Below are 56678 nucleotides of genomic sequence, written 5' to 3'. Positions count from 1 at the left end.
CGGCCGCGCAGGTGCAGGTGCACCCTAATGACCACGTCAACCAGGGACAGAGCTCCAACGACGTCATCCCGACGGCCCTGCGCGTGGCCGCGGTGCTGGCCGCGCACGAGCAGCTGCTGCCGGCGCTGGCGCACCTGCGCAAAGTGATCGAGCGCAAGGGGCGCAGCCTGCGCAAGGTCGTCAAGACCGGCCGAACCCACCTCATGGATGCCATGCCGCTGACCTTCGAACAGGAATTCGGCACGTGGTCGGCGCAGCTGGCCTCGGCCGAGGATCGGCTGAGCGACAGCCTGAAACGGCTGCGGCGCCTGCCCCTCGGTGGCACAGCGATCGGCACCGGGATCAACGCCGATCCGCGTTTCGGCGAACTGGTCGCCAAGGCGCTCAAACAGGACACCGGTTTCAAATTCGAAAGTGCCGCCAACAAGTTCGAAGGCCTGGCCGCGCAGGACGATGCGGTCGAGGTGTCAGGCCAGCTCAATGCGCTGGCGGTGGCCCTGATCAAGATCGCCAATGATCTGCGGTGGATGAATGCCGGTCCGCTGGCCGGGCTGGGCGAGATCGAGCTGCCGGCGCTGCAGCCCGGCAGCTCCATCATGCCGGGCAAGGTCAATCCGGTGATTCCCGAAGCCACCGTGATGGCGTGTGCACAGGTGATCGGACACCACACCGCGATCACCGTGGCCGGCCAGACCGGCAACTTCCAGCTCAACGTGACGCTGCCGCTGATCGCGGTGAACCTGCTGGAGGGGATCGGCCTGCTGGCCAATGTGTCGCGCCTGCTCGCCGACAGCGCGATCGAGGGGCTCACGGTGCGTGAGGACCGGGTCGCCGAAGCGCTCGCACGCAACCCCATCCTGGTCACCGCGCTGAACCCGATCATCGGGTACGAAAGGGCGGCGGCGATCGCCAAGCGGGCCTACAAGGAAAAGCGGCCCGTGCTGGACATCGCACTGGAGGACAGCGGGCTGGATGAGAGCGAGCTGCGCCGCCTGCTCGATCCCAAGGCACTCACTGCCGGAGGCATCCAGGCCGGCGGTGGCAGCGGCGGCGGTTGATCCGGGACGGGCGCTGGGCGAGGCCTGCCGCGTTGGCGGGCCTTGCGGCCTCGATGCCTGGCGCTCCCGCAGGACGCCGAGCCCGGGTCAGCGCCGATCGGCGACGATGTTGCCGAAGGTCTCGGTGTAATCCTTGAACTCGGGGATGGTCTCGACCAGGTTCGCCGGGATCGGGTCCATGCCCCGCGGCGGCTCGATCTTCACCGGCTTGCGGTCAGGGTCGGCCGGCGCGTCCACGAGGGTGTTCTGACGCAGCACCTGCAGGTGTCCGAACATCTGCTGCAGCATCTGCTGCTGGTCCGGGCGCAGCGGGATGGCAATCTCGTCCACCTTCATCTGGCCGTCGGGAAGGATGATGATGTTGGGTGCCGGTGCGCGGCGAACGGTGACCATGTCATCGCGCACGCTGATCTTGGGCTTGCTGCGTTCGACGCGATGCTGACGGTAGTCGGCATCGCAGGCGGTCAGGCCGATGCAGAGCAGGGCGGCCAGCAGCAGGAACAGCTTCTTCATGGCGGTGCGGAACAGTGGGGGAGAGGCTCTCATTGTAAGCCTGTCGTGCAACCCCGGCCGCCGCCGATCGGCAGGCGGCGGCCGGGTGCGCTCATTTGCCGCAGTCGTCAACCTCGCTCTGGTCCATGGTCGCGTAAGGGGCGAACGCGGGCAGCGAGGCCGCCAGGTCGCGCTGAGCCGCCAGCAGGGCGGGCATGCGCTGGCAGATCTTGTCCGCCTCGGCCTTGAGTTTGTCGGCTTCGGCATTGATCCGCGATTCGATTTCGTCGGTCTTCCCGCTGAAGATGCCCTTGACCGCTTCCCCTGCGGCCTGCGCACCCAGGTTGGCGCCGGCCACGCCAACCTCCATGCCGGCCAGCGCGATGCCATGCACCTGCTCACGGTAGGCCAGCAGTTGGGTGCGTTGCGCTGGCGTGGTCTGGACGTCCTTGCCGTCGATCAGCAGGCGCCCTTCGCGCGTGATTTCGGCCAGGGGCTGGCCGTCGGTGCTGACCTTGAGGTTGCTGCTGGCCATTTCCCGGCGGGCCTTGTCAGTGGCTTCCCGGACGGTGCGCCCCAGCGCGGTGGCTTCATTGCCGGCGGCATCGGTGGACCCGCTGTGGCGGGCCTCGTCCCGGCTGCCGCAGGCAGCGAGCGGCAGGGCCAGCAGCAGCGCGGGCAGCAGGCGTCGAAGCTTCGTGGCGACGGGCGAGCGGGTGCGATTCTTCATGAGGCGGTTCCTTTGCGTGACGGTGAAGAACAAGGGGTGGGGTACGCTCAGCGCGTGGGCACGTTGACCTGGCCGCGAACATTGCGCTGCTTGACCTCGCCGCTGCCGCCGCGCTGGACAAGCAGATTGCCGCCCACCCCGTCGACGTCGACGCTGCCCGAGCCGTGCCGCTCGATCGTGACGTTGCCCGTTACCGCCTGCAGGTCCAGATCGCCCGAGCCCACCGTACCGACCTCCACGTTGCCGCCGACGGTCCGCGCTTCCACATCGCCCGAGCCGACTGTCCCGATCTTCAGCAGCCCGCCGATGTCGCGCAGCTTCAGGTCGCCCGAGCCGACGGTACCGACCTGTACGTGGCGGCGGATGTTGCGTGCCTCCACGTCGCCGGAGCCTACCGAAAGCAGGTCCAGGCTTTCGGCCCCATCCACGTTCAGGTCACCGGAGCCGACCGCCGCATGCACGCTGCCGCCGGTGGTGCGCACCAGCGCGTCACCGGAGCCCACGTCCACGCTCAATGACCGTGCGCCGGTGATCTGCGCATCGCCGGAGCCGACCTTCAGCTGCACACGCACGCTGTCCGGAATGCTGCCGCCGATATCCAGCCAGGCGTAGTCCGAGCCCGTGCTCCAGTTCGATTTACCCTCGCGGCGCAGGGTCACGATCAGCTTGTCGGCCTCGCGACGCTGGGTCAGCGTCAGCTGCGGCAGCCACTCGGCCTTGGACGCACAGGCACGGCCGGACAGGGCGCCGGTGCCCGCTGCAGCGGTCACGCGCAGATCGTGCTGGTTGACTTCCAGCACCAGCGTCTTCGCATCGCCCAGCTGCAGCGCCAGGTCGCGTCGCTCGGTGAACTTGCAGGGCGCATCGTTGGCCAGCGCCGAGAGCGGCAGCAGGAGCAGGGCGGTGCTTGCGAGCAGGGTACGCATGAGGAGTTCTCCTGGAGGTCAGAGTTCGCCGGCGCGACGGCGCAGGCGGATGGCAAGGATGATGAACAGCACGCCGAACACTGCGCCGATCCACAGCTGCGGCATGGCCAGCGACGCCAGTTGCTGCGACGGTGAGAGCAGGGAAACGAAACTGTCCGCGCCGCGCTTGAAGCCCTCGCCATCGGCGCTGGCGCGGTACAGCAGGTCAGTTCCCGGCAGGGTGCCCAGCAGCAGGCGACCGACCACGTGCTGCCAGAACCAGCCGCTGCCCAGGTCGAACAGGGTCATCACCTTGGTGGTGCTGACCACCACGCCGGCGAATACCGGCAGCATGACCGCCCACAGGAACGGCTTGCTCTTGGCCCAGGCCGAGCACAGCAGCAGCCAGCCGACCGTCGGCAGCGACCACAGCATGAACACCGGGATCCAGCTCAGGTGGCCGGCGGCGAGCAGCATCGGGCTGGCCGGGCCCCAGATCAGGGCCATGGGGTCGCCGCCATGGGCCAGCACCACCACGCTGATCAGGGCGCCGAAGCAGAACATGGTCAGGATCGAGGCCAGCACGGCGATCAGCGGGGCCACCAGCACCGCGCTGAGCACCTTGGACAACACCGTCTGGGTGTCCGACAGCGGCAGTGATTTCCAGAACAGGATGCTGCGGTCACGGCGGTCGTCATACAGCGCGCCGAGGCAGTAGAAGAACACCACGAACGCCAGCACGATGAACGGCCACGATGAGCTGAGCACCAGGGTCAGGTCCATGCCGTTGGCCAGGTCGGCGCGGTCGGAGGCATCCAGGTTGCGGGTCAGCAGGCCCAGGTCCAGGCCATTGATGTTCACGTCCTGGTTGTCGATGCGCACATTGCCCTGGCTGGCCACGCGCTTGAGGGCGAACAGGCCGAACAGGATGCCGACGCCGCTCATCAGCAGCGACACGCCTGCGGCGATCAGCGGGGCGTACAGGAACCCGCCGCGGTTTTCCCAGTATTCGCGCTTGAGCAGCCAGCGCAGGGTGCCCGCCGGGCGGGCCGGAGTGGAGGCGGCGGTCATGCGTAGGTCCCCTTCATGATGGCAACGAACAGATCGGCGAGGCCGGGATTGCGGGTTTCGCCCAGCGTGGCCAGCTGGGTGCGCGGCACGTTGTCGAACAGCAGCACGCTCTTTCCGAACGGCAGGGCGCGTTCATCGATCGGCTGCAGGGCACGGGCGTGGTCGAGCTGGTCGGCGTTGACCAGTACTTCGGTATAGCGTTCGCTGACCTCGTCCATCTCCGCGCTCAGCACGATGCGGCCGTCACGGATGAACATCACGTCAGTGAGGATGTGCTCGATCTCTTCCACCTGGTGCGTGGTGACGATGATGGTTTTCTGCTCGTCGAAATAGTCTTCCAGCAGGCGCTGGTAGAACGCCTTGCGGTAGAGGATGTCCAGGCCCAGGGTGGGCTCGTCCAGCACCAGCACGCGGGCATCGATGGCCATCACCAGGGCCAGGTGCAGCTGCACGATCATGCCCTTGGAGAGTTCGCGCACCCGCTGTTTTGGTTGCAGCTTGGTGCCGGCGAGGAAGCGCTCGCAGCGGGCGCGGTCGAAACGGGGATGCACGCCGGCCACGAAATCGATCGCCTCGCGCACTTTCAGCCAGCGCGGCAGCACCGCCACGTCGGCGATGAAGCAGATGTCGTTCATCAACGCATCGCGGTGCTGGTGCGGGTCCTTGCCCAGCACGCTCAGTTCGCCTTCCACCGCCGTCAGGCCGAGGACGGCCTTCAGTGCGGTGGTCTTGCCGGCGCCGTTGGGCCCGATCAGTCCGACGATCCGCCCGGCCGGGATGGTGAAGCTGGTGTTGTCCAGCGCGGTCGACTGTTTGTAGGTCTTGCGCAGGTTGCGCGCGACGATCACATCCTGGATAGCGGTAACGCTCATGGCAGTTTCCCCGGGGTAAGCAGGTCGTTGATGTCCAGGCCCAGGCGCTGGATGCGCTCCAGCACGGCAGGCCATTCTTCGTTGAGGAAACGCTCGCGTTCGCTGCTTCGCAGCTGCGTGGCGGCTTCTTCGGTCATGAACATGCCCAGCCCGCGGCGCTTCTCGACGAGGCCTTCGTCGGCAAGTTCCTGGTAGGCACGGGACACGGTGATGGGGTTGAGCTGGTAGTCGGCGGCTACCTGGCGCACCGAGGGCAGGGCGTCGCCGGGCTTGATGAGTCCATCAAGCATCATGGCGATCACGCGTTCCTTCAGCTGGCGGTAGATGGGAGCGCCATCGCTCCACTGGATATCGCTCATGGTCAGCTCCGGGATTTCAGCGACTTCGCGAAAGAGAAGTACGGCATGGACAATGAGCTGTTCAGCCGACGCGGGGGGGAGGGGGCCGGTGTTGCGTCTCCGGCGTCCGGCATGGCCGCGTCCTGCAGACCTGGGGACATCGAAAGGGCAGCGGGCTCATCCGCTTCCTGCGATGCCACACCCAGCCAGGTGATCAGGACGAGCAGGCCGGAAATCGCCATGGCGGAACGCTTGGTACGTGACCGGATCGCGAAATTCATGGATGCCCTGTCCTGCATGACTGGTGTTGTAGCTAACTATAACACCTGATCTGGAGAGTGCAAGCCGGCGTAGACCAACTGATGGCAGGGGTCGCCCCTGAGACGTCCCGGATGCCGGGAATGGGGATGTCGCACCCTGCGCTGCGGGCCTCCGGGGGGCCGGTGCTATAGTGCGCGGCGTCGCGCCCGGCCGGGCCGTTGCCAGGATTTTCCGATGAAGGTCACCGCTGTCCCCCCGCGTCTGCGCGCCGCCGCGTCGGTCCTGATCCTCGGGCTCTGTGCCCTTGCGCCGGCTGCCTTCGCATCCGATCTGCTGGATGTGTCGTACCGGCCCCTGGCAGGCAAGGGTGAGGTCAACCTCAAGCAGCGTTACCAGGGGCGTGTACTGCTGGTGGTCAATACCGCCAGCAAGTGCGGCTTCACGCCGCAGTACGAGGGCCTGGAGGCACTGCAGCAGAAGTACGCGGGCCGCGGCTTCGCCGTGCTCGGGTTTCCCTCCAACGACTTCAAGGGCCAGGAGCCCGGCGACGAGGGCCAGATCCAGGAGTTCTGCACGTTGACCTACGGGGTCAAATTCCCCATGTTCCAGAAGGTCGAAGTGACCGGTCCGCAGGCCACTCCGCTCTACCAGCGCCTGACGGCGGCGACCGGCGTGGCGCCGGGCTGGAACTTCCACAAGTATCTGATCGGTCGCGATGGCAAGGTCATCGGCCAGTTTCCGAGCCGGGTGAAGCCGGATGATGCGCAGCTGGTGGCTGCCATCGAGCGGGCCCTGGCCGTGCCGGTCCCGCGCTGAACCTGAACGACGGTCGCAGCCTGCGCGACAGGCATGCGACAATGAACGTTTTCGCGCCGACGTCGGCGTTTTTTCACTTCCAGGAATGCAACAGATGAAGATGGGAATGCGTGGCGCTGCGGCGTCGGTCCTGATTCTTGCGATGGGTGCCACCGGTGCCGTGATGTCGCAGCAACAACCGGCCGCCGCCCCGGCAGCAGCCAAGGAGAAGAGCAGTTTGAACGACAAGCAGAAGATCGGGTACGCCGTCGGCGCGGACATTGCAGGTTCGCTTGAGCAGATCAAGGCGCACATCGATCTGGCCGCCATGAAGGAGGCCGTGCAGGCCGTCTTCGACGGCAAGCAGCCCATGATCACCCAGACCGAGGCCCAGCAGGTGGACCAGGACCTGCGCAAGGTCATGGCCGTGGCCACAGGCCAGCAGGTGCCGGGCGTGGCGCCGGGCTCGGCGCCGCCGAAGGTGGACAGCCACAAGGTCGGCCTGATGCTGGGCACGTACATGGTCGGCCCGTCGCTGGAACAGCTCAAGGGCGACATCGACCTGGATGCCCTGTTCGAATCGGTGAAGATCGCCTTCGACGGTGGCCAGCCGAAGCTCTCCAAGGCCGAAGGCACGGCGGTGATGCAGGCCTTCATGGCCGGCAAGCAGGCCGAGATGCAGGCCAAGGCGGCGCAGCTGGGCCAGACCAACCGCCAGGAAGGCAACGCGTTCCTGGCAAAGAACAAGGCCGTCCCGGGCGTGGTCACCACGGCATCGGGCCTGCAGTACCAGATCCTGCGTCCGGGCAGCGGCGAGCGTCCGACCCCGTCGAGCAAGGTGCGCGTGAACTACGAGGGCAAGCTGCTGGATGGCACCGTCTTCGACAGCAGCTACCAGCGCGGCGAGCCGATCGAGTTCGGCCTGAACCAGGTGATCAAGGGCTGGAGCGAAGGCGTTTCGCTGATGCCGGTGGGTGCCAAGTACCGCTTCTGGATCCCGGGCGAACTGGCCTATGGCGAGGGCGGCACCCCGGGTGGCCCGATCGGCCCGAACGCCACGCTGACCTTCGATGTCGAACTGCTGGGCGTGCTGCCCTGACAGCGTGTGAGTGGAACGCGCGGCGGCCTGCGCTGGCCGCGCGTCCTGTCCCCGGCCGCCGCGAGGGCGGCGGGGTGATGCAGCCATGGCCCCGGCCGGAGTAGAGAACCCAATGTCCGAGATGACGCCCAGCGAGCGCGAACAGGCGCTGGAATCACGGCTGGTGGAGCTGGAGATGCGCGTGTCCTTCCAGGAGCAGGCGCTGGCCGAGCTCAGCGATGCACTAGCGGACGCGCGCATGGAAGGCAGCCGCAACGCAAACGTACTGCGCGTGCTGCTTGAGGACCTCGGCAAGGTCCGCAATGCGCTCAATTCTTCCGATCCGGCGAGCGAACCGCCGCCGCCGCACTATTGATCCAACGTCCATGAGCGATACCCTCCGCGACCAGTTGATGGGCCTGGGCTTCAAGCCCGCGCCGAAGCCCGAGCGCAAGCCCGAACCCCGCCGTGACGGACGCCCCGCGCAGAACCGCGGCGCCACCGCGCCCGGCAAGCCGGGCGAGGCCCGGCCTCCGCGCGGCCGGGGCCCGCAATCCGGCGAGCCGGCGCATGCCGCGGCGGCCAAGCCCAACCGCGCCCCCGGACCGCGCAAGCCGCGCTCGCAGGAAGAGATGGACCTGGCCAAGGCCTATGCCATCCGTGCGCAGCGTGAGAAGGAAGAGCGCATCGAGGCCGAGCGCCTGAAGCAGGAAGAGGCGCGCGTGCGCCGCGAGGCCAAGGCCCGCCTGGATGCGCTGTTGAAGGACAAGGTGCTGAACGTGGCCGACGCGGAGATCGCGCGGCACTTCCCGTACGGCGGAAAGATCAAGCGCATCTACGTGACCCCGGACCAGCTCAAGGCACTCAACGCCGGTGCGCTGGGCGTGGTGCAGATGGGCGGGCGCTACGTGCTCGTCGAGGCGGCCGTGCTGGCGCAGGCCGAAGCGATCTTCGCGCCCTGCGTGGCCCTCAAGGTGGATCCGGACGCGCCGGCCGAAGACGATCCGTATGCGGATCCGCAGTACCAGGTACCGGACGATCTGGTCTGGTAAGGCCGGCCATGGCGTGGCCCCGCCGGTCCGTCGAGGGCCACCGGGGCAGTGATCAGCGGGACGCAGCGGGCGACAGCCGGCCCTGACGCTCCAGCGCACCGAGGAAACGGATCATCCTCTGCGCGATTTCCACGGGCTGTTCTTCCACCGCGAAATGGCCCGCATCGAGCAGGTGGATCTCGGCATCCGGCAGGTCGCGCCGATAGGCCAGCGCTCCGGCGGCGATGAAGGCGGGATCGTGCCTGCCCCAGAGGACCAGCGTCGGCGGCTGCCTCGCGCGCAGGAACGCCTGCCAGGCCGGGTAGGCCTCGATGTTGGTCCAGTAATCCTGGAACAGCTGCACCTGGGCGCGCTGCTGCGCCGGACGCGCCAGTCCGGCCAGATCGTGTTGCCAGGCGTCGGGACTGATCCGTTCCGGCCGACCCTGGACGTCGCGGAGGTACTGCAGGTCGATCACGCCCTGCGCCGAGACCAGGCCGTTCAACTGGAGCAGCATGGCGGGCGAGGTGTCACGATGGGCTCGCTCGAAAAACGCCTGCCGTGCGGGCGTCAGGCCATCGAGATAGGCATTGGCATTCTGGACCACGAGCGCCTGCAGCCGCTCGGGTTGTGCGATGGCGAGCCGGTAGCCGACCGGTGCGCCGAAATCCTGGAGATACAGGCTGTAATGCGCCAGACCGATCGCATCGGTGAACGCGGCGATGTGCTGCGCAAGGCGATCGAACGTGTAGGGGGCAGCATCAGGATCGGGCAGGTCGGTCAGGCCCGAACCGAGGTAATCCGGGGCGATCACATGGTAGCGACCCGAGAGCAGGGGAATGAGCTCGCGATAGGTATGCGATGAGGAGGGGAACCCGTGCAGCAGCAGGAGGGTGGGGCGCGCGGGATCACCGGCTTCGCGGTAGAACGTGCGGTGTCCATCGACGACGACATGCCGGTAGAAGGTCTTGGCCGGCCACGTCGCTGCCGGCGTGTCTGCCAGGGCCGGCGGGGCGGCCAGGACCGGGAGGGCGAACAGGGCCAGGAGCAGCAGAAGCAGGTCGCGATGCATGGGGGATCCCAGCGGGAGACGTGCCCAGCATGGGAGGCGCCCGGCCCTCGCGGCGAGGCGGTCACCGGCGCTGTAGGAGGACCATTCAGGAGGGCAGTTGAAATGTGACGCGATGCGACGTTGATGGCGTCCGTTGTGGGTGGACGACATCGGCACGCGCTGCCCGGCACGACAGCGATGGATCCAGTTGCGTCAGCGTTAGCGGATGGGCTGGCTGGCCTATTCCGGATCGTAATCCAGGTTCGAAGCGAGCCAGCGCTCGGCCTGCGCGCGGTCCACGCCCTTGCGCCGCGCATAGTCTGTGACCTGCTCGCGGCCCAACCGGCCGACGACGAAGTACTGGCTCTGGGGGTGGCTGAAGTAATAGCCGGAGACTGCCGCCGTAGGCAGCATGGCGAAGCTCTCGGTCAGCTGCATCGCGGCATTGGCCTGCGCATCGAGCAGGCCGAACAGAGTGCTTTTCTCGCTGTGTTCGGGGCACGCCGGATAGCCGGGCGCCGGACGGATGCCGCGGTAGCGTTCGGCGATCAGCGCCTCGTTGTCCAGCGCCTCGGCGGCGTCGTAGCCCCAGTACTCACGGCGCACGCGCTGGTGCAGGCGTTCGGCCAGCGCCTCGGCCAGGCGATCGGCCAGGGCCTTGAGCAGGATGGCGTTGTAATCATCGTGGTCGGCTTCGAACCGCGCCACGTGGGCGTCGATTCCAATGCCGGCCGTCACCGCGAAGGCACCGATCCAGTCCTGGCGGCCACTGTCGGCCGGCGCGATGAAATCGGCCAGGCAGAAGTCTGGCCGCTCGGCCGGCTTGTCCACCTGCTGGCGCAGGAAATGCAGCATGGTGGGGCCGGTGGGGTGCTGCACCCGCACGTCATCGCCGACGCTGCTGGCGGGCCACAGGCCGAACACGGCCTTGGCCTGCAGCCATTTTTCATCGACGATCCGTGCCAGCATCCGGCGTGCATCGCGGTACAGCTCGGAGGCCTGGGTGCCAACGATCTCATCGGTGAGGATCGCCGGGTACTTGCCGGCCAGCTCCCACGCCTGGAAGAACGGTGTCCAGTCGATGTAAGCCACCAGTTCGTCCAGCGGATAATCGCCGAACACATGCAGCCCGGGCTGTTTCGGTGCCGGCGGGACATAGCGCTCCCAGCCGCCGTCGAAGCGCTGGCCGCGTGCATGTTCGAGCGACACCAGCCGCTTGGCATCACCGCGGTTGCGGTGGCGGGTGCGGATCTCGGCGTAGTCTGCCGCGTTGGCGGCCACGAACGAGGCGCGCAGCTCGTCCGAGATCAACGACTGCGCCACGCCCACCGCGCGTGAGGCATCCTTCACCCAGACGGTGGGTGCATCGTAGTGCGGGTCGATCTTCAGCGCGGTATGCGCGCGCGAGGTGGTGGCGCCGCCGATCATGAGCGGCAGGTCGAAGCCCTGGCGCTGCATCTCCCGCGCCACGTGGCTCATTTCCTCAAGCGAGGGGGTGATCAGCCCGGAGAGCCCGATGATGTCGGCCTTTTCGGCGCGCGCGGCGTCGAGGATCTTCTGTGCAGGCACCATCACGCCCAGGTCGATGACCTCGAAATTGTTGCAGGCCAGGACCACGCCGACGATGTTCTTGCCGATATCGTGCACATCACCCTTGACCGTGGCCATGATGATGCGTCCGTTGCTGCGCGCGGTATCACCGCTGAGCGCCTTCTCGGCCTCGATGTAGGGCAGCAGATAGGCTACGGCCTTCTTCATCACCCGTGCCGACTTCACCACCTGCGGCAGGAACATCTTGCCGGCGCCGAACAGGTCACCGACCACGTTCATGCCGCTCATCAGGGGACCTTCGATCACATCCAGCGGGCGTGGCGAGAGCTGCCGGGCTGCTTCGGTGTCCTGCTCGACGAACGCATCCAAGCCGTGCACCAGCGCGTGGGCGAGGCGCTCGGCCACCGGTTTTTCACGCCAGGCGAGGTCTTCCACGGGGGCAGCGCCCTTCCTGCCCTTGAACCGCTCGGCGATGTCCAGGAGGCGCTCGGTGCCATCGCGCCGGCGGTTGAGGATCACGTCCTCCACGCGTTCACGCAGGTCGGCGTCCAGATCGTCATAGATCGGCATCGCACCTGCGTTGACGATGCCCATGTCCATGCCCGCGCCGATGGCGTGGTACAGGAACACCGAGTGGATCGCCTGGCGCACGGTCTCGTTGCCGCGGAAGGAGAACGAAACGTTGGAGACGCCACCCGAGACATGGCAATGCGGCAACGTGCGCCTGATGATGCGCGTGGCTTCGATGAAGTCCACGGCATAGTTGTCGTGCTCTTCGATCCCGGTGGCCACGGCGAAGATGTTCGGATCGAAGATGATGTCCTGGGGCGGGAAGCCGACCTCATCGACCAGGATGCGGTAGGCGCGCGTGCAGATCTCCACCTTGCGCGCGCAGGTGTCGGCCTGCCCCTCCTCGTCGAAGGCCATCACCACCGCTGCCGCACCATAGCGCAGCACCTTGCGCGCGTGCTCGCGGAACAGGTCCTCGCCTTCCTTGAGCGAGATCGAGTTGACCACGCTCTTGCCCTGCAGGCATTTCAGCCCGGCCTCGATGACGCTCCATTTCGAGGAGTCCACCATCACCGGAATACGCGCGATGTCCGGCTCGGACATGATCAGGTTGAGGTAGCGGGTCATCGCCGCTTCGGAATCGATCAGGCCCTCGTCCATGTTGACGTCGAGGATCTGCGCGCCGCTGGCCACCTGCTGGCGCGCCACGTCCACGGCCTCCTCGTAGCGCTCTTCCTTGATCAGCTTGCGGAACTGTGCGCTGCCGGTGACGTTGGTGCGCTCGCCGATGTTGACGAACAGCAGGTCCGGGGTGATGACCAGTGGCTCCAGCCCGGAGAGCAGGGTGGGGCGGATCTGCGTGGGGTTGACCTGCGCGCTCATGCGGCCTGCTCCGCGTGGCCGGGCAGGAGCCGCGGCGCGATGCCGGCGACCGCTGCGGCGATGGCACGGATGTGGTCCGGCGTGGAGCCACAACAGCCGCCGACCAGGTTCAGCAGGCCGTCGCGGGCGAAGCCCTGCAGCGTGGTGGCCATCTCCTCGGGGGTCTCGTCGTACTCACCGAAGGCATTGGGCAGGCCGGCGTTGGGGTGCGCGCTGACGTAGCACTGCGCCACGCGTGCGAGCGTTTCCACGTGCGGGCGCATGGCGTCGGCGCCCAGCGCGCAGTTGAGCCCGATCGAAAGCGGCCGCGCGTGCGCCAGCGAGGCGTGGAAGGCCTCCGCCGTCTGCCCGGAAAGCGTGCGCCCGGAGGCGTCGGTGATGGTGCCGGAAATCATCACCGGCAGCCGCGCACCGCGGGCGTCGAAGGCTTCTTCGACCGCGAACAGGGCCGCCTTGGCATTGAGCGTGTCGAAGATGGTTTCCACCATGATCGTGTCGGCGCCGCCATCGATCAGGCCGTCCACCGCCTCGCGATAGGTCGTGCGCAGCTCGTCGAAGCTGGTGTTGCGGAAGCCGGGATCGTTGACGTCCGGGCTGATCGATGCGGTGCGGCTGGTCGGCCCCAGCACCCCGATGACGAAGCGGGGACGCTCCGGCGTGGTGGCCTGCACCGCGTCGCAGCAGCTCCGTGCGATGGCCGCGCCGGCCTTGTTGAGTTCGTAGACGATGTGCTCCAGGTGGTAGTCCGCCTGGCTGACGGAGGTGGCGTTGAATGTGTTGGTCTCCACCAGGTCCGCACCGGCCTGCAGGTAGGCGGTGTGGATACCGGCAATGATCTCCGGCCGGGTCAGCAGCAGCAGATCGTTGTTGCCTTTGAGATCCTGCTCCCCGGCGTGTACACCGTGGGCACATCCGGCGCCATGCGCATGCGCGGCAGCCTGCCGGTCGACCCCGCCGGCGAAGCGCTCGCCGCGGTAGTCCGCTTCCTCAAGGCCATGGCGCTGGATCATGGTGCCCATGGCGCCATCGATGATCAGGATACGGTGGTGCAGCGCCTCGATCAGGGCAAGGGCGCGCTCGGGATGCAGCCAGGGCAGGGCGGACACGGCAACCTCAGGGTTTGTGGGCGATCAGCGAGATGACTTCGAAATGCGGCGGGCGCTTCTCGCGGGTCACCGTTTCCAGGTTGGACACCTGCAGCCCGGCCTTGTCGACGAACTTGCGCAGTTCCTTGTCGCTGAAGCCGAGATTGACGTGCCCATAGGCATCCACGGCGGCCTTGTGTTCGTGCCGCGCAAGGCTGCACAGCAGCAGGCGGCCGCCCGGGCGCAGCACGCGCGCCGCCTCCAGGACCGCCTGCGCTGGCTTGGCCGCGTAGGTCAGCGCATGCATGAGCACGACCAGGTCGAAGCTGCGCTCCTTGAACGGCAGCGCGTGCATGTCGCCTTCCTGCACCTCCACGTTGGGCAGGCGGCGCAGGCGCTCGCTTGCTGCCGCCACCACGCGCGCACTGGTATCGATGCACACGTAACGACGGGCATGCGGGGCGACCAGTTCGGCGAGCACGCCGTCACCGGAGGCGATGTCCAGCACGTCGCCGGTCTCCAGCAGGGGCAGCGCGGTGCGCGCCAGCGCTTCCCAGGTGCGCCCGGGCGAATAATGGCGCTCCATGTCACCGGCCACGCTGTCGGCCCAGTTCTGGTCGGCCGCGCGGCTGGCCAGCACCGACGCCACGCGCTCGGCGTCCTGGCGCAGCAGCGGATCATCGCTGCCGGTGCTCAGGGCGTGCCACAATGCACGCTGGGCTGGGTCCAGCTGGGCATCGTCGAAACGGTAATAGGCCGAAACGCCCGCGCGGCGGTCGCGTACCAGTCCGGCCTCCTTAAGGCGCGCCAGGTGGGTCGACACGCGCGGCTGCGCCAGCCGGGTGATCGCGGACAACTCGGCGACGGTGAGTTCCTCCTGCTCCAGCAGGGCCAGCAGGCGCACCCGCGTCGCATCGGCGAACACCTTCAGGCGGGTCGACCAGTCTTCCAGATCCATAAATATCCACCTATCGCGATAGAAAGATATTTTCGCCCGTCCCTGCAGGCCGGTCAAGCCGCCGGATGCGTCAGTACCGCCTGGGGAGACCGCCGCGCCTGCAGGCGTTCGTCGGCCTCAGTCAGCCGCCATCCCCACCGCACCGGTACAATCGCCGATTCGTTACCCGGGAGGGGTTGTTGTGGATTTCAGCTTTACCGAAGAGCAGCTGATGCTGCAGGACGTCGCGCGCCGCATCGCGCAGGAAAAGATCGCGCCCAGCGCGGAGCACCATGACCGGACGGGCGAGTTCCCGCTGGCCAACATCCAGCTGCTCGGCGAGAACGGGCTGATGGGCATCGAGGTACCGGAAGAATACGGCGGGGCCGGCATGGACCCCATCGCGTATGTCCTGGCGATGGTGGAGGTCGCCGCCGGTGACGCTGCGCATTCGACCATCATGTCGGTCAACAATTCGCTGTTCTGCAACGGCATCCTGACCCACGGCAACGAGGCGCAGAAGCAGACGTACGTGCGTGCGATCGCCGAAGGCCACGCCATCGGTGCCTTCGCGCTGACCGAGCCCCAGTCCGGCTCGGATGCCACCGCCATGCGCTGCCGTGCCATCAGGCAGGCCGATGGCACGTATGTGATCAACGGCAAGAAGAGCTGGATCACCTCCGGGCCGGTGGCCAGGTACATCGTGCTGTTCGCCATGACCGACCCGGAGAAGGGCGCGCGCGGCATCACCGCGTTCCTGATCGACACCGACAACCCGGGCTTCGGGCGAGGCAAGACCGAGCCGAAGCTCGGCATCCGTGCCTCGGCGACCTGTGAGATCGAATTCAACGATTACGTGGCGAAGGCCGAGGACGTGCTCGGCCAGGAAGGCGAAGGCTTCAAGATCGCCATGGGCGTGCTCGACGCTGGGCGCATCGGGATCGCTTCACAGGCCATCGGCATCGCGCGTGCCGCCTATGAAGCAACGCTGGAATATGTGAAGGAGCGCAAGGCCTTCGGCGCGGCGATCGGCACCTTCCAGATGACGCAGGCCAAGATCGCGGACATGAAGTGCAAGCTCGATGCGGCAATGCTGCTGACGCTGCGCGCCGCGTGGGTGAAGGGGCAGGGCGGGCGTTTCAGCAACGAAGCGGCCATCGCCAAGCTGACCGCTTCAGAGGCGGCCATGTGGATCACCCACCAGGCGGTGCAGATCCACGGTGGCATGGGCTATTCCAAGGAAATGCCGCTGGAGCGCTATTTCCGTGATGCCAAGATCACCGAGATCTACGAAGGCACCTCGGAGATCCAGCGCCTGGTGATCGCCCGTAACGAAACCGGGCTGCGCTGAGCCCTGGCCCGGCAGCGCCTGCTGCGCTGTCGAGGCGCCTGCCGGTCCACTAGAATGCCCGTCTTTCGCAGAAGGACGGGCTCAATGATCTACCGTGGTGCGGGGTTGCTGACCCTGCTGACCCCCATCGTCAGCGTGCTGCTGCTGACCTATTTCTTCCATGATCCGTCTGCCGGTCAGGGCAATACCACGCTGCAGCAGTTCCTGCTCGGCTGCGGCATCGGTGCCGCGGTGAATGTGGTGATCGGCTTCGCGCTCAACCGCAGCGTGCGTGCCCCGGGCGAACACGCCCGCCACCATTTCTTCTTCATGCCGATGCAGTGGCCCGCCCTGGCCATCGTCGTGATGTGTGCGGCCGTGGCGGCGCTCAAGTCCTGAGCGAACAGCCCCGGGCAGGCCTGCGGGCGCTGCACGAGCGCCATGAAAAAGGCCCCGGATCGCTCCGGGGCCTTTTCGTTTTCCGGCGCCGGGAGTCCCCGGCGCGACCGACTGTCAGCGGTCTGGACGGTGTGCGCCGCCGGCTTCGTTCTGCCGTTCGGTGAACTCCTTGGACGGTTCGTCCAGCTTGTCGCCCAGCATGCGGCGGACCACGATGAAGAACACCGGAATCATCAGCAGGCCGAGGAACGTGGCGAAGACCATGCCGCCGATCACGCCCGTGCCGATCGCATGGCGGGAGTTCGCACCGGCGCCGGTCGAGATCGCCATGGGCACCACGCCCATGATGAACGCGAAGGAGGTCATCAGGATCGGACGGAAGCGCAGGCGTGCCGCTTCGATCGTGGCATCGCGCAGCGTCCTGCCGGCGGCGCGCTGCTCCACCGCGAACTCCACGATCAGGATCGCATTCTTGGCGGCCAGGCCGATCACGGTGATCAGGCCGATCTTGAAGAACAGATCGTTGGGCAGGCCACGTGCCATCGAGAACGCCAGTGCACCGAGCACGCCCAGCGGCACCACCAGCAGCACTGCCACCGGCACCGACCAGCTTTCATACAGCGCGGCCAGGCACAGGAACACCACCACGATGGACAGCACCAGCAACAGCGTGGCGGCGTTGCCGGCCAGGATTTCCTGGTAGGACATGCCGGACCAGTCGTAGCCGAAGCCCGGCGGCAGGTCGTTGTCCACGATGTCTTCCATGGCCGTCATCGCTTCGCCGGAGCTGCGTCCCGGTGCCTGCGAACCGACGATGTTCACCGCCGAGTAGCCGTTGTAACGGCTCAGCGACGGCGGCGCCGATACCCACTTGGACTGCACCACCGTGCTCAACGGAATCATGGTGTTGGTGCCGTCGGGATTGGTGGTCAGGCTGGAGGGGCTGTAGAAGCTCTTCAGCGATTCCTCACCCGTGCGGTACGGCGCGTCGGCCTGCATGGTCACGCGCTTGATGCGGCCTTCGCTGAAGAAGTCGTTGACATACACCGGGGCCAGCATCAGCTGGATGGTGCTGTAGACATCGGAGACCGACATGCCCATCGCCTGCGCCTGCACGCGGTCCACGTGCAGCGAAAGCTGGGGTGCGTTTTCCAGGCCGTTCGGGCGTACGCCGGCAAGCAGGTCGCTCTTCTGCGCCGCCGAGCCGAGCAGGATGTTGCGGGCATTGGTCAGCTGGTCGAACCCTGCACCGGTGCGGTCCTGCAGCCACATGTCGAAGCCACCGAACTGGCCCAGGCCCTGCACCGTCGGCAGGTTGACCACGAAGATCTGGGCCTCCTTGATGCCGTAGAACGCACCGTTCATGTTGCCGATCAACTCCGGCACCGTCACCTCACGGTCCGCCCAGGGCTTGAGCCGGATGAAGCCCATGCCCACGTTCTCGCCCGAACCGACGAAGCTGAAACCGGCGATCTGCAGCAGGCCCTCGAAGCCTTCCTGCTTCTCCAGGATGCCGCGCATCTGGGCGAACACTTCGTTGGTCTGCACCTTGGTCGAGCCCGGGGGCAGCTGCACGATGGCCAGTGCGTAGCCCTGGTCTTCCTCAGGCAGGAAGCTGCCCGGCATGCGCGTGAACAGGAAGGCGCACAGGGCGCCCAGCACCACGAACAGGATCATCCAGCGCGGCGCGTGCTTCACCGCCGAGGTGATGTGGCCCACGTAGGTGCCGCTGATCCGGTCGTAATACTTGTTGAAGGTGCGGTAGACGATGTTCGGGTTGTCGTTGTGCGTGGGCTTGAGGAACGTCGCGCACAGCGCCGGGGTGAAGCCCAGGGCGAGGAAGGCCGAAAAGCCCATCGAGATGGCGATGGTCAGGGCAAACTGCTTGTAGATCTCACCGGCCGCACCGCCCTGCAGCGAGGAGGGGATGAACACGGCCGCCAGCACCACGGTGATGGCCACCACCGCACCGGTGATCTGGGTCATCGCCTTCTGCGTGGCCTGCTTGGGCGCCATCTTCTCCTCGGTCATGATGCGCTCGACGTTCTCAATCACCACGATCGCGTCGTCGACCACGATGCCGATCGCCAGCACCATCGCAAACAGGGTCAGCTGGTTGATCGTGAAGCCGATCATGTACATGCCAAGGAACGTGCCCAGCAGCGCCACCGGGATCACCAGCGTGGGGATCAGCGTGGCGCGGAAGTTCTGCAGGAAGATCAGCATCACCAGGAACACCAGCACCATCGCCTCGACCAGCGTCTTGACCACCTCTTCGATGGAGATCTTGACGAAGGTGGTGCTGTCGTACGGCGAGAACCAGCTGACCCCGGCCGGGAAGCTCGGCGCCAGCTCTTCCATCTTGGCGCGCACCGCCTCGGCCACGTTCAGTGCGTTCGCACCAGGCAGCAGCTGGATGGCGAAAGCGCCGGTCGGCTTGCCGTTGTACTGGGTATCAAAGCCGTAGTTGTTGGCGCCGAAGGCCACCCGGGCGATGTCCTTGAGCAGCACGCGCGAGCCGTCCGGGTTGGCCCGCAGGATGATGTTCTCGAACTCCTCCGGCGTACTGAAACGCCCTTCGGCGGACACGGTCGCGGTGAAATGCTGGCCGGCGGGGGCCGGATCCGAGCCCAGCGAACCGGCAGCGAACTGCACGTTCTGCGCACGGACGGCCGAAAGCACCTCGCTGGCGGACAGCCCATAACCCTGCATGCGCTCGGGGTTGAGCCAGATGTTCATTGCATACTCGGCACCGAACTGCTGGGTGCTGCCCACGCCCGGAATACGCGAGACCTGGTCCAGCACGCGCGAGGCGACGATGTCGTTGAGCGCATCGCGGGTGATCGCATCGGAGTCCGAGCGCAGCGCCACCACCATCAGGAAGCCGGCATTGGCCTTGGCCACCACCACGCCCTGCTGGGTGACTTCCGAAGGCAGGCGCGGCGTGGCCAGCGAGACCTTGTTCTGCACCTGCACCTGGGCGATGTCCGCATCGGTGCCGGTTTCAAAGGTGAGGGTGACGGTCGCGCGCCCGTTGGAGGACGAGGAGGAACTGAAGTACAGCAGGTGATCGATGCCGGTCAGCTGCTGCTCGATCACCTGCGTGACCGATTTTTCGGTGGTATCCGCGCTGGCACCCGGATACGTGGCCGACACGGTGACTTGTGGCGGTGCGATGCTGGGATAGGACTCCACACCCAGGTTGAGGATCGCGATCACGCCGCTGAGCGAGATCAGGATCGCCACCACCCAGGCGAAGACCGGGTGTTCGATGAAAAATTTAGGCATGACGGTGTCCCGTTACTGCGAGCTGGAATCGGCGGCCGGCGCAGCCTGCGCTGCCGGCTGGTCGGACCCGGCCTCGGCCGGTTTTGTCCCTTCGGTCGCCGGCGCTGCACCCTGCGCGGCAGGCGCTGCACCCGGTGCGCCCGGCTGGCCCTGGCCGTTGCCCTGCTGCGGCGTCCATGGCTTGGCCGTGGCCGGCGCACCCTCCTTGACCTTCTGGATGCCCGCCACCACCACCTTGTCGCCCGGCTGCAGGCCTTCGGTGACCAGCCAGTTGCCATCCTGCGCGCCATCGGTCTTGACGTTGCGGCGGATGACCTTGCCATCGGCGCCCACCACCATCACGTATCCGCCCGTGGCGTCACGCTGGAGGGCAGGCTGCGGGATCAGGTAGGCGTTGTTGCGCTCGCCCAGGGTGGCCTGGAAGCTGACGAACGCGCCCGGCAGCAGGATGCGTTCCGGGTTGGGCAGCACCGCGCGCAGCGAGACGGCGCCGGTGGTGGGGTCCACGGTGGTGGAGGAGAAGTCCAGCGTGCCGCTCTGGCCATAGGTGGTTCCGTTGGAGAGCTTGACCTGCACCGTCGCCTTGCCATCCCCACTCAGGGCCAGCGCACCCTGCGACTGCGCGGCGCGCATCTGGGAGAGCTCGTCCACGCTCAGCGAGAAGTTCACATACAGCGGGTCCAGCTGGTCCACGGTGGTCAGCAGGGTCACATCGCCCTGGCCGACCAGTGCGCCTTCGGTGACCTGCTGCTTGCCCGCCACACCACTGATGGGGGCCTTGACCTCGGCATAGCCGAGGCTGATGCGCGAACTGCTCACGGCGGCTTCGGCCTGGCGGACAGCGGCCTGCGCGGTGCGCTCGGTCGACTCGGCATTGTCCAGGTCGGCGCGGGAAACATACGCCTGCGGCGCCAGTGAGCGGGCGCGATCAGCGGCGACCTTGGCATTGGCGTAGCTGGCGCGCGCGGAGGCGAGCTGGGCTTCGGTGGCGCTGAGGTCGGCACGCAGCGGTGCCGGGTCGATCAGGAACAGGGTCTGCCCCTGCTTGACCTCGCTGCCTTCCTCGTACACGCGCTTGAGCAGCACGCCGGGCACGCGGGCGCGGACATCGGCGCTGCGGTACGGGGACAGGCGGCCGACCAGCTCACGCTGCAGCGGCAGGGTCTGCGGCCTGGCTTCGACCACGCCCACTTCCGGCGGAGGAGGCGTCTGCTGTTCCGGCTCTTTGCAGGCCGCCAGCGCCACGGCGACGGCGAACGTCAGGGCGAGGGTGCGGAGTGGGGCGATCATCAGGAGAAACTCCGGTGTTGGTTTGAATGAGGGAAAACGGGGGCGTCGGGCGCGAAGGCACGCAGGAAGCCATCCACGGCGAACCCGGCCCAGCGGCGGCGCATCTGCGCATCATGCCGATGGTGGGTGTGGAAACGCTGTTTTTCGAAATCCTGACCGCCGATCATGCTCAGTAGCAGCTCGGCCATGAAGTGCGGGTCGTCATGCCGCAGGCGCCCCTGCGCCGCGACGGATGCGATCCATTCAGCCAGGTGAAGGGTCAGCGCGCCCGCGCCGTTGTCGTAGAGATATCGGGCCTGCTCGGGGAACTGCGCGGATTCGGCGGAAATCATCCGGCAGGCCTGCGCCACGTGGGGCTGGTTGTAATGCTCCAGGTAGTCCACCGCGAAGGCGAGCAGGCTCTCGCGCAGGTTGTCGCCCTGCAGCGCATCGAGTGCGGCCGTTGCGCGGGCGACGTGGCGGTCGAGCACCCGGCCCAGCAGCTGCTGCTTGCTGCCATACCGCGAATAAAGGGTCTGCTTGGAACAGCCCGCCTGCTGCGCCACTGCGTCCATGCTCAGCTGCATGCCTTGCCGCGCCAGCAGTTCGCGCACGGCGTCGAACACGCGATGATCGCGCGCGTCCAAGTCGCCGGCCGAAGGGGGATGGGGGTTCACGCGGTGGACTATACCGTCCAGTTCAGAATTGTGGAATCGTTTCAGGCCGGTCCAGGGCGCCTCCGGCCCCGGGGGAGTAAACCGCGCACAACGCGAACCGCCAGATTCCGTCCTGCAGCAAGGCCTTCGCACGCAACAGGGCTACAATTTCATTTTCCCAACTGGGCAACACGACTCGCTCTGCCATGAAATCGCAAAAGTCTGCAGTCAAAACCGTGAAAACGAAGCCCGCCTCGGCGGAAACCCAGCTTGTCCCGGCGACGGGTTTCTCGCTGGAGCCGGTGTACACGGCCTTGCGCAAGCGATACCCGGCGGCCGGGCAGGCCGAGGCAGTGGCGTTTGCCGCCGACTTCTACAAGCGCATGGAGGCCGACGAGTTCCCGCACCACAGCGTGGACGAGTGGGCCGCGCTGGCCGGCGACACGCTCGAGTTCGCCCGCGTGCGCAAGGCTGGCAAGGCCAACGTGCGCGTGTTCAACCCCACGCTGAAGGCCAATGGCTGGGAGTCGCCGCACACCGTGCTGCAGATCGTCAACGACGACATGCCCTTCCTGGTGGACACGGTGACCATGGCGCTGGCCGAGCAGGGTATCGGCGTACATGTGCTCGGCCACCCGGTGATCCGCTTCGGCCGTGACAAGGCCGGCAGGCTGACCGCCGTGGGCGAGGGCACCATCGAATCGGTGATGCTGCTGGAAATTGACCGGCAGACGCCTGAAGCAATGGACGCCGTCGAGCAGGTGATCGTCAAGGCGCTGGAGGAAGTACGTTCGATCGTCCGGGACTGGCAGCCGATGCGCGACAAGGCGCTGGCCATTGCCGACGACCTCGGTTCGCGCCAGCTGCCCGTCGACGATGCCTCCCGCGAAGAGGCGCAGGCCTTCCTGCGCTGGGCCGCGGACAACCATTTCACCTTCTTCGGCTACCGCAGCTACCGCGTGCAGCGCGAGGGCAAGGAAGACGTGCTGGTGCCGGAGGATGATTCCGGCCTGGGCCTGATGCGCGGCCGCGACAAGTCCGCCGCCCGCCCGGTCAAGACGCTCGCCGCGCAGGGCCTCAATGCCACCACCGGGTTGAAGGACGCGCTGATCCTGACCAAGACCAACGCGCGCTCGCGCGTGCACCGCGCCGGCTACATGGATTACATCGGCGTGCTCGAATTCGACGCCAAGGGCCGGATCATCGGCGAACAGCGCTTCCTCGGCCTGTTCACGTCCAGCGCCTACAACCGCCGCCCGTGGGAGATCCCGCTGGTGCGCCAGCGCTACGAACACGTGATGCAGCGCTCGGGCCTCTCGCTGTCGAGCCACAGCGGCAAGGCGCTGCGCCACATCCTGGAAACGCTGCCGCGCGAGGAGCTGTTCCAGTCCAGCGAGGAAGAGCTGTACCGCACCGCGATGGGCGTGCTTGGCCTGCAGGAGCGCGTGCGCAGCCGCCTGTTCCTGCGCCGTGACAAATACAGCCGTTTCATCTCCGCGTTGGCCTTCCTGCCGCGCGAACGCTTCAACACCGATGTGCGCCTGCGCATCGAGGCGATGCTGCGCGACACGCTGCACGGCGAGCACGTGGACAGCTCGGTGGTGCTCGGTGAATCGCCGCTGGCGCAGGTACACCTGATCGTGCGCCCCAAGGCCGGGCCGGTGGTCGATGTGGACACCGCCGCACTGGAACAGAACCTGGCCCACCTGCTGCGCAACTGGCAGGACGACCTGCGCGAGGCGCTGGTCGGCGCGCACGGGGAGACCGAAGGCCTGCGCATCGCATCGCGCATCGGCAAGGCGCTGCCGGCCGGCTACATCGAAGACAACAGCACCGCCGTGGCCGCGCACGATGTGGCCCAGCTTGATTCGTTGACTGGCCCGGACGATCTGCGCCTGAGCCTGCAGGCCGTGGGCGAATGCCTGCACCTCAAGCTTTACCGCCAGCTCAACGACATCCCGCTGTCCGACGCGCTGCCGATGATGGAGAACATGGGCCTGCGCGTGATCTCCGAGCGGCCCTACCGCCTCTCGGTCGACGATGCACCGGTGTACGTGCAGGACTTCGAGGTCGAATCGGTGGCCGGAGCGATCGACGCGGCGCGCGTGGACGAAGCCTTCGGCGAGACCTTCGCGCGTGTATGGCAGGGCGATGCCGAGAACGATGGCTTCAACCGCCTCGTGCTCGCCGCCGGCCTGCACTGGCGCCAGGTCGCCATGCTGCGTGGTTACTGCAAGTACCTGCTGCAGACCGGCGTGCCGTTCTCCCAGGCCTACGTGGAAGGCACCTTCACCCGCTATCCGCTGCTGGCCCGCCTGCTGGTGGAACTGTTCGAGGCGCGTTTCGATCCGGCCACCGGCAGTGAAAGCAAGGACGACATCGCCGCCGGCCAGGCCGCGCTGAAGGCCCACCTGGATGTGCTGGCGGCCGGCGACGAGGCCACGTTGGCGGTGCTCAAGCGCGTGCTCGACGCGCGCAAGGGCAGCCGCGAATCGCAGATGCAGGCCGCGCGCGATGCGCTGCTGAAGCTGATGGACCGCGTGTCCAGCCTCGATGAAGACCGCATCCTGCGCAGCTTCATGGGCGTGATCGACGCGACGCTGCGGACCAGCTATTACCAGACCGATGCGCAGGGCCAGCCGGGCCATTGCATCAGCTTCAAGTTCGATTCGGCGCTGGTGCCGGACCTGCCCAAGCCGCGTCCGTACCGCGAGATCTTCGTCTACGGTCCGCGCGTGGAAGGCACGCACCTGCGCTTCGGCGCGGTGGCGCGTGGTGGCCTGCGCTGGTCCGACCGCCGCGAGGATTTCCGCACCGAAGTGCTGGGCCTGGTCAAGGCGCAGATGGTCAAGAACACGGTCATCGTGCCGGTAGGGGCCAAGGGCGGCTTCTTCGCCAAGACCCCGCCGGCCAGCGGCGACCGCGATGCGGTGTTCGCCAACGGCGTAGCCTGCTACAAGCTGTTCATCCAGGGCCTGCTGGACATCACCGACAACATCGTCAACGACGCGATCGTGCCGCCGGTGGACGTGGTGCGCCATGACCTGGACGATCCATACCTGGTGGTGGCCGCCGACAAGGGCACCGCGACCTTCTCCGACATCGCCAACGGCCTGGCCATCGCGCATGGCTTCTGGATGGGCGATGCGTTCGCCTCCGGCGGTTCGGTGGGCTACGACCACAAGGGCATGGGGATCACCGCGCGTGGCGCGTGGGAGTCGGTCAAGCGCCACTTCCGTGCCCTCGGCCATGACAGCCAGAGCGAGGACTTCACCGCCGTTGGCGTGGGCGACATGTCCGGCGACGTGTTCGGCAACGGCATGCTGCTTTCGCGGCACATCCGTCTGCTTGCCGCATTCGATCACCGCCACATCTTCCTGGATCCGAACCCGGATTCGGCGCGCACGTTCCTCGAGCGCGAGCGCCTGTTCGCGCTGCCGCGTTCGAGCTGGGCCGATTACGATGCCACGCTCATCAGCGACGGCGGCGGCATCTACCCGCGCACGCTGAAGTCCATCGAGATCACCCCGCAGGTGCGTCAGGCGCTGGGGTTGGAGGAGAGCGTCAAGGCGCTGTCGCCGAACGATCTGATGAGCGCGATCCTCAAGGCACCGGTGGACCTGCTGTGGAACGGCGGTATCGGCACCTACGTGAAGGCCACCAGCGAGCAGCACGCCGATGTCGGCGACCGCGCCAACAACGCGCTGCGCGTCAACGGCTGCGAACTGCGCTGCAAGGTCGTGGGTGAGGGCGGCAACCTCGGCATGACCCAGCTCGGCCGCATCGAGGCGGCGCAGGCCGGCGTTCTGCTCAACACCGACTTCATCGACAACTCGGCCGGCGTGGACACCTCCGATCACGAGGTGAACATCAAGATCCTGCTCAACGATGTGGTGCGTGCGAAGAAGCTCACGCTCGACCAGCGCAACAAGCTGCTGGCTTCGATGACCGATGAGGTCGCCGCGCTGGTGCTCAACGACAACTACCGCCAGAACCAGGCGCTGAGCCTGATGGAGCGCATGGCGGTCAAGCGCCTGGGTTCCAAGCAGCACTTCATCCGCACGCTGGAGCAGCAGGGCCTGCTGGACCGCCAGATCGAGTTCCTGCCGTCCGATGCCGAGCTGTCCCAGCGCAAGGCACGCGGCCAGGGGCTGACCCGTCCGGAGCTTTCGGTGCTGCTGTCCTACTCCAAGCTGGTGGCCTTCCAGCAGCTGCTGGAATCGGATATTCCCGAAGACCCGTACCTGTCCAAGGAACTGCAGCGCTACTTCCCGCAGCCGCTGCAGAAGAAGTACGCCGACGCCATGGAGCGTCACCGGCTCAAGCGCGAGATCATCGCCACGGCGGTGACCAACCAGACCATCAACCGCATGGGCGCCACCTTCCTGATGCGCATGCAGGAAGACACCGGCCGTACCATCGCCGAGGTCGCCAAGGCCTACACCATCAGCCGCGAGACGCTCGACGCGCGTGCCCTGTGGGCGCAGATCGACGCACTTGACGGGCAGGTGCCCGAGTCGGTGCAGGTCGATGCGCTGGAAGTGATCTGGAAGCTGCAACGGGCTTTCGTGCGCTGGCTGCTGTTCCGCCCCGGTGCCATGCCGGGCATCACCGAAGCGGTCAACCGCTACCAGGGCCCGTTCAACGACATCCGCGAGGCCTCGGGCGTGCTGCCGGATTCGCAGCGTCCCACCTACGAAGCGCTGGTCGCGCAATGGGTGGACAAGGGCCTGCCGGCCTCGCTGGCGCAGCAGCTGGCCGAGCTGCACTTCCTGGCCCCGGCGTTCGACATCATCGAGCTGGCCCGGACCCGCAAGCTCAAGCCGGTGGACGTGTCCAAGGTCCACTTCCGCCTTGGCGAGGCGTTGAGCCTGCCGTGGCTGTTCGAGCAGATCGACGCGCTGGAGGTCAACGGACGCTGGCATGCGGTGGCCCGGGGCGTGCTGCGCGATGAGCTGGCAGCGCATCACCGCAACCTGGCCGGGCAGGCGCTGGGCATGAAGGGCGGCAGTGCCGAAGCCAAGGTCGCGGCCTGGGTGGCGCGCGATGACAACAGCCTGCGCTTCACCCTGGCCATGCTCGCCGAGCTGGCCGAGCAGAAGACGCTGGACTACCCGACGGTGTCGGTGGCGGTGCAGCGCCTGGGTCAGCTGGCCTCGCACGGCGCCTGATCCACCCAGGTTCCGGCAAACGGACGGCCCCGTGCGAAGGGGCCGTTTTTTTTGCCTCGCCGGTTCGCCCCAGCGCTGCAGCGCTGGCGGTCGGGCAGCGCTCGGGTATGCTCCTCACCACGTCTTTCCCGGATTCAACGATGAGCGACAGCCCCCGCATCGCCTTCCTCGCCAGCAGCACCGAGCCGGCCCAGCTGGCCCGTGCGGCGATGGTCGCCCAGTACGGTGAGTACACGCCTGACCAGGCCGAGGTGCTGTGCCCGCTCGGGGGCGACGGCTTCATGCTGCAGACCCTGCACCGGCATGGGCACCTGGGCCGTCCGGTCTTCGGCATGAAGCTGGGTACGGTCGGGTTCCTGATGAACCAGTACCGCGCCGAGGATGACCTGCACGCGCGCATCGCACGGGCCGAGCCGGCCCACCTGCGGCCGCTGCAGATGGTCGCCTTCACCGAGTCCGGCGCGCGCGTGGCGTCGCTGGCCTACAACGATGTGTCGCTGCTGCGGCAGACACGGCAGGCCGCCCACATCGGCGTGGACCTCAACTGCCAGGAGCGCGTGGCCGAGCTGATCGGCGATGGCGTGCTGGTCGCCACGCCTGCCGGCAGTACCGCGTACAACTATTCGGCGCATGGCCCGGTGCTGCCGCTGGGTTCGCACACGATCGCCCTGACGCCCCTGGCACCTTATCGGCCGCGCCGCTGGCGCGGGGCCATCCTCAAGGCCGACACCGAAGTACGCTTCCGCATTCTCGATCCGTACAAGCGCCCGGTCAGCGTCACCGCCGATTCGCATGAGATCCGTGACGTGGTGGAGGTGACCATCGGCGAATCGAAGGCGCACCGGGTGACGCTGCTGTTCGACCCGGAGCACAACCTCGAAGACCGCATCCTCTCCGAACAGTTCGTGTTCTGAGCGACAATGGCGGTACGGCACCCCCGACCGTGAGGAACCGAACCCGATGGGCGACAACACCCCCCGATTGCTGACCGTCGCGGTGACGGCGCGCGCGCTGTTCGATCTGGAGGAGAGCCATGCGCTGTTCGAGGCCGACGGCGTGGATGCCTACGCGCAGTATCAGCGTGATCATGAGGACGACGTGCTGGGCCCGGGCGTCGCGTTCCCGGTGGTGCGCAAGCTGCTGGCCCTGAACCAGGGCGCCGGTCCCGAAAATCCCCGCGTGGAAGTGATCCTGCTGTCGCGCAACTCGGCCGACACCGGCCTGCGCATCTTCAATTCCATCCAGCACTACGGGCTGGACATCATCCGTGCCACGTTCACCGCCGGCGAGCCGACCTGGCCGTACATCAAGCCATTCGGCACCGATCTGTTCCTCTCGGCCAATCCGGATTCGGTGCGCAGCGCGCTGCTGCACGGCATCGCCGCGGCGACCATCCTGCCCAAACCGCCCGGCGAAACCGCGGCGGCGGCGGCCGACCAGGTGGTGGACATGCACCGCCCGGCGGGCCAGCTGCGCATCGCCTTCGATGGCGATGCGGTGATCTTCGGGGACGAGAGCGAGCGGATTTCCCGCGAGCAGGGCGTGGAAGCGTTCGGCCGGCATGAGCGCGAACGTGCGCGCGAGGCGCTCAGCGGCGGCCCCTTCCGCAATTTCCTGTCCGCGCTGCACACGCTGCAGGAAACCTTCCCCTCCGGGCAGGATGCACCGATCCGCACCGCGCTGGTCACCGCGCGTTCGGCGCCCGCGCACGAACGGGTGATCCGCACGCTGCGCGAATGGGGCGTGCGCCTGGATGAAGCGCTGTTCCTTGGCGGCCGGCACAAGGGCCCGTTCCTGCAGGCCTTCGGGGCCGATATCTTCTTCGACGACTCACAGCACAACATCGACAGTGCCCGTGAGCACGTGGCAGCCGGCCACGTCCCGCACGGCGTGGCCAACGAGCGGTAGGGGCGCGGCCGGGCGGCCGCCTCAGGGCGAGGGCAGCGCGTTGCGCAGGTCGACCACGCGCCAGCGCAGTCCCTGCGGTTCCAGCACCACCTGCAGCGGCGGCTCCACCGGACCACGATCGATGTCCACCACGAACCGGTCCACGCGCTCGAAGTGGTGCGTGGCCTGTTTCAAGGGCTGTGCCGGCTCCGTCGGGGCCCAGGCATCGCTTCCCTGCAGCTCGTTGCGCGTGCGCTTGTAGAGCACATGCCCCTCCAGCAGCGCGCCGATGCCGGTGGGCGTGACCACCGTGTCCACCGCGGCGCCACCGAGCTGGTCACCCAGGCCATACAGCAGCGCGCCGAACGGGCTGGCCGCGATGTCCGTACCGGCGCGTCGCAGCATGTAATCACTGAGCTGGGTGCGCAGGCTCGCACGCACGCGCGGGAAATCCACGTAGCGCTGCAGGCGCGCGGTGTCGCGCTGTTCGATGGCCTGGGCGAGGCCGTGGACGGTCAGGTAGGGGCCGCCGAACCACGCGCCGGCCAGGGCCAGCAGCAGCAACAGCACGATCGCGATCAGTTTCTTCATGGCAGCCGGAGAGGGGAGCTGGGCGTGGGCACGGGCCCACAGCGTGCCGCATCACGGCGTGTGCGGGGTGAAGTTTCAGTGACTGGGCGAGCCGCGGCCATCGCCGAACGCGGCGACCAGCCGGCGGCGCTCGGCGGGCGTCAACGCCGTCGGATCGGTCTGCAGCACCTGCTCAAGACCGGCCACACGCGTACTGCCGAGCACAGTGGAGGCGATGCCCGGATGCTGCAGCACGTAGGCGAACGCGGTCTGCGCCGGCGCCTGCGAGGTGACCGCAGCAACGGCCTGGCGCATGCGGCGCGCGCTGTGCATGAGCTGCCGGCTGCTCGGCTTGAGCCAGGCCCGCGCGAGGTACCAGCCATCGGCCAGGCGCGGCAGGCGCGGCCGCGGGGGGAGCAGGTGACCCTGCGCCAGCACGGTGCCGGCGAGCACGCCGATGCCCACCCCATGCAGGGCATCGATGAGCGGCTCGCGGTCCTGCTGCAGGACGCTGTAATCCAGCAGCACCACATCGAACGCCTCCGGGTGCGCGACCATCCAGGCGAGCGTTGCGGCGGTGTGCGTGTTGATGCCCACGCTGCGCACCAGGCCGCGCTGCCGCAGCCGCTGCAGGGCATGCAGCAGTTCGTCGGTGATCTCGCCCGCGCCGATCCCGTGCAGCTGATAGACATCCAGGTAATCCAGGCCAAGGTTGCGCAGCGAGGCCTCGCAGCTGGCGGTGATCGCGGCGGGCGAGAAGTCGCGCTGCTCGGCACCGCTGATACCGGCCTGGCCGGTCAAGGTGCCGCCCTTGCTGGAGATCACCAGTGAATCGCGCGGGAAGCGCCCAAGCAGCGGCCGCAGGATCCGTCCCAGCCTCGGCTCGGCATGGAAGCCGGAATAGTTGTGGCCGGTATCGAGCAGGTTGACGCCGCGCTCCAGTGCATGGGCGACCACGCGTGCGGCGTCGCGCTCGGCGAAACGGCGATGGCCCCAGAAGCCCGAGCACCCCAGCCCCACCGGCGAGACCTGCAGGCCGGTTCGTCCCAGCGGACGGCGCTGCTGCGGCAGGGGCAGGGACGCCATGATCAGAATTCCAGGTCCAGTGACGCGCAGAGGTAGTCCACGAACGGACCCAGCGCCGCCAGGTCCTTGCCGAGCGTTGCCAGCAGCTTCGGGCCGGTCATGGTGGCATCGTCGAGCGGCCGCCACATCACCCAGTTGCGGTGCTTGAGGTCATCGATGAACTCGAAATCGGCCGGGAACCCGCGCGGCGGACGGACCAGCTTTTCGGTGTCCTCCATGCTGAAACGCTTGCGCAGGGCGGGCGCATGCGCGGCCGCCTTCCAGCTGCCGGGATTGTCCAGGATGAAATGGCGGATGCGCCGCTGCGTCTCCGGTTCCGGATGCCAGATGCCGGCGCCGACGAAGCTTTCGCCGGGCTGCAGGTGGACGTAGAAGGAGGGCGCGGCCACCTCGCGGCGGCGCTCATGGAACAGTCGCGCGCCCTGCCAGCGCTTGTAGGGTGATTTGTCGTTGGAGAAACGCGCGTCGCGGTGGATCCGGAACAAGGAGCCGCCGACGGTGCGCGTATCGGATCGGAACTTCGGACTGACCTCGGCCAGTACAGGCTGCAGGTCGGCGAGCAGGCGCAGGAAGGGTTGGCGTACGTGGGCTTCGTAGTCCGCGCGGTGTTCGTTGAACCAGGCCTTTTCGTTGTGCAGGGCGAGCGCGCGCAGGAAGTTCAGGCTCGCATCGGAGAAATACGGACTCACAGGGTCTCCTCAAGGTGCTGGGCCCAGGCGCGCAACGCCTGCAGCAGGGCGCTGCGGCGCGCATCGTCGGGCGCTTCGGCGGCCAGCAGGTCGAGCTGCCCGCGGTAGGTTGGCAGGTTGAGTTCGCCCAGGTTCTCATCGCCGAGCAGGCGGCGCCGACGATAGCTGTTCCAGCGCTGCCGCGCCGCCTCGTCCAGGCTGCCCGGGTGATTGCGTGCGCGGTAGCGGAACAGCAGCTCAGGCAGGCGGGGATCGTTGAAGGCGTCTTCCAGGGCGGCCAGCTGCTCCGGCGCCGTCGTGCGCACGCGGGCCAGCAGGGGCTTGTCACCGGCGCCGAGGAAGCCATCGTAGATCGACGCATCGACATCCGCCGGCGCGCCTTCGCGCGCCCGTCCGAACACCTGCCTTGCCTTCTCCGCCAGTTCGGCCGCGTGCGGGCGCAGGCGTTCGACCTTGGCCTGGATCGCGGCCACGTCCAGCCCCAGGCGCGCATGGTCGTCGCTGCGCAGGTGATTCCACGCCACCAGCGCGGGGACCTTGTTGGCATGCACTTCCTTCAGCGGAACGCGCGCCACGCCCTCCGGCAGCTCGCTGGCCCGCAGGTACAGGCGCTCGGCCAGGGTCTCGGCGGGCAGTTCCAGCAGCGCCTCCACGTCGCCGTCCAGATCGAGCACGATGTAGCGGCTGTTGATGCTCGGGTGCACCGCCAGTGGCAGCACCGGGGCGGCGCACAACCGCGTGGCCGGATAGCGCATGGAGATGTGCAGCAGCGGCTGCAGCGCGGTGACGTCCAGCAGGCCGGCCACAAAGCGCTTGTCCCGCAGGCGCAGCGCGTAGTCCCACAGGCGCGGCTGCGCGTTGCGGAACAGGCGCGCCAGGCCGATCGTGGCGCGGACGTCGGACAGGGCTTCATGCGCATCGCCTTCGCGTACGCCGTTGGCCTCGGCCAGGTGCTCGAGCTTGAAGGAGGTGGCACCGTCTTCCCGCTTCGGCCAGGTGATGCCATCCGGGCGCAGCGCGTGCATCAGGCGCAGCATGTCCAGCAGGTCCCAGCGGGAATTGCCGTTGCGCCATTCGCGCTCGTAGGGATCGAAGAAGTTGCGGAACAGGCCGTGGCGGATGAACTCATCATCGAAGCGCAGCGTGTTGTAGCCGAGCGCGCAGGTGCCGGGACGGCTCATCAGTTCGTTGATGCGGGCGAACGCTTCGGCCTCGGTCACCCCTTCGGCCAGCGCGTGCTGGGGGGTGATGCCGGTGACAAGGGTGGCATAGGGCGACGGCAGCAGATCATCCGCCGGCCGCACGTGGAAACTCACCGGCTCATCGATCTCGTTGAGCTCGGCATCGGTGCGGATCGAGGCGAACTGCGCGATGCGCGTGCGCCGTGGGTCCTGCCCGAAGGTCTCCAGGTCATAGAACAGGAAACTGTCAGCCATCAGTGCGCACCGTCCAGGACCGGCAGCTTGGCATGCACTTCGGCATGCAGGGCGTCCCAGTCCATCTGTTCGATCGAAGCACGGCCGCGCGTGGCGTTGACCAGGATGCGGCGCTGGATGCGGGTGCGCTCCAGCGCCACCGCGTAGGGCGTATGCAGGAAAGTCACCATCGTGTAATGGGGCACGAAACGGGTGGGCCAGCGTTGCTGCAGCGCCAGCTCAAGGTCGCGCTGCAGCAGGAACTGTGGATCGGCCACCTGGTCGCGCATCTCGATGTAGTTTTCCAGTGCCATCTGCTGGATGGCCCACGCATTGGGTGCGCGCTCCACTTCGAAGGCGGCGTAGGCGCTGCGCAGGTCGTTGGCCCGGTGCAGGTGCCGCGCCAGCGCGACGCAGTCCTCGAACGCGCAGTTCATGCCCTGGCCGTGGAAGGGCACCATCGCATGGGCGGCATCGCCGATCAGCACGGCGGCATCGCTGAGGTGCCAGCGTTCCAGGTACAGCGTGCCCAGCAGTCCCGGCAGGTGCGCGTCCCAATCCTGGCGCAGATCGGGGATCAGCGGCAGTGCGTCGGGGAACTCGCGGGCGAACAAGGCCTGTGCCTGTTCGCCGCTGACCACCGTGTCGAAGCCGGGACGGCCCGAATTGGGCAGGAACACCGTGACGGTGAACGACCCCTCGTGGTTGGGCAGCGCGATGCACATGAAGCGGCCACGGGGCCAGATGTGGAGCGCATTGGGGTCGATGCTGTGCTGGCCATCGCACGCGGCGGGAATTTCCAGCTCCTTGTACGAATGGTCGAGGAACTCGGTGCGCTCGCCCAGCGGCTGCCGTCGATTCATCGCCGCGCGCAGGGCCGAGCCGGCGCCATCGGCGCCGATCAGGCTCTCGAAACGCACGTCGTGCGGCGTATCCACGCGGTCATCGATGAAGCGCGCATGCCGTGCATCGAAATCCACCGTGTGCAGGCGGCGATGGAAATGCACGGTGGCACCGGCCTGTTCGGCCAGCTGCAGCAGGATGACGTTGAGTTCGCGGCGGTGGATGGACCAGATGACCTCACTGTCATCGCGCCCATAGCGCTGCAGGACCGGCGCGGCGCCGTCGCGGCCATGCACGCAGCGGCCGCGCATCATCACCGCGCGTTCCATCACGGCCGCCTCCACGTGCGCGCCGGCCTGGCGCAGCGCGTTGCGACCGCGCTCGGCCAGGGCAAGGTTGATCGAGCGGCCGCTTTCGTAACCACTCACGCGGGGATCGCCACGACGCTCATACACCGTCACCCGCCAGCCCTGCCGCGAAAGCAGGATGGCCAGCAGGCAGCCGGCCAGGCCGGCACCCACCAGGGTGAGCGAACGCGACGCTGGGTCGTTCAATGCCGTGTCTGCCATCGGCTCAGCGCGCCGCCCAGGCCTGGACAGCCTCGACCAGGTCGTGCAGGTCGACAAAGCGGTTGTACAGCGGTGTCGGCGAGATCCGGATCACGTCCGGCTCGCGCCAGTCACCCAGCACGCCGACCGCTCGCAGGTGCTCGAACAGCGCGCGTCCGCGTTCGCGGCCCCCGATCACCCGCAGCGAGAGCTGGCAGCCGCGCTGCGCTGGATCAGCCGGTGTCACGCGCTCCAGCACATCCGGCAGGCACGCCTGCACCAGTTCATCCAGCCGGCCGGTAAGCTGCAGCGATTTGCTGCGCAGCGCGTCCATGCCCGCCCGTTCGAACAGCGCCAGCGAGGCCCGCAGCGGCGCCAGGCCGAGGATCGGCGGATTGCTCAGCTGCCAGCCTTCAGCGCCGACGGCGGGCGTGAACTGCGGTGCCATCTGGAAGCGCGTGGATTCCTCATGGCCCCACCAGCCGGCGAAGCGCGGCAGCGTGGCATCGCGATGGTGACGCTCGTGCACGAAGGCACCGGCCACCGCGCCGGGTCCGCTGTTGAGGTACTTGTAGTGGCACCACACTGCGAAATCAGGGGCCACCTCGTGCAGCTGCAGCGGGGTGTTGCCGACCGAGTGCGCCAGATCGAAGCCGATGCGCGCGCCCTGCGCGCGGGCCAGTTCGGCGATGGCCTGCAGGTCGAACGCCTGCCCGGTGCGGTACTGCACGCCGGGCCACAGCACCAGCGCCAGGCGTGGACCGTGCAGCGCGATGGCGCGTGCGATGGTATCCAGCGACAGCGTGCCGGTGGCGGGGTCGGGCGGCACCTCGACCAGGCAGTCGGCCGGATCGAAGCCATGGAAACGGATCTGGGCTTCCACGGCGTGGCGATCGGTGGGGAACGCGCCGGCCTCCATGAGGATCACCGGGCGCTCGGCCGTGGGCCGGTAGAAGCTGACCATCATCAGGTGCAGGTTCACGCTCAGCGTGTTCATCGCCACCACTTCGCTGGGCAGCGCACCCACCACGCGGGCCAGCGCATCGCGGACCAGGCGGTGGTAACCCAGCCACTGCGTCGGACCGGTGAAATGGCCTTCCACGGCGAGGTCCGCCCACTGGTCCATCACGTCCTGCACGGCGGCCTGCGCGCCGCGCGGCTGCAGGCCAAGCGAGTTGCCGACGAAGTAGGTCTGCTCGCCATCGCCATGGCGCGGAATCAGGAACTCCCCGCGCAGGTCACGCAACGGATCGGCCGCATCAAGAGCGACCGCATGGGCACGGCTGAGGGTTTCGGACATGTCGGACCACGTGACGATGGGTAATGCCCATGGTAGCGCCGAGCCGCGTCCGACGGGAATGAACGCGACGTCCGTGCGGGCCAGGATTCACGCCGGGCGTGCGACCACGCTAGCGCGCATCGACGTGTCCGCAGGCATCGCAGGTGCGCAGGGCCAGCTCGCTCTCGTAGCGGGCGAAGATGATGGGCAGGTCGACCTCGATGTTCTGCAGGGTGAACCACTGCGCATGCAGTACGTGGTTGCAGCGTTCGCAGTGCCACACCACGCCATCGCGCTCATGCGGCAGGCGTTTGCGCTCCACCACCAGCCCGATCCCGCCCGGCGGGCGGCGCGGCGAGTGCGGCACGCCGCCGGGCAGCAGGAAGACCTCGCCGGCGCGGATCGGGATGTCGCGGACCTTCCCGTCTTCCTGCACCTTGAGCACCATCTCGCCCTCGAGCTGGTAGAACCACTCCGGACCCGGATCGATGTGGAAATCCGTGCGCGCGTTCGGTCCGCCCACCACCATGATGATGAAATCGCCGTCCTCGATCATCTTGTTCCCCACCGGCGGCTTGAGCAGGTGGCGGTGTTCTTCGATCCAGGCCATCAGGTTGATCGGCGAAGCGGGCATGTCGGAGCTCCAGGGCGTGGGATCAGTCGCGCCGACCCTTGCGGGGGACGTGGGAAAGGGCTTTCTCATAGGCGGGCTTGAGTTCGTCCAGCGAACCGACATCGATGCCCATCTCGCGCACGCGGCCGTCCTTCAGGCTGTACACCCAGCCATGCACCATCAGCTTCTGGCCACGCGCCCAGGCATCCTGCACGATGGTCGAACGGCACAGGTTGGCGACCTGCTCGATCACGTTCAGTTCGCACAGGCGCGCATGCTTGAGTTCATCGGTGTCGATGGCCTCGAGGATGGCGGTGTGCTTCTGCATCACATCGCCAACATGGCGCAGCCAGTTGTCGGCCAGTCCCACGCGCGTGTTGTGCAGGCAGGCGTGCACGCCGCCACAGCCGTAATGGCCGACGATCAGGATGTGTTTCACCTTCAGCTGGTCCACGGCGTACTGCACCACGCTGAGGCAGTTCAGGTCGGTGTGGGCCACCACGTTGGCCACATTGCGGTGCACGAACACCTCGCCCGGCGCCATGCCGATGATCTGGTTGGCCGGTACGCGCGAGTCCGAACAGCCGATCCACAGGTACTCCGGATGCTGCTGCCGCGACAGCTGCTCGAAGAACGCGGGGTCTTCCTTCTCGATGCGATCAGCCCAGTCGCGGTTGTTCTGCAGCAGTTTGACGATGTCTTTCATGGGCATTTCCTGCGGGGGTGGGGCGGTCGACAGGCCGGGGTCCGCGCGGCCTGCCACCGGGGTCGGGTGGAATGCTCAGCCGGCGTGGGCGGGCAACTCCAGGAAGCGGCGCATCCACTGCGCGAGCTCGTGCGAAGGGGGCGAAGGCAGCTGCTCCAGCGCCGCGATCACCGCCTGCTGGTTGGCGACTGGGTGGTTCTGGCTGAGCTTGAGCTTGAGCTGCACGTGCTGCACCTGGAACCGGAAGCCGACGATGCCGCGCAGCAGGCGCTGGTGCGGGGGATGCTGCGCATCGAACTGCCAGGCCTGGCCGACGCCGGCGTCAAACACCGCGCTGGTGGCGGCCAGGAGTTCGGCCAGCGCCGCCGGGTCGTCGAAGCGTTCCAGCGTTCCTCGCAGTTCAGCGGCGGCGTAGTTCCACGTCGGCACGCGCGACTGCGCTTCCTTGTCCGGGTACCAGCCTGCCGAGACATAGCCGTGGGGACCGTCCACCAGCACCTTGGCCGCGCCGCTGTGACGTGACTGCGGATTGGCCAGCGCCCAGTGCCCACTGAGTTCGATCTGGCTGCCTTCGCGCCGGTACAGTACCGGCAGCCGGGTCAGCTCGGGCAATCCATCCGCACCCGGCGTGAGCAGGGTGATGAACGCATCGCGGGCGAACAGGGCGTCCAGCCACTGCAGGTCGGTTGCCGAAAACTCGCGCGGGGTGAACATCGGGCCTTAGACGCTGCGGCCGAGCGACTGCACCATCAGCCGGCGCAGCGCCTCGTCCGATGCCGCCTGCGGTGGCTGCACCTCGTGCAGCGAGAAGCCACGGATCAGCGCGTCTTCCTCATCCAGCCCGTCGAACTCGACGAACTCGGCATCGAACAGTTGCGCGCGGGCGGTGTCCTCGCCGTCGTAGCTCAGCGTGTTTCCGTCGCTGTCCAGCACTTCGGCGGTGCCCGCCGGGCGGATGCGCAGGCGCGCCCAGATCAGTGTGTTGCCCAGGCTGGCCAGCCACCATGAATCGCGTACGGGGGAATCATCGGTCATGTCATGTCACCAGAGCGAGGCGAGCCAGAGCAGGGCGGCCATGCCCAGTCCGGCCAGCAGGGTCAGCAGCGATACCCAGGCCGGTGTCGCCAGTCCGGAAAGCGCCCGGTCCGGCTGCGCGCGGTAGTCACGCCGCAGCAGCCAGCCCAACGCTTCGGGCTTGAGGAAGGCGCCGCTGCCGAAGCGCTGCGACAACGCCGGATGGCGGTCGCGCAGGTGCACCAGGGTCAGCGGCCAGAAGATCACGAAGGCACTGAACCCGGCCACTGCAACGCCGACGAAGCAGAGTGCGAAGAACAGGGTCATCGGCGCAGGGCCTCCGTGGTCGGTGGTGCGGAATCAGAAGTCAGCGCTTCCCGGTGCACGCGGGTAGGCGATGGCATCGCGGATGTTGGACAGGCCGCAGACGTAGACCACCAGGCGCTCGAAACCGAGCCCGAAGCCGGCGTGCGGCACCGAGCCGTACCGGCGGAAATCGCGGTACCAACCGTAGTGGTCACGATCCAGGCCGAACTGCGCCATGCGCGCGTCCAGCACGTCCAGCCGCTCCTCGCGCTGGCTGCCGCCGATGATCTCGCCGATGCCCGGTGCCAGCACGTCCATCGCGGCCACGGTCTTTCCGTCGTCATTGAGGCGCATGTAGAACGCCTTGATGTGCTCGGGGTAGTTGGTCACCACCACCGGGCGCCCGATGTGTTCCTCGGTCAGCCAGCGCTCGTGCTCGGTCTGCAGGTCCAGGCCCCACTCGACCGGGAAATCGAAGGTCCTGCCCGAGTTCTGCAGCAGCTTCACCGCCTCGGTGTAATCGATCTGCTCGAACGGCGCGTTGATGAACGCTTCCAGCTTGGAGATCGCGTTCTTGTCCACGCGCTCGGCGAGGAAGGCCAGGTCATCGCCGCGCTCGTCCAGCACCGCGCGGAACAGGTACTTGAGGAACTGCTCGGCCAGCCGCGCATCCTCGGCGAGGTCGGCGAAGGCGATTTCCGGCTCGATCATCCAGAACTCGGCCAGGTGGCGCGTGGTGTGGCTGTTCTCGGCGCGGAAGGTCGGCCCGAACGTGTACACCTTGCTCAGCGCCAGGCAGTAAGCCTCCACGTTGAGCTGGCCGGAGACGGTGAGGAAGGTTTCCTTGCCGAAGAAATCGCGGCTGAAGTCCACTTCGCCGCGGTCGTTGCGCGGCAGGTTGACCATGTCCAGCGTGGAGACGCGGAACATCTGCCCGGCACCTTCGGCGTCGGAGGTGGTGATGATCGGCGTGCTGATCCAGTTGAAGCCGTTCTGGTGGAAGAACCGGTGCACCGCCTGCGACAGGCAGTTGCGGATGCGCGTGACCGCCCCGAACAGGTTGGTGCGCGGGCGCAGGTGCGCCACTTCGCGCAGGAACTCCGGCGACATCGGCTTGGGCTGGATGGGGTAGGTGAGCGGGTCCTCGACCCAGCCGACCACGTCCACGCGCGCGGCCTGGATTTCGTACGACTGCCCCTTGCCCTGCGATTTCACCAGGGTGCCGGTGGCGATCAGCGAGCACCCGCTGGTAAGCCGCTTGAGCTCATCGAAGTTCGCCAGCGCCTCGGCAGCCACCACCTGGATGGGGGCGAAGCAGGAGCCGTCGGTGACGTTGATGAAGGCCAGATTCGCCGAGCCGCGCACCGTGCGCACCCAACCGCGTACTGTGACTTCGCCGCCTTCCGGGATCTTCCCGGCAAGCGCATGTTCAACGCTGACCACCGTCATGACTTGAATCCTCTGCTGATCGACTCGATCTGTGAATTCGGAGTTTACCGGTTGCAGCGTTCTGCTTGCGAGGCATTTCTGCCGGGCCGGTGACCTCTATAATTGTTTCGTCCCTTTCGTGGAGTGTTCCCATGGCCATCAGCCTGACCCCCGTCGCCTACGAGCGCGTACAGCGCTTCGTCGCCAGCACCCCCGGCGCCCTGGGCCTGCGCTTCGGCGTGACCCGTACCGGCTGCTCCGGCTGGGGCCACGTGACCGACCTGGCCCGCGATGCGCGCGAGGATGACGCGGTGTTCGAGCAGGACGGGGTGCGGATATACGTGGACGCCCAGAGCCTGCCGCTGGTGGATGGCACCGTCATCGACTTCGGCAAGCACGGCTTGAGCGAGACCTTCACGTTCAAGAACCCCAATGCCTCGGCCGAATGCGGCTGCGGCGAGAGCTTCACCACCGACGAAGCCCACCGCTGATCCCGCCGGGCCCTCGCGACCGGCCTGCGCCGAATCCGGCGCAGGGCCGCCATCGCCAGCGGTCAGCCGTTCGACCATCCCAGCACGCCGCGGCGGCGCTCCAGCGCCACCGCCAGCCCCCACAGCAGCAGCCCCGCCGCCGCCGTCGCAGCGCCCACGTAACCGGTGGACGCATAGCCGTGCCCGGCCCCGATGGCCATGCCGCCGAGCCAGGGCCCCAGCGCGTTGGCCGTGTTGAATGCCGCATGGTTGGAGGCCGCCGCCAGCGTCTGCGCCTCACCGGCCGCATCCATCAGCCGCGTCTGCAGCGCCGCGGCCAGCGCCCCCATGGTCCCCACGGCGATGATCGCCGGCGCCACCGCCCAGGCCGAGTGCGCGGCCAGCGGGAAGACCAGCAGGACCACCACCGACCAGGCCAGCAGCACGCCCGCCGCGCGGAATTGCAGGCGGTCCACCAGCCAGCCGCCGGCCACGTTGCCGATGATCGCCCCGACCCCGAACAGGCCCACCGCCGCCGGCATCCAGCGTTCATCGATCCCGGTGACGTTCACCAGCGTAGGCGCCAGATATGTGAACACGCAGAACATGCCCGCAAAGCCGATCGAGCCGATCGCCAGCGCCAGCCACACCTGCGTGCGGTTGAAGGCGCGCAGCTCGCGCATCGGGCTGGTGCGGACCTCGTTCGGATCCGGACGCAGGTGGCGGGCCACCATCACCACCGTGGCCAACGCCAGCAGCGTGACCAGCGCGAACGCCGTGCGCCACGTGAACTGCTGGCCCAGCCAGGTCGTGAGCGGGTTGCCCACCAGGATGGCGATGGAAAGCCCGAGCAGCACCTTGGAGACCGCCGCGCCGCGCTGCCCGGGTGGGCTGATGGAGGCCGCCACCAGCATCGCCACGCCGAAATACGCCCCGTGCGGCAGCCCGGCGATGAAGCGGGCCAGCAGCATGGTGGTGTAGTCCGGGGCCAGTGCGCTGGCCAGGTTGCCTACCGCATAGAACCCCATGAGGCCAAGCAGCAGGTTGCGGCGGCTGAAGCCCGCTCCGGCAAAGGCCAGCACCGGCGCACCCACGACGACGCCGATGGCATAGGCGCTGATCAGGTGGCCGACCTGCGCCTCGGTGATGGACAGGCCGCGGCTGATGTCCAGCATGAGCCCCATGCTGGCGAACTCGCTGGTGCCGATGGCGAAGCCGCCCAGGGACAGCGCGAGCAGGATCAGCGTGCGCTGGCGGGGGCTCAGCGTGTAGGCCAGCGGCGAGGTGGCGACGGGGGCGGGGGAGGGATTCACGGCAGACTACACACAGGAAACAAGAGTGAATTGTACTGTTGCATTGCAGCAACGCGATCCGTTTTCAGCTCACGGGAGCTGAACGACACCGGCGCTTGCTGTCATCTGGCCAGAAAGGCATAATTGGCGGCTTCCTGTGCCTGGCGCAGGAGCCCTTGCTCCACCGCCGTTCGACTGCGGGGGGCTGTCCGGCCACATCGGCCACATCCGAAAGGTATATAGACATGAGTCGTCATTACGAAATCGTGTTCCTGGTCCACCCCGACCAGAGCGAGCAGGTCCCGGCCATGATCGAGCGTTACAAGTCGCTCGTCGAGAACGGCAACGGCACCATCCACCGTCTGGAAGACTGGGGCCGCCGCCAGCTGGCGTACCCGATCCAGAACCTGGTGAAGGCCCACTACGTCATGCTGAACATCGAAGTCGACCAGGCCGTGCTGAGCGAGCTGGTGGAAAGCTTCCGCTTCAACGATGCCGTGCTGCGCAACCTGGTCGTCAAGCGCGATGGCCCGGACACCGAGCAGTCGCTGATCATGAAGAGCAAGGACGAGAAGGGCGACAAGCCCGAGCGTGGCGAGCGTCGTCGTCGTGACGACGAAGAAGGTGAGACCACCACCCCCGCCGCTGACAACGATGCCGGCGACGACGCCGCTTCGGCCGCTTAAGGAGCACTGACATGTCCAAGTTCTTCCGTCGCCGCAAGTTCTGCAAGTTCACCGCCGAGGGCGTCAAAGAGATCGATTACAAGGATCTCAACACCCTGCGCCAGTACCTGACCGAGAACGGCAAGATCGTGCCGAGCCGCGTCACCGGCACCAAGTCGAAGTACCAGCGCCAGCTGGCAACGGCCGTCAAGCGCGCCCGTTTCCTGGCCCTGATCCCGTACACCGACAACCACGACATCTGATGCCTGCCGGCGGCCCCGTGCCGCCTGCTGCACCTGATATTCGGACAGCCATCCGCTGCGGGGCATCGCCTCGCTAACGAATACACTGGAGTTAGAAAATGAAGCTGATTCTCATCAAGAAGGTCAAGAACCTCGGCGACCTCGGCGACCTGGTCGACGTGAAGCCGGGCTACGGCCGCAACTTCCTGGTCCCGCAGGGTTTCGCCGAGCCGGCCAACGAAGCCAACATGGCCGCCTTCGAAGAAAAGCGTGCCGAGTACGAGGCCGCCGCCAAGGCTGCCCATGCCGATGCCGAAGCCCGCAAGGCAACGCTGGAAGGCAAGAGCGTGACCATTGCCGCCAATGCTTCGACCGAAGGCAAGCTGTATGGCTCGGTCGGCGCCCGTGAAATCGCCGAGGCGTTCACCGCCGCCGGCCACACGCTGGGCAAGAGCGAAGTGATCCTGGGCGAAGGTCCGTTCCGCAACATTGGCGAGTACGACGTCCTGGTGCACCTGCACGCCGACGTTGAAACCACCGTCAAGGTCGTGGTCGAACGCGAAGCCTGATCCCGCGCCCCACCGGGCACGGTATCTCCAGAACGGGCGCCCGCGAGGGCGCCCGTTCTGCGTTGTGCGGCTGCTTTTGACCACGGCCTCGGTATACTCAGTCCATACCACCCGCGAAATGGCCATGATCCCCGCTGGATCAAGGAGTTGGCGGGTATTGCCGGCGCTTGCCGGCCCCGGCCCGGGAACCCTATGCGTCTTTCCACGATCAAGCTGTCCGGCTTCAAGTCCTTCGTCGACCCGACCACGCTGCACCTGCCGACCAACATGACCGGCGTGGTGGGGCCCAACGGGTGTGGAAAGTCCAACATCATCGACGCCGTGCGCTGGGTGATGGGCGAAAGCTCGGCCAGCCGCCTGCGGGGTGATTCGCTGACCGACGTGATCTTCTCAGGTTCCTCGGCACGCAAACCGGTTTCCCAGGCCACCGTCGAACTGATCTTCGACAACAGCGACCACACCATTTCCGGCGAGTACGCCTCGTTCAACGAGATATCGGTCAAGCGCACCGTCAGCCGCGACGGCAGCAGCAATTACTACCTCAACGGCACCAAGTGCCGCCGTCGCGACATCACCGATCTGTTCCTGGGCACCGGGCTGGGCCCGCGCAGCTACTCGATCATCGAGCAGGGCATGATCAGCCAGATCATCGAGGCGCGCCCTGAAGACCTGCGCGTGTACCTGGAAGAGGCCGCCGGCATCTCCAAGTACAAGGAACGGCGCAAGGAAACCGAAACCCGCATCCGGCACACCCGCGAGAACCTCGAGCGCCTGACCGACCTGCGCGATGAGATCGGCAAGCAGCTTGAACACCTCAAGCGCCAGGCGCGCCAGGCCGAGCAGTACCAGGCCCTGCAGGAAGAACGCAAGGTCAAGGACGCCGAGTGGAAGGCACTGGAGTACCGGGGCCTGGAAGGTCGCCTGACGAAACTGCGGGAAGGCCTTTCCGAAGAGGAGACGCGGCTGCAGCAGCTGATCGCCGAACAGCGCGAGGCCGAGGCGCGGATCGAGACCTCGCGCGTGCGTCGCGAGGCGTCCGCCGACGCGCTCAATGCCGCGCAGGCGGAGGTGTACCAGGTGGGCAGCACCCTGGCCCGCCTGGAGCAGCAGATCCAGCACCAGCATGAACTCTCGCAGCGGCTGCACAAGGCGCACGATGAAACCCGCCAGGCGCTGGCCGAGCTTGCTCAGCACATCGGTAGCGATGACGCCCGCCTGCGGGCGCTTACCGATGCGGTGGACGCTGCGACGCCGCAGCTGGAGCAGCTGCAGGAAGAAAACGAGACCCGCCAGGACGCGCTGCGTGATGCGGAAGCCCGCCTGGCCGATTGGCAGGCGCACTGGGAACAGCACAGCCGGCAGAGCTCGGATGCCTCGCGCGCAGGCGACGTCGAGCGCACGCGCGTGGATTACCTGGACCGGCAGGTGCTGGAGGCCGACCGCCGCCGCGAGGCGCTGCAGGCCGAACGCGCAGGACTGGATGTGGACGCGCTGGAAGAGGCCTTCGAGCAGCTGCACCTGCAGCACGAAACGCAGAAGCTGGCGCTTGATGAGCTGGGCGAAGAAGTGGAGCGGCGCAAGGAGGACGTGGCCGATGTGCAGGAGCGCCAGCGCGGTGGCCAGGACGAACTGGCGGACCTGCGCAGCCAGGCCAACGCGCTGCGTGGGCGCCTGTCATCGCTGGAAGCCCTGCAGCAGGCCGCGCTGGGCCAGGAGCAGGGCGCGGCGGTGGCGTGGCTGAAAGCGCACGGCCTGGACGCTTCGGCGCGCGTGGGCGAGCGCCTGGAGGTGCAGCCCGGCTGGGAAAATGCGGTGGAAAGCGCGCTCGGACAGCTGATCGAAGGCGTGCTGGTGGATGATCCGGGTGCGCTGGTGGACGCGCTGGCCGAGCTGGGCGAGGGCCGTATCGCGCTGGTGTCGGGCGAGGACGTGCCGCTCGATGTGGCGGCCACCTCGCTGGCCGCCAAGGTGCGCGGACCGGTGGCGATCCGACGCCTGCTGGCGCCGCTGCACGCAGCCGAGGATCTTGACGCTGCACGCGCGCTGCAGGCCACGCTCGGCGAAGGGGGCTCGGTGATCACCCGCGAGGGCGAGCGTCTCGGCGCAGGTTGGGTGCGGGTGTCGCGCTCGGGGGCCGAACAGCAGGGCGCGCTGCTGCGCGAGCGCGAGATCGCCACGCTGCGCGGGCAGATCGACATGCTGCAGCAGCGGGAAAGCGCGCTCGAGGAGCTGCTGGCCGGCTGCCGCGAGCAGTTGCTGGCGGCCGAGCAGAAGCGCGAGGACGTGCAGCGCTCGCTGTACGTCGCGCACCGCGGTGTATCCGAACTGGCCGGGCAGCTGCAGGGCCAGCAGGGCAAGGTCGAGGCGGCACGCACGCGCATCGACCGCATCGAAGGCGAGCTGGCGCAGCTGCTGGAAACCCTCGAGCTCAACCGCGAGCAGGCGCGCGAGGCGCGTGGGCGGCTGGAAAGCGCGGTCAACAGCATGGGCGACCTGCAGACCGTGCGCGAAGGGCTGGAAGACCAGCGCCGCCAGCTGACCGAGGCGCGTGACCGTGCCCGCGAGGCGGCGCGCAGCGTCCGCGAGGCGGCGCACTCGCTGGCCCTGACACTGGAATCGCAGCGCGCGCAGGCCGCGTCGCTGCGCCAGGCGCTGGAGCGCATGAGTACCCAGCGCGGGCAGCTGGAGGCGCGGCTTGGCGAGCTGCACAGCCAGCTCGACGACGGCGATTCACCGGTGGAGACGCTGCAGCTCGAACACCAGAATGCGCTCGAACAGCGCGTGCGCGCCGATGCAGTGCTGTCACAGGCGCGCTCGATGCTTGATGGCATCGATGCCGAACTGCGCGAACTGGAGCAGACCCGGCACAAGCGCGACGAGCAGGCACTGGCCCAGCGCGAGCGCATTTCCCAGCGTCGGCTGGACCAGCAGGCACTGGTGCTCAGCGCCGAACAGCTGCAGGCCGCCGTGGAGAAGGCCGGCTTCGTGCTGGCTGACGTGGTCAGCGCCCTGCCGCCCGAAGCGCGCCTGGGCGACTGGGAACAGTCGGTGCAGCAGATCGATGCCCGCATGCGCCGGCTGGAACCGGTGAACCTGGCGGCGATCCATGAGTACGGCGAAGCCTCGCAGCGCTCGGAATACCTGGACTCCCAGCATGTCGATCTGGTCACCGCCCTGGAGACGCTGGAGGACGCGATCCGCAAGATCGACAAGGAAACCCGGGGCCGCTTCAAGGACACCTTCGACCGCGTCAACGCGGGCGTGCAGCAGCTGTATCCGCGCCTGTTCGGCGGGGGCCACGCCTACCTCGAACTGACCGGCGAAGACCTGCTCGATACCGGCGTGACCATCATGGCGCGTCCTCCCGGCAAGCGCGTCTCCAGCATCTCGCTGCTCTCCGGTGGCGAAAAGGCGATGACGGCTGTGGCCCTGGTGTTCGCCATCTTCCAGCTCAATCCCGCCCCGTTCTGCCTGCTCGACGAAGTGGATGCGCCGCTGGATGAAGCCAACGTGGGCCGCTTGGCCAACATGGTGCGCGAGATGAGCGAGAAGGTGCAGTTCCTGTTCGTCAGCCACAACAAGGCCACGATGGAGGCCGCACACCAGCTCTCCGGCGTGACCATGCGCGAGCCCGGCGTGAGCCGCCTGGTCAGCGTGGACCTGGCCGAAGCTGCACGCCTGGCCGGCGCGGCGTAACCGGCAAGGGTGGCCATCAGCGTGGCGTCTTGACGTCGCGCGGATGCAAGACGTGTTACATCGTGCCATCCTTGTCTGAACGAATTTAGCCGGAGACCCCCCGAATGTCCGACACCGCACTGCTGCGCATCGGCATCCTGACCGCCGGCCTGCTGTTGATCGCCGCGATCTTCCTGTTTGGCCGACCGAAAAAAAAATCCCAGGGCCGCCGTGTGGAAGGCGGTGAATCCGCCGCCGAGGCGGCGCAGCGGCGCGAGCCGGTACTCGGCGGCGCGCCCGGGGGTGGCGACGGCGTGGAGGTGGGCGAGGGCGCCAGCACGCCGCCCGGCGCCGTGCCCAATGCTGAAGCGCTCGCCGCGGGCAGCGATCTGGGCAAGCGCACCACGCAGGATTTCGACAAGATCGTTTCCCTGTTCGTGGCCGCCCGTGCGGGCGATGTGCTGCGTGGCGAAGACATCGTGGTGGCGGCCGAGAAAACCGGCCTGGTCTTCGGCCACATGAACGTTTTCCACCGGCTCGTGGAAGGCCATCCGGAGCGTGGACCGATCTTTTCGATGGCCAGCATCATGAAGCCCGGCAGTTTCGACATGGCCACCATCCGCGAAATGGAGACCCCGGCCATCGCGTTCTTCCTGACCCTGCCCGCGCCGCTGACCGCGCTGGACGCCTGGGAAAAGATGCTGCCGACGGTGCAGCGCATGGCCGAACTGCTCGATGCCGTGGTGCTGGATGAAGGGCGCAACGCGCTCGGTCGCCAGCGCATCGCGCATATCCGTGACGAGCTGCGGGCGTACGATCGCCAGCACCAGGCGCCGCCGCTGACCAAGACGCCACGCTGGTAATGACGCCCACGCGCCGCCGGACGCGTTTCCCGGCGGCGCGATCACATGCCGTTTCCACACGTGCACGGCGGTAGAATCCCCGCCTGCCAACGGAACGCTGCCCGCGCATGAACACCTCTCCCGCCCACCGCATCGATGCCCTGCGTCGCCAGCTGACGCTCGCCAACCAGGCGTACAACGAGCGCGACGAGCTGCTCATCCCGGATGCGGACTATGACCGGCTGATGCGCGAGCTCGAGTCGCTGGAGCAGGCGCATCCGGAACTGGCGAGCGAGGACTCGCCTACGCGCCGCGTGGGGGCGCGCCCGTCATCGCGTTTCGGCGAAGTGGTCCATGCGGTGCCCATGCTGTCCCTCGGCAATGCGTTCACCGAAGCTGAGGTGGCCGACTTCACCCGCCGCATCGACGAACGCCTGCGCCGCACCGAGCCGGCTTTTTCCGCAGAACCCAAGCTGGATGGCCTGGCCATCAGCCTGCGCTACGAGCATGGGCGCTTCGTGCAGGGCGCTACGCGGGGCGATGGCACCAAGGGCGAGGATGTCACCGCCAACCTGCGGCAGATCGCCGATATTCCCAAGGCGCTGACCGGTAGCGACTGGCCCGAGGTGCTGGAGGTGCGCGGGGAGGTCTACATGGCGCGCGCCGATTTCGAGGCATACAACGAGCGCGTCCGCGTGCAGGGCGGCAAGGTGCTGGCCAATCCACGCAACGGCGCGGCCGGTTCGCTGCGCCAGCTGGATCCGAAGATCAGCGCGCAGCGGCGCCTGAGTTTCTTCGCCTACGGCACCGGCCTGGTCGAGGGCGGCACGCTGCCGGACACCCACTCGGGCACGCTGGGACAGCTGCGCGCGTGGGGTTTCCCGGTCAGTGAGCTGTGCCGGGTCGTGCAGGGCACGCAGGGGCTGCTGGCGTACTACGCCGACATCGGCCAGCGACGCGACGGCCTGCCGTTCGACATCGACGGCGTGGTGTACAAGCTGGATGACCGCGAGGGCCAGCAGGCGATGGGCTTCGTGGCCCGCGCGCCGCGCTGGGCGATCGCGCACAAGTTCCCCGCCCAGGAGCAGAGCACCACGGTGGAGGCCATCGAAATCCAGATCGGCCGCACCGGCGCGGCGACGCCGGTGGCACGCCTGCAGCCGGTCGCGGTGGCCGGCGTGATCGTCGCCAACGCCACCCTGCACAACGCCGATCAGATCGCGCGGCTGGACGTGCGCGTGGGCGACAGCGTGATCGTTCGACGCGCCGGCGATGTCATTCCCGAAGTGGTGAGCGTCATCGCCGACCGCCGCCCCGCCGGCACCACGCCCTGGCAGATGCCCGCGCAGTGCCCGGTGTGCGGCGCGGAGATCGTGCGCGAAGAGGGCGCGGCCGCCTGGCGGTGTTCCGGCGAACTGTCCTGCCCGGCACAGCGCAAGGAAGCCATCGCGCACTTTGCTTCGCGGCGGGCCATGGACATCGATGGCCTGGGCGGGAAGTACATCGAGACGCTGGTGGATGCGGGCATCGTGCGCAGCGTGGCCGATCTGTACCGGCTGAGCCGTGACACGCTGCTGCAGCTCAAGCTCGTGCTCGATGCGGCCGATCCTTCCGCCCTTGCCGGCAGCTACCAGCCCCACCTGCCTGCCGAAGGCAGCAGCGCGGTACTCAACGCCGTCCTGCGCCTGGATGCCAGCGACAGCGCCTGGCGGGCGAGCGCGCTGGCGCAACGCGTGGACTTCCAGTGGAACACACGCAAGATCGCCACGCGCTGGGCCGACAACCTGATCGCGGCCATCGACGCCAGCCGCGCGGCGAGCCTGGAGCGCCTGCTGTTCGCACTGGGCATCGAGCATGTGGGGGAAAGCACGGCCAAGGCCCTTGCGCACTGGTTTGGTGAACTTGGGATCATCCGGCGGTTGCCTTGGCCGCTGTTCAAGCGCGTGCCGGACGTGGGGGGCGAAGTCGCGCGGTCGCTCGGCCACTTCTTCCAGCAGCCGGGCAACCAGCAGGCCATCGATGACCTGCTGCAGGTCGGCCAGGTCCGCATCATCGATGAACACCCGCCCCATGCGCGCCTGCGCGAGGGGCTGGACCTGGCGCAGTTGCTGGTGGAAGCGGAGATCCCCGGCATCACGCGCCTGCGCGCGGAGAAGCTGGCGGCGGCACTGGGTTCGGCTACGGCAATCCTCGACGCCGAGCATGGCCAGTTCGTCAATGCCGGCCTGCCCGATGACACCGCACGCGCCCTGGCCGCGTGGCTGGACACCGACGAGCAGGGCGCCCTGCTGGTCAGCACCGAAGCGGCGATGAAGGACCTGCTGCGGCGCGCTCCGGAAACCGTCGCGGCGGCGGCCGGACCGCTGGACGACCAGACCGTGGTGCTGACCGGAACCCTGGCCCAGCTCACGCGCGATGTGGCCAGGGAGCGCCTGGAAGCGCTCGGCGCGAAGGTGTCAGGCAGCGTCTCGAAGAAAACCAGTTTCGTCGTGGCCGGCACCGAGGCCGGCTCGAAGCTGGACAAGGCGCAGGCCCTTGGCGTGCCCGTGTGGGACGAAGCGCAGCTGCTGGATTTCCTGGCCCGGCACGCGTGATGGCGGCCACCCGCCACCCTTGATCCCACTACGTCCTCTGGAGATTGCCATGCAGACCGCCCCCCTGGATTTCCGCCTCGCCACGCGCGCCGACCAGGCGCAGCTGGTCGCGCTGATGCGCGATTTCTACGTTGAAGACCAGATCGCGTTCGAGCAGGCGCGCGTGCTGCGCGGGGTCGAGGCGTTGCTCGCCGATCCGCGCCACGGCGAAGCCCTGTTGTTCCTCGACGAGCAGCGCCACATCGGCGGCTACGCCGTGATCGCGATGGGTTTCAGCCTGGAGCAGGGCGGCGAATTCGCGCTGCTGGACGAGCTGTACCTGACGCCGGCGACACGGGGCCGCGGGCGTGGGCGCAAGGCGCTGGCGATCGTGGAACAGCGCGCGCGCGCGCGCGGGGTCAGCCGCCTTCGCCTGGAAGTGAACCGCCATAATGCGCTGGCGCGTCGTCTGTACCTGGCCACCGGTTACGTGGATGACACCCGTGACCTGCTCACGCTGCCGCTCGACCACGCCCGCACCCACGGTGACCTGTGAGCGGCGATCCCCTGCAGGCGCTGCGCCAACGGGCCGCGCTCAACGCCCTGATCCGCCGTTTCTTCGAGGCGCGCGGCGTGCTCGAAGTGGAGACGCCGATCCTCTCGGCAGCGGGCAACACCGAGCCCAACATCGACAGCTTCCACACTGTCTTCAGCGGCCACCACCAGGCCGGCGCACGCACGCGCTGGCTGCGCACCTCGCCCGAGCATGCGCTCAAACGCCTGCTTGCGGCCGGCGTGGGCGACTGCTACGAGCTGGGGCGGGTCTTCCGCAACGGTGAAGCCGGTGGGCGCCACAACCCCGAGTTCACGATGCTGGAGTGGTACCGGACAGGCTGGGACCACCACCGGCTGATCGACGAAACCGCAGCGCTGGTCAATCAAGCCCTGGCACTTGTGGGACGCCAGGCGCGCGTGGAGGTCCTGACCTACCGCGAGCTGTACCGGCAGCGGGCCGGCGTGGATCCGTTCGGTGACAGCCTGCAGGCGCTGCGCTGGCCGCTGCAGGCGGTGGACATCGATCCGCAGGGGCTCGAGCGCGACGACTGGCTGGACCTGCTGATGACCCACTGCATCCAGCCCGGATTCGATGACGAAACCATGACCGTGGTGCACGACTGGCCGGCCTCGCAGGCCGCACTCGCACGCATCCGCGCGGGCGAGCCGCCGGTGGCCGAGCGCTTCGAGCTGTACCTCGGTGCGGTGGAGCTGGCCAACGGTTACCACGAGCTCGGCGATGCCGCCGAGCAGCGCGCGCGGTTCCTGCACGACCATGCGCGGCGAACGGCGCGGGGCCAGCCGCTGCCGCCCATCGACGAGGCCCTGCTGGATGCGCTGCCACACATGCCGGCCTGTGCCGGTGTCGCGGTGGGGGTGGACCGGCTGCTCATGGCGATGGGCCGCACGGGACGCATCGCCGACGTGCTGGCGTTCGATTTCGCCAACGCCTGAGCGACGTCGACGACCCTTGCGCGATGCACGGCGATGATGCTCTTATCACGCCGCTTGCCGCATCGTAGCGGCGCAAACACAACGCAGGGCGGGGACATCGTTGAACACGCAGTTCGCTCGCACGGGCATTTCCCTGGCACTCCTGCTGCTCTGCGCCGCCGTGCCACACGCCGTGGAGGCGCGCGACACCGATGGCTATGCCAGCCAGGTGGTCCGCTGCCAATCGCGTGACCTGGAATGGGTGCACTGCGAGATGGATGTCAGCGAGGGTGTGGACCTGGTGCGGCAGATGTCCGGTAATGCCTGCGTGCGCGGCAGTGAATGGGGCACCGATCGCAGCGGCGTGTGGGTCACGCTGGGGTGTCGGGGCGAATTCCGCTCACGCGCGGCGGCCAGCGCGGGAAAGGGCACCAGCACGACCACCCGTCAGATGCGCCGCGTGGTGCGCTGCGAATCACGTGGCCGGCCCGAGAGCTGCCCGGTCAAGCTCGACGGCGCACCGGTGCGGCTGCTGCGGCAGAACTCGGCCATGCCGTGCCGCGAAGGCCGCAGCTGGGGCTATCGGCGCAATGAAATCTGGACCACGCGCGGCTGCCAGGCCGATTTCGAGATCGGCGCCGAGGACGGCTCGGGATTCATCGACGTGCCTCGGCGCATGACCTGTGAATCCAAGGACCGCCGCCGGCGGTTCTGCGGTGCGAGCATCGCCACCGGCGTGAAGCTGGTCAGGCAGCTCTCCGGGCGCGCCTGCGAGGAAGGCCGCAGCTGGGGCTGGGAGCGCAATGGCGTTTGGGTGGACGATGGCTGCCGGGCCGAGTTCTCGGTGAACTGAGCGCGCATTACACTAGGCGCATGAACGCGCCCACCGATATCGATTACGCCCGCTACGACCACATCCGACCGATCCTGTGGACCGGCGATGCCCTGCAACTGCTGGACCAGCGCAAGCTCCCCTTCGTGGTGGAGCACGTGGCCTGCACCACCAGCGACGAGGTCGCTGCGGCCATCCATGCGCTGACCGTGCGCGGGGCCCCGGCGATCGGCATCGCGGCCGCGTGGGGCGTGGTGCTGGCGGCACGGGAGGTGCCAGACGCCGACGACGGCGCACAGGCCCTGCAGAAGCTGGAGCCGGCACTGCAACGCCTCAATGCGTCGCGGCCCACGGCGGTGAACCTGGCCTGGGCGTTGGCCCGCATGCGCCGCGTGCTCGCCCAGGCGGGGAGCGAGTGGCGGCAGGTGCTGGAAACCGAAGCCGAGGCGATCGCCACCGAAGACCTCGCCGCCAACCGCCATATGGGCGCTCTCGGTGCCGGCCTGATCGAGGCGGGCAGCGGGGTGCTCACCCACTGCAACACCGGTTCGCTGGCCACCGCCGGCTTCGGCACCGCACTGGGCGTGATCCGTGCCGGGATGGCCCAGAACCGCATCGCGCGCGTGTTCGCCGGCGAGACGCGGCCGTGGCTGCAGGGCGCGCGCCTGACCGTGTGGGAGCTGCAGCAGGATGGTATCGATGCCACGTTGATCGCTGACTCGGCTGCTTCGCACCTGATGAAGACCGGTGCGGTGCAGTGGGTGGTGGTGGGCGCGGACCGCATCTGCGCCAATGGTGATACCGCCAACAAGATCGGCACCTACCAGCTGGCCATCGCCGCGCGGCACCACGGGGTCAGGTTCATGGTGGTGGCACCGTCGTCCACGGTGGACATGGAGACCGAAGATGGCGGGGCCATCGAGATCGAGCAGCGCGATCCGGGCGAACTGTTCGGGGTGGGCGGCAGCCGCACCGTAGCCGACGGCATCGCCGCGTGGAACCCGGTTTTCGACGTCACCCCGGGCGAACTGATCGATGCGATCGTCACCGAGCGTGGCGTGATCCTGAGCCCGACGCGGGACAGCATGCGGGCCGCCTTCGGTGCAGACGCGTCCGATACGTCCGGAAGCTCTCCAGCAGGTCTGTAAGTTGCTGATTTTCTCGGGTAAAGACGGCCTGAACAGGGGCGGAAAGAGCGCCGCTGTGGTAGACTCCGCCAGTTAATCGAGATTCCGCCGCTGCCGCCCCGAGAGGGGTCGGCGCGTCGGACTGGACCGCAACCAGACAACGGAACCCGAATGGCAGAATCCGCCAAGGAAATCATCCAGGTCAACCTGGAAGACGAGATGCGCAAAAGCTACCTTGATTACGCGATGAGCGTGATCGTGGGGCGTGCGCTGCCCGATGCGCGCGACGGCCTGAAGCCAGTGCATCGTCGCGTCCTGTTTGCGATGAACGAACTCAACGCGCACAGCAACAAGCCGTATTTCAAGTCGGCGCGTATCGTCGGTGACGTCATCGGCAAGTACCACCCGCATGGCGACCAGTCGGTGTATGACACCCTGGTACGCATGGCGCAGCCGTTCTCGCTGCGCTACATGCTGGTCGATGGCCAGGGTAACTTCGGCTCCATCGATGGCGACTCCGCCGCGGCCATGCGTTACACCGAGGCGCGCATGTCGCGGCTCACGCATGAGCTGATGGCCGACATCGAAAAGGAAACGGTTGATTTCCAGCCCAACTACGATGAGAAGGAACTGGAGCCGACGGTCATGCCGACCCGGTTCCCGAATCTGCTGGTCAACGGTTCGGCCGGCATCGCGGTGGGCATGGCGACCAACATTCCGCCGCACAACCTGACCGAAGCGATCAACGCGTGCATCGCGCTGATCGACACGCCGAACATCGATGTCGACGGCCTGATGGAATACATCCCGGGCCCGGATTTCCCCACCGCCGGCATCATCAACGGCACCGCCGGCATCATCGCCGGTTACCGCACCGGCCGTGGCCGCGTGCGGATCCGTGCGAAGGCGAGCGTGGAAGTGGCCGACAACGGCCGCGAGTCGATCATCGTCACTGAAATTCCCTACCAGGTGAACAAGGCGCGTCTGATCGAAAAGATCGCCGAGCTGGTCAAGGAAAAGAAGATCGAGGGCATCAGCGAGCTGCGCGACGAGTCCGACAAGGACGGCATGCGCATCTTCATCGAGATCAAGCGCGGTGAATCTGCGGAGGTTGTGCTGAACAATCTCTACCAGCAGACGCAGATGGAATCGGTGTTCGGCATCAACATGGTCGCGCTGGTCGATGGCCGGCCGCAGCTGATGAACCTCAAGCAGATGCTCGAGGCGTTCGTGCGCCACCGCCGCGAGGTGGTGACCCGCCGCACCGTGTTCGAACTGCGCAAGGCGCGCGCGCGCGCGCACGTGTTGGAAGGCCTGACCGTCGCGCTGGCCAACATCGATGAGATGATCGAACTCATCAAGACCTCGGGCAACCCGACCGAAGCGCGCGAGCGCATGCTGGCGCGGCTGTGGGAGCCGGGCCTGGTGGGTTCGATGCTGGGCGCGGCAGGGGCCGAAGCCTCGCGTCCGGAAGATCTGCCCAAGGGCGTGGGCCTGCTGGACGGCGGCTACCAGCTGACCGAGATCCAGGCCACGCAGATCCTGGAAATGCGCCTGCATCGCCTGACCGGGCTGGAGCAGGACCGCCTGACCGACGAATACAAGCAGCTGCTGGAAGTCATTGCCGGACTGATCCACATCCTGCAGGATCCGGATCGCCTGCTGCAGGTGATCCGCGAAGAGCTGATCAGCATCCGCGAGGAGTTCGGTGACGCGCGCCGGACCGAGATCCGCCACAGCGAGGAAGACCTCGACATCCTCGACCTCATCGCCCCGGAAGACGTGGTGGTGACGCTCTCGCATTCGGGCTATGCCAAGCGCCAGCCGGTCAGCGCCTACCGCGCGCAGCGCCGCGGTGGCCGCGGACGCAGCGCCGCTTCGACCAAGGAAGAGGATTTCATCGAGCAGCTGTGGCTGGTCAACACGCACGACACGCTGCTGACCTTCACCAGTGCCGGCAAGGTGTTCTGGCTGCCGGTGCACCAGTTGCCGGAGGCCGGCTCCAATGCACGCGGCCGTCCGATCATCAACTGGATTCCGCTGGAGCCCGGCGAACGCGTGCAGGCAGTGCTGCCGGTGCGTGAGTATGCCGAAGGCCAGTTCGTGTTCTTCGCCACGCGCAACGGCACGGTCAAGAAGACCCCGCTGAGCGAGTTCGCCTTCCGCCTGGCACGCGGCAAGATCGCCATCAACCTGGACGAGGGTGACGCCCTGGTCGGCGTCGGTCTGACCGATGGCGAGCGTGACATCCTGCTGTTCGCGTCCAACGGCAAGACCGTGCGTTTCGCCGAGGACCGCGTCCGTTCGATGGGCCGCACCGCCACCGGCGTGCGTGGCATCAAGATGGCCAAGGGCGAAGAAGTGGTCAGCCTGATCGTCGCCGAGAGCGCTGGCGGCGTGGAGGAGGACAACGAGGACGACACCGGCATCGAAGATGCGTCCGTGGATGCAGGCGATGCCGTGATCGAAGGCGGTGACGAGGCGGGCATGCAGTACATCCTGACCGCCACCGAGAAGGGGTTCGGCAAGCGCACGCCGCTGCCGGATTACCCGCGCAAGGGACGCGGCACTCAGGGCGTCATCGGCATCCAGACCAGCGAGCGCAATGGCAAGCTGGTGGCCGCGGTGCTGATGGGCGCCTCGGACGAAGTGCTGCTGATCAGCGATGGCGGCACCCTGGTACGTACGCGTGGCTCGGAAATCAGCCGCGTCGGCCGCAACACGCAGGGCGTCACCCTGATCCGTCTGTCCAGGGACGAGAAGCTGCAGGCCGTGGAGCGCATGGACGCGGCGATCGTCGAGGACGACGAAGAGGCCGAGCTGGCGAACGTCGATGCACCGGCCGCCATGGAGACGGCCACCGACGTTGCCGGAGACGCGCCGCAGGAGTGATCCGGTACCGCGCCGGAACGCGGTGAGCAACGACGCCGGCCCCGTGCCGGCGTCGTTGTTTCCGCTGTTGGCGTGGGCGGGCCATGCGGTTTGCGGCGCCGCGCATTGCCCATTCTGGCGATCGGCGAAAGAACGCACCTGCTTCACGGGCGCGGTGGGATAACGGTCCGCGCATCGCCGGACAACGTTGTCCGGTGCGCCGTTCCCGCCGGCCCCACGCCGGCCGTCATCCAGGAGCTCCCCTCATGTCTGCTGTGCCTCCCGATCCGCGCGTGGTGCCCTCGCCCCGCCGCCGGCACGCGCTCGTTTCCATTTTCTCCATCGTGCTGGGCCTGATCGGCCTGGTCATTGCCGCCCTCGGCACGTACCTGATCACGCTCGGCGGCTCGTGGTACTACGGTCCCGCCGGTATCGCGATGGTCGCCAGTGCCGTGCTGCTGTGGCGAAACCGGCGTGCTGCGGCCACGCTCTACGCGGCTCTCTTCGCCGCCACCCTGTTGTGGACCTGGTGGGAGTCGGGGGCTGATTACTGGCGCTGGGTCCCGCGCCTGGGGCTGGTGACCGCACTGGGCATCGTGATGGCGCTGCTGGCGCCGCGGCTGCAGGCGCCGGCGGGCCGGCCAGCCGTCTCCAAGCGTGCTTCCCGCGCGACGGCGGGTGCGCTCGCCCTGGTCGTGGTGGCAGCGTTCGTACTTGCCTTCGTGCCGCATTACCACGTGACCGGTGACCAGCCGTTCCCCGACGTGGCCGCTGGCGCAGGACTCACGCCTGGTTCGACCGCGACGCGCCTGCAGCCGGCCGACCAGCCTGCCGATGGCGACTGGGCCGCATGGGGGCGCAACAATGCCGCCACCCGCTATTCGCCGC

Annotated in this window: 50 protein-coding genes (2 of these 50 running past the window's edge); 23 read left to right on the top strand and 27 right to left on the bottom strand. The window is 67.5% G+C overall.

Annotation, left to right across the window (positions count from 1 at the left end; all coding sequences use genetic code 11):
* Positions 1-1058: the 3' portion of a class II fumarate hydratase gene (locus tag FHY09_RS07730; RefSeq protein WP_166925834.1), read on the top strand. Its footprint begins 385 nt before the window's first position; the window shows 1058 of its 1443 coding nt (coding positions 386-1443); the start codon falls outside the window, past its left edge; its stop codon occupies positions 1056-1058.
* 87 nt (positions 1059-1145) lie between these two features.
* On the opposite strand, the gene FHY09_RS07725 is transcribed toward FHY09_RS07730, so the two are convergent.
* From FHY09_RS07725 to FHY09_RS07695, 7 genes are all read right to left on the bottom strand, one after another.
* A complete protein-coding gene (locus tag FHY09_RS07725) occupies positions 1146-1571 on the bottom strand; it encodes a hypothetical protein (RefSeq protein ID WP_166926560.1) in 426 nt (141 codons plus the stop codon).
* A gap of 91 nt (positions 1572-1662) precedes the next feature.
* The gene (locus FHY09_RS07720; protein WP_166925832.1) at positions 1663-2280 is read right to left on the bottom strand and encodes a YggN family protein; all 618 of its coding nucleotides are present in this window, start codon (positions 2278-2280) and stop codon (positions 1663-1665) included.
* Between the two features lie 47 nt (positions 2281-2327).
* A complete protein-coding gene (locus tag FHY09_RS07715) occupies positions 2328-3206 on the bottom strand; it encodes a GIN domain-containing protein (protein ID WP_166925830.1) in 879 nt (292 codons plus the stop codon).
* 18 nt (positions 3207-3224) lie between these two features.
* A complete protein-coding gene (locus FHY09_RS07710; protein ID WP_166925828.1) occupies positions 3225-4256 on the bottom strand; it encodes a hypothetical protein in 1032 nt (343 codons plus the stop codon).
* Positions 4253-5128, bottom strand: coding sequence for an ABC transporter ATP-binding protein (locus FHY09_RS07705; RefSeq protein WP_166925826.1), 876 nt, complete (start codon positions 5126-5128; stop codon positions 4253-4255). The genes FHY09_RS07710 and FHY09_RS07705 overlap by 4 nt, the downstream gene beginning before the upstream one ends.
* Positions 5125-5487, bottom strand: coding sequence for a GntR family transcriptional regulator (locus FHY09_RS07700; protein WP_166925824.1), 363 nt, complete (start codon positions 5485-5487; stop codon positions 5125-5127). Before FHY09_RS07700 ends, FHY09_RS07705 begins: the two co-directional genes overlap by 4 nt.
* 2 nt (positions 5488-5489) lie before the next feature.
* Complete coding sequence (locus FHY09_RS07695; RefSeq protein ID WP_166925822.1) at positions 5490-5747, bottom strand: hypothetical protein; 258 nt, start codon at positions 5745-5747, stop codon at positions 5490-5492.
* Between the two features lie 214 nt (positions 5748-5961).
* Between FHY09_RS07695 and FHY09_RS07690 the strand changes: the two genes are divergently transcribed.
* The 4 genes from FHY09_RS07690 (at position 5962) to FHY09_RS07675 (ending at position 8652) form a co-directional block, all read left to right on the top strand.
* A complete protein-coding gene (locus FHY09_RS07690) occupies positions 5962-6543 on the top strand; it encodes a glutathione peroxidase (protein ID WP_166925821.1) in 582 nt (193 codons plus the stop codon).
* A gap of 94 nt (positions 6544-6637) precedes the next feature.
* A complete protein-coding gene (locus FHY09_RS07685) occupies positions 6638-7621 on the top strand; it encodes an FKBP-type peptidyl-prolyl cis-trans isomerase (RefSeq protein WP_166925819.1) in 984 nt (327 codons plus the stop codon).
* Between the two features lie 112 nt (positions 7622-7733).
* Positions 7734-7976 (top strand): SlyX family protein, encoded by a 243-nt coding sequence (locus FHY09_RS07680; RefSeq protein ID WP_166925817.1) that lies wholly within the window; start codon positions 7734-7736, stop codon positions 7974-7976.
* A gap of 10 nt (positions 7977-7986) precedes the next feature.
* Positions 7987-8652: a DUF2058 family protein gene (locus tag FHY09_RS07675; protein ID WP_166925814.1), complete on the top strand. Its 666-nt coding sequence runs from the start codon at positions 7987-7989 to the stop codon at positions 8650-8652.
* Between the two features lie 52 nt (positions 8653-8704).
* Here FHY09_RS07675 and FHY09_RS07670 read toward each other — a convergent pair whose 3' ends face one another.
* The 4 genes from FHY09_RS07670 to FHY09_RS07655 form a co-directional block, all read right to left on the bottom strand.
* On the bottom strand, positions 8705-9703 hold the full coding sequence (locus FHY09_RS07670) for an alpha/beta fold hydrolase (RefSeq protein ID WP_166925813.1): 999 nt from the start codon (positions 9701-9703) through the stop codon (positions 8705-8707).
* A gap of 219 nt (positions 9704-9922) precedes the next feature.
* Entirely contained in the window at positions 9923-12625 is a 2703-nt protein-coding gene (gene metH / locus FHY09_RS07665; RefSeq protein ID WP_166925812.1) for a methionine synthase, read from the bottom strand.
* A complete protein-coding gene (locus FHY09_RS07660) occupies positions 12622-13731 on the bottom strand; it encodes a homocysteine S-methyltransferase family protein (RefSeq protein ID WP_166925811.1) in 1110 nt (369 codons plus the stop codon). Before FHY09_RS07660 ends, metH begins: the two co-directional genes overlap by 4 nt.
* A 7-nt stretch (positions 13732-13738) precedes the next feature.
* On the bottom strand, positions 13739-14668 hold the full coding sequence (locus FHY09_RS07655; protein WP_166925809.1) for a metalloregulator ArsR/SmtB family transcription factor: 930 nt from the start codon (positions 14666-14668) through the stop codon (positions 13739-13741).
* Between the two features lie 157 nt (positions 14669-14825).
* Between FHY09_RS07655 and FHY09_RS07650 the strand changes: the two genes are divergently transcribed.
* Positions 14826-15998 (top strand): acyl-CoA dehydrogenase family protein, encoded by a 1173-nt coding sequence (locus FHY09_RS07650; RefSeq protein ID WP_456362762.1) that lies wholly within the window; start codon positions 14826-14828, stop codon positions 15996-15998.
* Between the two features lie 84 nt (positions 15999-16082).
* Positions 16083-16376 carry a hypothetical protein gene (locus FHY09_RS07645; RefSeq protein ID WP_166925806.1) on the top strand — a complete coding sequence of 98 codons (294 nt, stop codon included), beginning with the start codon at positions 16083-16085 and terminating at the stop codon, positions 16374-16376.
* Positions 16377-16490: 114 nt separating this feature from the next.
* Here the strand turns inward: FHY09_RS07645 and FHY09_RS07640 are convergent, their stop codons facing one another.
* From FHY09_RS07640 to FHY09_RS07630, 3 genes are read right to left on the bottom strand one after another with little or no spacing between them, the layout of a single operon-like run.
* A complete protein-coding gene (locus FHY09_RS07640) occupies positions 16491-19664 on the bottom strand; it encodes a multidrug efflux RND transporter permease subunit (RefSeq protein ID WP_166925805.1) in 3174 nt (1057 codons plus the stop codon).
* 12 nt (positions 19665-19676) lie between these two features.
* The gene (locus tag FHY09_RS07635) at positions 19677-20954 is read right to left on the bottom strand and encodes an efflux RND transporter periplasmic adaptor subunit (protein WP_166925804.1); all 1278 of its coding nucleotides are present in this window, start codon (positions 20952-20954) and stop codon (positions 19677-19679) included.
* On the bottom strand, positions 20954-21610 hold the full coding sequence (locus tag FHY09_RS07630; protein ID WP_166925803.1) for a TetR/AcrR family transcriptional regulator: 657 nt from the start codon (positions 21608-21610) through the stop codon (positions 20954-20956). The genes FHY09_RS07635 and FHY09_RS07630 overlap by 1 nt, the downstream gene beginning before the upstream one ends.
* A 185-nt stretch (positions 21611-21795) precedes the next feature.
* On the opposite strand from FHY09_RS07630, the gene FHY09_RS07625 reads away from it, so the two are divergent.
* From FHY09_RS07625 to FHY09_RS07615, 3 genes are all read left to right on the top strand, one after another.
* The gene (locus FHY09_RS07625) at positions 21796-26760 is read left to right on the top strand and encodes an NAD-glutamate dehydrogenase domain-containing protein (protein ID WP_166925801.1); all 4965 of its coding nucleotides are present in this window, start codon (positions 21796-21798) and stop codon (positions 26758-26760) included.
* Between the two features lie 140 nt (positions 26761-26900).
* The gene (locus FHY09_RS07620; RefSeq protein WP_166925799.1) at positions 26901-27674 is read left to right on the top strand and encodes an NAD kinase; all 774 of its coding nucleotides are present in this window, start codon (positions 26901-26903) and stop codon (positions 27672-27674) included.
* 46 nt (positions 27675-27720) lie between these two features.
* Positions 27721-28668, top strand: a complete 948-nt coding sequence (locus FHY09_RS07615; RefSeq protein ID WP_166925797.1) for a 5'-nucleotidase — start codon at positions 27721-27723, stop codon at positions 28666-28668.
* A 21-nt stretch (positions 28669-28689) separates the two neighbouring features.
* On the opposite strand, the gene FHY09_RS07610 is transcribed toward FHY09_RS07615, so the two are convergent.
* From FHY09_RS07610 to asnS, 12 genes are all read right to left on the bottom strand, one after another.
* Complete coding sequence (locus FHY09_RS07610) at positions 28690-29238, bottom strand: DUF2939 domain-containing protein (RefSeq protein WP_166925795.1); 549 nt, start codon at positions 29236-29238, stop codon at positions 28690-28692.
* A gap of 75 nt (positions 29239-29313) precedes the next feature.
* Positions 29314-30306 carry an aldo/keto reductase gene (locus FHY09_RS07605; protein ID WP_166926559.1) on the bottom strand — a complete coding sequence of 331 codons (993 nt, stop codon included), beginning with the start codon at positions 30304-30306 and terminating at the stop codon, positions 29314-29316.
* Entirely contained in the window at positions 30306-30992 is a 687-nt protein-coding gene (locus FHY09_RS07600; protein ID WP_166925792.1) for a DUF2461 domain-containing protein, read from the bottom strand. Before FHY09_RS07600 ends, FHY09_RS07605 begins: the two co-directional genes overlap by 1 nt.
* Entirely contained in the window at positions 30989-32428 is a 1440-nt protein-coding gene (sbcB, locus tag FHY09_RS07595) for an exodeoxyribonuclease I (protein ID WP_166925790.1), read from the bottom strand. The genes FHY09_RS07600 and sbcB overlap by 4 nt, the downstream gene beginning before the upstream one ends.
* Entirely contained in the window at positions 32428-33804 is a 1377-nt protein-coding gene (locus tag FHY09_RS07590; protein WP_166925788.1) for an FAD-dependent oxidoreductase, read from the bottom strand. Before FHY09_RS07590 ends, sbcB begins: the two co-directional genes overlap by 1 nt.
* A 19-nt stretch (positions 33805-33823) precedes the next feature.
* On the bottom strand, positions 33824-35098 hold the full coding sequence (gene kynU, locus FHY09_RS07585) for a kynureninase (RefSeq protein WP_166925786.1): 1275 nt from the start codon (positions 35096-35098) through the stop codon (positions 33824-33826).
* Positions 35099-35207: 109 nt separating this feature from the next.
* The gene (locus tag FHY09_RS07580) at positions 35208-35711 is read right to left on the bottom strand and encodes a 3-hydroxyanthranilate 3,4-dioxygenase (RefSeq protein ID WP_166925784.1); all 504 of its coding nucleotides are present in this window, start codon (positions 35709-35711) and stop codon (positions 35208-35210) included.
* Positions 35712-35733: 22 nt separating this feature from the next.
* A complete protein-coding gene (gene can, locus FHY09_RS07575; protein WP_166925782.1) occupies positions 35734-36396 on the bottom strand; it encodes a carbonate dehydratase in 663 nt (220 codons plus the stop codon).
* A gap of 75 nt (positions 36397-36471) precedes the next feature.
* Positions 36472-37110, bottom strand: coding sequence for an FMN-binding negative transcriptional regulator (locus FHY09_RS07570; protein ID WP_166925780.1), 639 nt, complete (start codon positions 37108-37110; stop codon positions 36472-36474).
* A 6-nt stretch (positions 37111-37116) separates the two neighbouring features.
* Positions 37117-37431: a hypothetical protein gene (locus FHY09_RS07565; protein WP_166925778.1), complete on the bottom strand. Its 315-nt coding sequence runs from the start codon at positions 37429-37431 to the stop codon at positions 37117-37119.
* A gap of 6 nt (positions 37432-37437) precedes the next feature.
* Positions 37438-37737 carry a hypothetical protein gene (locus FHY09_RS07560; protein WP_166925776.1) on the bottom strand — a complete coding sequence of 100 codons (300 nt, stop codon included), beginning with the start codon at positions 37735-37737 and terminating at the stop codon, positions 37438-37440.
* Positions 37738-37770: 33 nt separating this feature from the next.
* A complete protein-coding gene (gene asnS / locus FHY09_RS07555) occupies positions 37771-39165 on the bottom strand; it encodes an asparagine--tRNA ligase (RefSeq protein ID WP_166925774.1) in 1395 nt (464 codons plus the stop codon).
* Positions 39166-39296: 131 nt separating this feature from the next.
* On the opposite strand from asnS, the gene FHY09_RS07550 reads away from it, so the two are divergent.
* A complete protein-coding gene (locus tag FHY09_RS07550; protein WP_166925772.1) occupies positions 39297-39635 on the top strand; it encodes a HesB/IscA family protein in 339 nt (112 codons plus the stop codon).
* Between the two features lie 62 nt (positions 39636-39697).
* On the opposite strand, the gene FHY09_RS07545 is transcribed toward FHY09_RS07550, so the two are convergent.
* Positions 39698-40927, bottom strand: coding sequence for an MFS transporter (locus tag FHY09_RS07545; protein WP_166925770.1), 1230 nt, complete (start codon positions 40925-40927; stop codon positions 39698-39700).
* A 224-nt stretch (positions 40928-41151) separates the two neighbouring features.
* Between FHY09_RS07545 and rpsF the strand changes: the two genes are divergently transcribed.
* The 12 genes from rpsF to FHY09_RS07485 all read left to right on the top strand — a co-directional run.
* Positions 41152-41592 (top strand): 30S ribosomal protein S6, encoded by a 441-nt coding sequence (gene rpsF / locus FHY09_RS07540; protein ID WP_042613984.1) that lies wholly within the window; start codon positions 41152-41154, stop codon positions 41590-41592.
* Positions 41593-41603: 11 nt separating this feature from the next.
* The gene (rpsR, locus tag FHY09_RS07535) at positions 41604-41834 is read left to right on the top strand and encodes a 30S ribosomal protein S18 (RefSeq protein ID WP_005926280.1); all 231 of its coding nucleotides are present in this window, start codon (positions 41604-41606) and stop codon (positions 41832-41834) included.
* 98 nt (positions 41835-41932) lie between these two features.
* Positions 41933-42382, top strand: a complete 450-nt coding sequence (rplI, locus tag FHY09_RS07530; RefSeq protein WP_166925768.1) for a 50S ribosomal protein L9 — start codon at positions 41933-41935, stop codon at positions 42380-42382.
* 192 nt (positions 42383-42574) lie between these two features.
* On the top strand, positions 42575-46078 hold the full coding sequence (gene smc, locus FHY09_RS07525) for a chromosome segregation protein SMC (RefSeq protein ID WP_166925766.1): 3504 nt from the start codon (positions 42575-42577) through the stop codon (positions 46076-46078).
* A gap of 104 nt (positions 46079-46182) precedes the next feature.
* Complete coding sequence (zipA, locus tag FHY09_RS07520) at positions 46183-46920, top strand: cell division protein ZipA (RefSeq protein WP_166925764.1); 738 nt, start codon at positions 46183-46185, stop codon at positions 46918-46920.
* Between the two features lie 107 nt (positions 46921-47027).
* The gene (gene ligA / locus FHY09_RS07515) at positions 47028-49493 is read left to right on the top strand and encodes an NAD-dependent DNA ligase LigA (protein WP_166925762.1); all 2466 of its coding nucleotides are present in this window, start codon (positions 47028-47030) and stop codon (positions 49491-49493) included.
* 49 nt (positions 49494-49542) lie between these two features.
* The gene (locus tag FHY09_RS07510) at positions 49543-50028 is read left to right on the top strand and encodes a GNAT family N-acetyltransferase (RefSeq protein WP_166925760.1); all 486 of its coding nucleotides are present in this window, start codon (positions 49543-49545) and stop codon (positions 50026-50028) included.
* Complete coding sequence (epmA, locus tag FHY09_RS07505) at positions 50025-50981, top strand: EF-P lysine aminoacylase EpmA (RefSeq protein WP_166925757.1); 957 nt, start codon at positions 50025-50027, stop codon at positions 50979-50981. The genes FHY09_RS07510 and epmA overlap by 4 nt, the downstream gene beginning before the upstream one ends.
* Positions 50982-51123: 142 nt before the next feature.
* Complete coding sequence (locus tag FHY09_RS07500) at positions 51124-51813, top strand: DUF3011 domain-containing protein (RefSeq protein WP_456362761.1); 690 nt, start codon at positions 51124-51126, stop codon at positions 51811-51813.
* A gap of 20 nt (positions 51814-51833) precedes the next feature.
* The gene (gene mtnA, locus FHY09_RS07495) at positions 51834-52940 is read left to right on the top strand and encodes an S-methyl-5-thioribose-1-phosphate isomerase (protein WP_166925754.1); all 1107 of its coding nucleotides are present in this window, start codon (positions 51834-51836) and stop codon (positions 52938-52940) included.
* A gap of 150 nt (positions 52941-53090) precedes the next feature.
* A complete protein-coding gene (gene gyrA / locus FHY09_RS07490) occupies positions 53091-55811 on the top strand; it encodes a DNA gyrase subunit A (RefSeq protein WP_166925752.1) in 2721 nt (906 codons plus the stop codon).
* A gap of 245 nt (positions 55812-56056) precedes the next feature.
* A protein-coding gene (locus FHY09_RS07485) for a membrane-bound PQQ-dependent dehydrogenase, glucose/quinate/shikimate family (RefSeq protein ID WP_166925749.1) crosses the window boundary here: on the top strand, positions 56057-56678 show its beginning. The gene runs 1928 nt beyond the window's last position; only the first 622 of its 2550 coding nucleotides appear in the window; the start codon lies at positions 56057-56059; its stop codon lies beyond the right edge, outside the window.

This window comes from Xanthomonas sp. 60, from assembly GCF_011761925.1.
The sequence above is the reverse complement of the archived record's forward strand: the minus strand, read 5'-3'. Positions and strand labels throughout refer to the sequence as shown.

What these genes read in the sequence shown, in the direction of transcription:
- metH (WP_166925812.1), bottom strand. Translation starts at nt 12,625, where the DNA reads ATGAGCGCGCAGGTCAACCCCACGCAGATCCGCCCCACCCTGCTCTCC.
- can (WP_166925782.1), bottom strand. Translation starts at nt 36,396, where the DNA reads ATGAAAGACATCGTCAAACTGCTGCAGAACAACCGCGACTGGGCTGAT.
- FHY09_RS07695 (WP_166925822.1), bottom strand. Translation starts at nt 5,747, where the DNA reads ATGAATTTCGCGATCCGGTCACGTACCAAGCGTTCCGCCATGGCGATT.
- sbcB (WP_166925790.1), bottom strand. Translation starts at nt 32,428, where the DNA reads ATGGCTGACAGTTTCCTGTTCTATGACCTGGAGACCTTCGGGCAGGAC.
- rplI (WP_166925768.1), top strand. Translation starts at nt 41,933, where the DNA reads ATGAAGCTGATTCTCATCAAGAAGGTCAAGAACCTCGGCGACCTCGGC.
- FHY09_RS07640 (WP_166925805.1), bottom strand. Translation starts at nt 19,664, where the DNA reads ATGCCTAAATTTTTCATCGAACACCCGGTCTTCGCCTGGGTGGTGGCG.
- FHY09_RS07720 (WP_166925832.1), bottom strand. Translation starts at nt 2,280, where the DNA reads ATGAAGAATCGCACCCGCTCGCCCGTCGCCACGAAGCTTCGACGCCTG.
- FHY09_RS07560 (WP_166925776.1), bottom strand. Translation starts at nt 37,737, where the DNA reads ATGACCCTGTTCTTCGCACTCTGCTTCGTCGGCGTTGCAGTGGCCGGG.
- FHY09_RS07715 (WP_166925830.1), bottom strand. Translation starts at nt 3,206, where the DNA reads ATGCGTACCCTGCTCGCAAGCACCGCCCTGCTCCTGCTGCCGCTCTCG.
- FHY09_RS07705 (WP_166925826.1), bottom strand. Translation starts at nt 5,128, where the DNA reads ATGAGCGTTACCGCTATCCAGGATGTGATCGTCGCGCGCAACCTGCGC.
- FHY09_RS07635 (WP_166925804.1), bottom strand. Translation starts at nt 20,954, where the DNA reads ATGATCGCCCCACTCCGCACCCTCGCCCTGACGTTCGCCGTCGCCGTG.
- FHY09_RS07680 (WP_166925817.1), top strand. Translation starts at nt 7,734, where the DNA reads ATGTCCGAGATGACGCCCAGCGAGCGCGAACAGGCGCTGGAATCACGG.
- FHY09_RS07710 (WP_166925828.1), bottom strand. Translation starts at nt 4,256, where the DNA reads ATGACCGCCGCCTCCACTCCGGCCCGCCCGGCGGGCACCCTGCGCTGG.
- ligA (WP_166925762.1), top strand. Translation starts at nt 47,028, where the DNA reads ATGAACACCTCTCCCGCCCACCGCATCGATGCCCTGCGTCGCCAGCTG.
- FHY09_RS07610 (WP_166925795.1), bottom strand. Translation starts at nt 29,238, where the DNA reads ATGAAGAAACTGATCGCGATCGTGCTGTTGCTGCTGCTGGCCCTGGCC.
- zipA (WP_166925764.1), top strand. Translation starts at nt 46,183, where the DNA reads ATGTCCGACACCGCACTGCTGCGCATCGGCATCCTGACCGCCGGCCTG.
- smc (WP_166925766.1), top strand. Translation starts at nt 42,575, where the DNA reads ATGCGTCTTTCCACGATCAAGCTGTCCGGCTTCAAGTCCTTCGTCGAC.
- rpsF (WP_042613984.1), top strand. Translation starts at nt 41,152, where the DNA reads ATGAGTCGTCATTACGAAATCGTGTTCCTGGTCCACCCCGACCAGAGC.
- kynU (WP_166925786.1), bottom strand. Translation starts at nt 35,098, where the DNA reads ATGTCCGAAACCCTCAGCCGTGCCCATGCGGTCGCTCTTGATGCGGCC.
- FHY09_RS07570 (WP_166925780.1), bottom strand. Translation starts at nt 37,110, where the DNA reads ATGTTCACCCCGCGCGAGTTTTCGGCAACCGACCTGCAGTGGCTGGAC.
- gyrA (WP_166925752.1), top strand. Translation starts at nt 53,091, where the DNA reads ATGGCAGAATCCGCCAAGGAAATCATCCAGGTCAACCTGGAAGACGAG.
- FHY09_RS07690 (WP_166925821.1), top strand. Translation starts at nt 5,962, where the DNA reads ATGAAGGTCACCGCTGTCCCCCCGCGTCTGCGCGCCGCCGCGTCGGTC.
- FHY09_RS07620 (WP_166925799.1), top strand. Translation starts at nt 26,901, where the DNA reads ATGAGCGACAGCCCCCGCATCGCCTTCCTCGCCAGCAGCACCGAGCCG.
- FHY09_RS07550 (WP_166925772.1), top strand. Translation starts at nt 39,297, where the DNA reads ATGGCCATCAGCCTGACCCCCGTCGCCTACGAGCGCGTACAGCGCTTC.
- FHY09_RS07510 (WP_166925760.1), top strand. Translation starts at nt 49,543, where the DNA reads ATGCAGACCGCCCCCCTGGATTTCCGCCTCGCCACGCGCGCCGACCAG.
- FHY09_RS07645 (WP_166925806.1), top strand. Translation starts at nt 16,083, where the DNA reads ATGATCTACCGTGGTGCGGGGTTGCTGACCCTGCTGACCCCCATCGTC.
- mtnA (WP_166925754.1), top strand. Translation starts at nt 51,834, where the DNA reads ATGAACGCGCCCACCGATATCGATTACGCCCGCTACGACCACATCCGA.
- rpsR (WP_005926280.1), top strand. Translation starts at nt 41,604, where the DNA reads ATGTCCAAGTTCTTCCGTCGCCGCAAGTTCTGCAAGTTCACCGCCGAG.
- asnS (WP_166925774.1), bottom strand. Translation starts at nt 39,165, where the DNA reads ATGACGGTGGTCAGCGTTGAACATGCGCTTGCCGGGAAGATCCCGGAA.
- FHY09_RS07675 (WP_166925814.1), top strand. Translation starts at nt 7,987, where the DNA reads ATGAGCGATACCCTCCGCGACCAGTTGATGGGCCTGGGCTTCAAGCCC.
- FHY09_RS07615 (WP_166925797.1), top strand. Translation starts at nt 27,721, where the DNA reads ATGGGCGACAACACCCCCCGATTGCTGACCGTCGCGGTGACGGCGCGC.
- FHY09_RS07565 (WP_166925778.1), bottom strand. Translation starts at nt 37,431, where the DNA reads ATGACCGATGATTCCCCCGTACGCGATTCATGGTGGCTGGCCAGCCTG.
- FHY09_RS07685 (WP_166925819.1), top strand. Translation starts at nt 6,638, where the DNA reads ATGAAGATGGGAATGCGTGGCGCTGCGGCGTCGGTCCTGATTCTTGCG.
- FHY09_RS07655 (WP_166925809.1), bottom strand. Translation starts at nt 14,668, where the DNA reads ATGGATCTGGAAGACTGGTCGACCCGCCTGAAGGTGTTCGCCGATGCG.
- FHY09_RS07625 (WP_166925801.1), top strand. Translation starts at nt 21,796, where the DNA reads ATGAAATCGCAAAAGTCTGCAGTCAAAACCGTGAAAACGAAGCCCGCC.
- FHY09_RS07670 (WP_166925813.1), bottom strand. Translation starts at nt 9,703, where the DNA reads ATGCATCGCGACCTGCTTCTGCTGCTCCTGGCCCTGTTCGCCCTCCCG.
- FHY09_RS07580 (WP_166925784.1), bottom strand. Translation starts at nt 35,711, where the DNA reads ATGCCCGCTTCGCCGATCAACCTGATGGCCTGGATCGAAGAACACCGC.
- FHY09_RS07700 (WP_166925824.1), bottom strand. Translation starts at nt 5,487, where the DNA reads ATGAGCGATATCCAGTGGAGCGATGGCGCTCCCATCTACCGCCAGCTG.
- FHY09_RS07725 (WP_166926560.1), bottom strand. Translation starts at nt 1,571, where the DNA reads ATGAAGAAGCTGTTCCTGCTGCTGGCCGCCCTGCTCTGCATCGGCCTG.